The following is a 57,671-nucleotide window of genomic DNA, read 5'->3' on the forward strand; positions in this document are numbered from 1 at the left end:
GGCCGTGGGCGCGGCCGCCGCGGTGCCGGCCTGCGCAGCGCGGCGGGGGCGGTCTGGCCGGGCGCCGCGGCGACGAGCGGCATCAGCAGGGCCGCGGACGCCGTGAGGCGGCGCGAAGCCCGTTGCGGGACAGACGAAGACGCACGAGTGCTCCCTCTCCGGTGGGTCGGTGCCGCCGCCGGGTCGCCCCGGCGGCACCGCCTCGTCGGGCGGTGGTCCGGAACGTATCGGGGCGGGAGCGGCCCCGGGCATCCGTAACGTTACGGAGGGACGCCCCCGGGCCGCCCGCGATAGGGATGGCCGGTACGGCGGGCCCGCGCAGCCGGGCCCGCCTGCCCTGCCGTCCACCCTCCGGGAGCGAACCCACGTGGAACACCGACCCCAGGCCCGTACCCAGGCACCGGCCCGGCCCGGCGCCCTGCCGCCCGCGGGCGGCGGCGCACGTGCCCGCAGGCCCGTCGCCACCGCCGTCCTCGCCTTCCTCGCCGCGCTCGCGGGACTCCTCCTGCCGGCCGCCGCCCCCGCCGCCGCGGCCCCTTCCGCGGCCGCGGCACGGCCGGACTTCCGGCTGCCGTTCCCGTGCGGACAGACCTGGCAGCTCCAGACGTACCGGGGCCATGCGCCCGACGACAAGAAACTCGACATGTACCGGGTCGGCGGCGCCACCCTGGGAGCCACTGTGGTGGCGTCGGCGGCCGGCACGGTCACCGAGTTCTTCGAGCCCGGCGGCCTGGAGATCAACCACGGCGGCGGCTGGTTCACCGTCTACCTGCACATGGACCGCATCGACGTGCGCCTCGGCCAGCGGGTCGCCTCCGGCGCGCCCCTGGGCCGCCTCGGCCTGAAGGGCACGACCGCCGCCCACCTCCACTACGAGCAGTTGTACGACCGCAACGGCGACAACGACGGTGAGACGGACGAGATGGTGCACCCGGTCATCCAGGGCACCGAGTACCGGCTCTCGCCTGACAGCGCCTTCCCCCGCGTCACCAGCACCAACGCCTGCGGAGGCGGCGGGAACCCGGCTCCGGGGAAGTACTGGGTGGACACCTTCGCCGACGCGACGGGCTACGCGTCCGCCGACTGCGTGGGCGACTCCCGCCCCGAGTGCGCCCCGCAGGGCACCCTGCTGAAGGGCACCCACTACGTGCTGTGCAAGAAGTGGGGCGACGAGGTCCGGGTCGGCTCCGACCACAACCACTGGTGGCTGCTGACCGACCTCGACCGGGTCGCCCCGGGCGGCAAGGGCCGGGCGTACGTCTCCGCGTACTACCTCAAGCGGTGGGGCGACGACGAGGCGAAGGACAACGACGGCCGCGACATCCCGCTCTGCTGACGGCCCGCCGGCACGGTTCAGCGCCGGGCGGTCGCGGCGCGCGTGTCCGGCGGGCAGTCCGGGACGGCGGGCCGGTCCTTGGTCCGCACGGCGGCAGCCACGCTTCGCCCCCGCCGGCCGGGAGCCGCACCCGGTACCAGGCCACCGAGCGGGCCCCCGCCTCGTCGGTGATCGACTCCCCCTGCGGGAACCGGCACGACGCGGCCAGCACGTCCCCGTGCCACACGCGGGTCGGCACGACGTTGTCGAGCGTGTACGCCTTCGCCGGGTCGATGGCCAGGCCGAGGCTGCACAGGCGGTCCCGGTCGGTGCGGCCCCGGCAGTGCGCCTCGGCGTTGTACACCCGTACGGAAGCGGGCGCGGCGGACGGCGGGGCGGCCGGGGCGCCGCCGCCACCCCGCTCCGAGGCCCCGTCCTGGCCGTACGCGAGCCAGCCGCCCAGGGCGCCGCACACCGCGAAGGCCCCCGCGCCGCCGCCGCGAGCGCCCGCCGCCGGGAGCGCGCCGCGGGGCGGGGGCGGCGCGCCTCCTCCGCCCGGATGCGGGCCAGCAGCGCGTCGGCCGGGTGCGCCCGGCGCGCTTCGTGCGTCGGGGCGAGGCAGTCGGCGGCCAGCTCCCGCCAGAACGGCGGCACGGCCGGGTCGAGCCGCAGGGCGGCCCGGCCTTCGGCGTACTCCTGCACGGCCGCCGCCCGCGCCGCGGGCGTCGCGCCGGGGAAGGGCGAGGCCCCGCCGGTGAACACCTGGTGCACCAGGATGCCGAAGGCCCACACGTCCGCGGTCGGCCGCACCCGGATGCCGCGTTCGGCGAGCGGCGCCCGCCACCGCTCCGGCGGCAGGCAGTCGGGCGTGCCGACCGGCGCGGTGTAGCCGTGGGTGCCGTCCAGCTCCACCGCGAGGCCGAAGTCGGACAGCCGTGCCGAACCGCCGCGGGTGATGAGGACGTTGCCGGGCTTGAGGTCGCCGTGCACCCAGCCCATGGAGTGCAGCTGGGCGAGCCCCTCGCAGACCTCGGCCAGCAGCCGCGCCGCCTCCTCCTCCGTCCGCTCGTGCGGCAGGACCTCGGCGAGGCTGGCCGCCTCCCGCTCCATGACCAGCACCACGGCGCCGTCGAGCTCGGGGCGTCCGGGGTCGTGGACGACGACGGAGTCCAGCATCCGCACCAGCCTCGGGTGGCGCACCAGCCGCCCCAGCTCGGCCTCGCGGCGCGCGCTGTCCACCAGGTCCCGCGCCTGGCGGGGCGCGAGTCCGGCCGTCGGGAGGAACTTCAGCGCGACCTCGTCCCGCCCGCCGTCCGACGGCTGCTCCGGCCCGCCCCGCGCCACCCCGTCGGGCGCGCGCGGGGCCGTCCTGCCGGGTCGGCCCCGTGCCGCCGTGCCCGGCCCGTCCGTCCGCCGGCCGGCCGCCCCGCCGCCGCCCCGCCGTCCGGCACGTCCGCCGGTGCGCGGCCCCCGGCGGGGTCGACGGCCCGTGCCGCGTACACCGTGCCCCAACCGCCCTGGCCCAGGAGTTCCGTGACCTCCCAGCCGGCCACGCGGTAGCCGCGCGGGACCGCCCCCGCCGGGCCGCCCGGCGTCATCCCGCCACCCCCGGCAGGAGGTGCCCCCGGTGGCGGGCGGGCAGCAGCGGCAGGTGGTCCTCCCGCACCAGGCCGAAGCGCAGCGCCACCCCTGCCACGGCCTCCCGCTTCCCGGTGCGGCGTGCCGCCGCGTCCGGGAGGCGGACCCGCAGCTTCTCCTCGGCGAGGTAGTCCAGGTGGGCGGTGACCGCGCGGGCGGTCAGGCCGCCGTGCACCGGATGGTCCCTGAGCCGCTCCACGATCTGCGGGGTGGTCGGCACGGCGACCGAGGACTCGTCCCGCAGCCGCGGTTCGCACAGGGCGACGAGCACCAGGAAGTAGGCCGCCGTCTCGTCCAGCGAGTACGCGGTGAGCGTCCGCGTGCCCGGGCCGCCGCCCCCCGGGCCGCCCGCGTCGAGGTACACGTGGTCGGGGGCGAACACCTGGAAGGCCACCGCGGGTCCGCGGGCGGGCAGCACCACCCGCGCGAACTCGAACGGGATCGGCGCGCCCACGCGCCGCGGCGGCACCCGCAGGTACTCCCCGGCGCCCTCCGGGTTCTCGACGAGGTAGCCGTGGGTGGTGCTGTGGTTGGTGAGTTGCCAGTGGTCGTCGGTCGCCCGGATCTCCCCGGCGAGCCGCGACACGGCCGGGTCGTCGAACCGCAGGTCCACCCCGTCGCCGTCCCCCGTGCACCCGCCGCGGCCGAACCGGGCCACCTGCCCCGGCCCCAGCCGCAGCGTCACGTTCCCGCCCCCCGCGCCCGGGTGCCCTGCGCCTCCCCCGGACGGTACGTGGATCACCACGCCGCTCATGTGTCCTCCGTCTCTTTCGGGACGCGCGCGGAGGTGGTCAGCCCGGCGCCGCGTCGTACGCCCCCACCTCATATCAGTCCGCGGGGCGCCGTGTGGTTGCAGCAGCCGCACCACCACTCTCCACGGTGGCGGAACCGCCGGCTCCGCCAGGGGACGCGGACGGCTCCGGCGGCCCTGAGGACTCCGGGGACTCGGACTCCGGGGACTCCGGGGACTCCGGGGACTCCGGGGACACGGACGGCGCCGGCGGCGCCGGCGGTTCCGGCGACGCGGTCGCGCCGGTGCCCTGACCGCCCCCGCCCGGCTCGGGGAGGCGGAGCAGCATCCCGGGCCGCAGCCGGTCCGGGTCGTCGCCCAGCACCTCGCGGTTCGCCTCGTACAGGGCTGCCGCGCCGCCCCGCACCCCGAAGCGCCGGGCGACCGAGCTGAGGGTGTCGCCCGGCCGCACGGTGTGGTGGCGGCCCGACAGCCCGTACCTCTCGGAGCACTCGGGCCAGGCCCGCCAGCCCTGCCACCGCAGCACCTCCTGCGCCACCGCGATCTGCTCCTCCCGCGTGGCCAGATGGGCGCGGGGGGCGTGGTCGAGGCCGCCGTACGCCTCCCACGTGGACTGCCGGAACTGGAGGCCGCCGAAGTAGCCGTTGCCGGTGTCGGCGTCCCAGCGGCCGCTGCTCTCGCAGAGGGCGACGCACCCCCAGGGCCAGTCGTCCGGGCAGTCCCGGTGCGTGCCCGTGCCGACCAGGAAGTGGGGGTGGCCGTGGTTCCGCTCGGGCCCGGGCGCCGGCGGCGGGGCGGCCCGCGCCGCGCCGGCCTGCGGCGTGTGGGCTCGCGGTGGTGCGGCGGCGGGGCAGGCCAGCAGCGCGGCGGCGAGCAGCGCGCCCAGCAGCGGCAGCGGCGACGGCACGTGCGGCATCGGCCCACGCTAGGCGCCCGGCCCGGCCCGGCCCGCCAGGCCGGGCGGCGTGCCGCGCCCGCACCCCGCCCGCACCACCCGACCGGTGCAGCCCCATTCGGTTCCCCCGGGCGCGTGACCCCGGCCGCGGCTTGCCCGTTGAACCGGCATGAGGCGTGCCGGGACCGGCCCGGCGCGCCACCGCACGCACCAACGAGTCCGAGGAGCCACCCGTGCCGCGCATGCTCGACGTCAGCGAGGACGTACGCGCCGAGATCGGTGACGAAGAAGCCGACCGGCTGCTCGCCGGCGAGAACGCCCCGGGCAGCTACGACTGCACTTCCTGCCGCACCCCGGGCGACTCCGAGCAGGAACGCACCAGCACCGTGCTGTTCGTCGGCGAGGAGACCGCCGTCCTCGCCTTCGCCCACGCCACCTGCATCCCCTCCCAGGTCGTCCGGGTCTCCGAGGAGCAGCTGCAGGGGGCGGTCCGCTCCATCACCGGCGACGCGCAGCCGCCGGCGCCCGCCGGCGCCCCCGCCCCGGCGCAGTTCCCCGACGGCGCCGAGCAGGCGGTCCTCGGGGTGACCAGCGGCCTGGTGCTCCTCGACGGCGAGCTGCACCCGGCGCTCGTCGTGGAGCCGACCGTGCCGATCGCCCGCCCGGGCTCCGCGGGGACGGGTGACGAGTTCCTGCCGCTCCTGATCGAGCAGGGCTTCGTGCCGGTGTCCGACCTGAACCAGAAGCCGGCCGGGCTCGCCGGCTGGTCGGTGCTGCTGGCCATGGGGCAGCTCCACGCGATCCTCCAGCCCGGCAGCGCCGGGGGGAGCCCGGTCGCGTGGTGGCAGGCGCACCAGCCGCTCCAGGTCACCGAGGGCTGGCGGGCCGCGGCGAACAAGTCGCACACGGTCCTGGTGTTCGCGGCGCCCGTGGGCTCCATCGGCCAGCAGCCGCGTGAGGACCTGCTGCGCGACGCGCTGGAGAAGGCCGCCGCCAACGGACGGCTGGTCGCCGCGGCCATGCCGCTGGCCGGAACCTCCTGATGGACGGGCTGCGCCCCGCCATACGGCCCGCCGTCGCCCCGGCCGGGGCCCCGTACACGGCGTACGGGGCCCCGTCCGGGGCGTACGGATCCGTGTACGGATCCCCCCACGGGTCCCCGTCCGGATCGCCGTACGGATCCCCGTGCGAGCCGCATCCGACGGGGACCGGGGTCGTTGGCACCTACGTGCAGCACTCATACGAGCCGTCCCGCCAGCCGTACCAGCACATTCCGGCCATGCGCCCGGCGGCGCAGCCGGGGTCCGGCGCGCCGAGCGGCTCCCCGGGGTTCTCGGCGACGCCGATCTACGACGCGCTGTACTCCGAGTACCGCCGGTCCTTCCGGGCGCTGCCGGGCGACCGCAGCGACGAGGAGGACCTGCGCTTCCGGGGCTTCGCCTCGCTGGTGCCGCGCCACAGCGGCACCTCGGGGCTCCCCCCGTACGGGCACGGGCATCCCGCCCCGTACGGCGGCTACGCGGCGCTGCCGCCGGCACCGCGCAGAGGGCTGTGACGCGGAAGGGGCCGGGGTGAGGACCTCCTCACCCCGGCCCCTTCCGCATGGGCCGCGGACCCCTACTTCTTCTTGCCGCGCTTCTCGCGGACGCGCACCGAGATGTGGATCGGGGTGCCTTCGAAGCCGAACTCCTCGCGCAGCCGCCGCTCCACGAACCGGCGGTAGCCGTGCTCCAGGAAGCCGGACGAGAACAGCACGAACCGGGGCGGCTTGGTGCCGGCCTGCGTGCCGAACAGGATGCGCGGCTGCTTGCCGCCGCGGATCGGGTGCGGGTGGGCGGAGACCAGCTCGCCGAGGAAGGCGTTCAGGCGCCCGGTCGGGACCCGGGTCTCCCAGCCCGCGAGGGCGGTCTCGATCGCCGGGACGAGCTTGTCCAGGTGGCGGCCGGTGCGGGCGGAGACGTTCACCCGGGGCGCCCAGGCGACCTGCTGCATCTCCGTCTCGATCTCGCGCTCCAGGTAGTAGCGGCGCTCCTCGTCGATGTCGTCCCACTTGTTGTACGCGATGACCAGGGCGCGCCCGGCCTCGACGGCCATGGTGATGATGCGCTGGTCCTGGACGCTGATCGACTCGGACGTGTCGATGAGGACGACGGCGACCTCGGCCTTCTCGACGGCGGCCGCCGTCCGCAGCGAGGCGTAGTAGTCGGCGCCCTCCTGGAGGTGGACGCGCTTGCGGATGCCGGCCGTGTCGACGAACTTCCACGTGGTGCCGCCGAGTTCGATGAGCTCGTCGACGGGGTCGCGGGTGGTGCCGGCGAGCTCGTTGACGACGACGCGCTCCTCGCCGGCGAGCTTGTTCAGCAGCGACGACTTGCCGACGTTGGGCCGGCCGATCAGCGCGATGCGGCGCGGGCCGCCGGGCGCCGAGCCGAAGGTCTGGGCGGGCGCCTCCGGCAGGGCCTTCAGCACCTCGTCGAGCAGGTCGCCGGTACCGCGGCCGTGCAGGGCGGACACGGGGAACGGCTCGCCGAGGCCCAGGGACCACAGCATGGCGGCGTCGGCCTCGCCCGACGGGCCGTCCACCTTGTTGGCCGCGAGGACGACGGGCTTCCCGGCGCGGCGGAGCAGCTTGACGACCGCCTCGTCGGTGTCGGTGGGGCCGACGGTCGCGTCGACGACGAAGACGACCGCGTCGGCGGCCTCGATGGCGTACTCGGCCTGGGCGGCGACGGAGGCGTCGATGCCCAGGACGTCCTGCTCCCAGCCGCCGGTGTCGACGACCTTGAAGCGGCGCCCGGCCCACTCGGCCTCGTACGTGACGCGGTCGCGGGTGACGCCGGGGCGGTCCTCGACGACCGCCTCGCGGCGGCCGATGATGCGGTTCACCAGGGTCGACTTGCCGACGTTCGGGCGGCCGACGACGGCGAGGACGGGGAGCGGGCCGTGGCCGGCCTCCTCGATCGCGCCCTCGACCTCCTCGATGTCGAAGCCCTCTTCGGCGGCGAGCTCCATGAACTCCGTGTACTCGGCGTCGCCAAGTGCCCCGTGGTCGTGCTGGTCGTTCATGAAGTCCGTTCCTCGTGCGTTCGTGGTGGTCGGTGGGCCCCCGTGCGGGCGGGCCCACTACTGTGAGTGTCGCTCAGCGCCCGGTGAGGCGCCTGGCGTTTTCCAGATGGGCGGCGAGCCGCTCCTGGATGCGTACGGTGGCCTCGTCGAGCGCCTTGCGGGTGCGCCGGCCGCTTCCGTCGGCGGCCTGGAAGGCGTCGCCGAAGACGACGTCGACCCGGCCGCGCAGCGGCGGCAGCGCCTTGACCAGCCGTCCCTGCCGTTCGCTGCTCCCCAGGACGGCCACGGGGACGATCGGCGCCCCGGACCGTACGGCGAAGTAGGCGAGGCCCGCGCGGAGCGAGGCGAAGTCGCCCTCTCCCCGGGTGCCCTCGGGGAAGATCCCGAGGGCGCCTCCTGCCGCCAGGACGTCGAGGGCGCCGGTGATCGCGGTGCGGTCGGCCGCGGAGCGGTCCACCTTGATCTGGCCGATGCCCTCCAGGAACCGGCCGAGCGGTCCGACGAACGCCTCCTGCTTGATCAGGAAGTGCACGGGGCGCGGCGCGGTGCCCATCAGCATGGGGCCGTCGAGGTTGTGGGCGTGGTTGACGGCGAAGATGACGGGGCCGGCGGCCGGGACGCGCCAGGCCCCCAGGACGCGCGGCTTCCACAGGCCGTACATCAGGCCGATGCCGATGCGCCGTCCGGTGGCGGCCCCCTTCGCGGACGGCGGGGTCACCGGGCGGCCGTCCGCTTCTCCTCCACGAGGGTGACGACGCACTCGACGACCTGCTGGAGCGTCAGCTCGGTGGTGTCGACCTCGACGGCGTCGCCGGCCTTGGCCAGCGGGGAGGTCTTGCGGGTGGAGTCGGCGGCGTCCCGCTTGATGAGGGCTTCCTTGGTGGCGGAGACGTCGGCGCCCTTCAGCTCACCGGCGCGGCGGGCGGCGCGGGCCTCCGGGGAGGCGGTGAGGAAGATCTTCAGGTCGGCGTCGGGGAGGACGGTCGTGCCGATGTCGCGGCCCTCCACGACGATGCCCTGCGGGGCCGCGGCCGCGATGGAGCGCTGCAGCTCGGTGATCCGGGTGCGGATCTCCGGGACCGCGCTGACCGCGCTGACCTTGGCGGTGACCTCGGGGGTGCGGATCGGGCCTGAGGCGTCCACGCCGTCGACGGTGATGGTCGGGTGGGACGGGTCGGTGCCGGAGACGATGGCGGGCTTCCCCGCGGCGTCGGCGACGGCGGCCGGGTCGGCGGTGTCGATCCCGTTGGTGATCATCCACCAGGTGATCGCGCGGTACTGCGCGCCGGTGTCCAGGTAGCTCAGCCCCAGCTTGGCGGCCACGGCCTTGGAGGTGCTCGACTTGCCCGTGCCGGAGGGGCCATCGATGGCGACGATCACGGATTCCACGGTGTCGGACACCTTCCTGGTGAAGCGGGAGACGGGTCGGCCGGTTGCCGGGCACCCGCCACAAGGTTACCGAGTGCCCGCACCCCCCTTCCGCCACGGGCCGCCGGGCCCGGCCGCCGCCCGGCGGGCGGGCACGGCGGGCGGCGTGTGGCGGGCGGCGCGTGGCGGGCGGGCACGGCGGGCGGCGCGTGGCGGGGCACACCCCGCGGCACCACTCGCCCGCGGCACCCTGGCGGTCCCGGGGCGCACCGGCCGGGGGCGCACCGGCTTGGGGGCGCCGCCTGCGGCCACACCCTCCCGGGCCGCACCGGCCGGGACTGCACCGCTCGGGGCCGCCCGGCCCTGGCCCGTACCGCCTGCGGCCGCCCAGCTCCGGTTCCCGCTGCCCCGCCCGCACCCGGCCTGGGCCCCGCCGCCGGGTGCGCACCGCCGCCCCGCCCTGGAACCGCACCGGCCCGCCCCTGCCGGCGTGCCCGCGTTCCGGCGGGGCCGCGGGCGCGCGGCGGCTCGTACCGGCGGGGCCGCGTCCTACTGGCGCAGGGCCCAGCCCCGCTCCCGCAGGGCCGCGGACAGCGCGGGCGCCGCCGGCGGGGCGACCATGAGCTGCACCACGCCGGCGGGGCCGCGGGCGCGCGGCGGCTCGTACCGGCGGGGCCGCGTCCTACTGGCGCAGGGCCCAGCCCCGCTCCCGCAGGGCCGCGGACAGCGCGGGCGCCGCCGGCGGGGCGACCATGAGCTGCACCACGCCGGCCTGCTGGCCCGTGGCGTGCTCGATGCGCACGTCCTCGATGTTGACGCCCGCCCGGCCCGCGTCCGCGAAGATCCGGGCCAGCTCCCCCGGCTGGTCGCTGATGAGCACCGCGACCGTCTCGTACGCCGCGGGAGCCGTGCCGTGCTTGCCGGGCACGCGCGCCCGGCCGCTGTTGCCCCGGCGCAGGACGTCCTCGACGCCGGTCACGCCCTGGCGGCGCTTGTCCTCGTCGGCCGCCTCCAGGGCGCGCAGCGCCCGTACCGTCTCGTCCAGGTCGGCGGCGAGCGCGGACAGCACGTCCGCGACCGGCCCCGGGTTCGCGGACAGGATGTCGACCCACATCCGCGGGTCGGACGCGGCGATGCGGGTCACGTCGCGGATGCCCTGCCCGCAGAGCCGCACGGCGGTCTCCTCCGCGTCCTCCAGGCGGGCCGCCACCATCGACGACACCAGCTGCGGAGTGTGGGACACGAGCGCCACCGCCCGGTCGTGGGCGTCGGCGTCCATGACGACGGGCACGGCCCGGCACAGGGCGACCAGTTCGAGCGCCAGGTTCAGGACCTCGGTGTCCGTCTCCCGGGTGGGGGTGAGCACCCACGGCCGGCCTTCGAAGAGGTCGCCGCTGCCGGCCATCGGCCCGGACTGCTCCTTGCCCGCCATGGGGTGCGAGCCGATGTACGCGGACAGGTCGAGGCCCATCGCCGCCAGCTCCCGCTGGGGGCCGCCCTTCACGCTGGCCACGTCCAGGTAGCCGCGGGCGGTCCCGGCGCGCATGGCGCCGGCGAGGGCGGACGCCACGTGCGCGGGCGGCACGGCGACCACGGCGAGGTCGACACGGCCGTCCGGCGGGGTGTCGGTGCCGGCGCCGCGCGCCGCCGCGGTCCTGGCCAGCGCCGGGTCGTGGTCGACGAGGTGCACGGCGACGCCGCGCTCGGTGAGGGCGAGCGCGACGGACGTGCCGATCAGTCCGGTTCCGATGACGACGGCGGTTCTCACTGGGCGATGTCCTTGCGCAGGGCGGCCGCGGCACCGAGGTAGACGTGCGCGACCGCGGTCTTGGGCAGATCGGTCTCCACGTGCGCCAGGACCCGTACGACGCGGGGCATGGCGCCGGCGACGTCCAGTTCGGCGGCGCACAGCAGCGGCACGTCCACGAGGCCGAGGCGGCGCGCCGCGACGGCGGGGAAGTCGCTGCGCAGGTCGGGCGTCGCGGTGAACCAGACGCTGATCAGGTCGTCGGCGGTGAGCCCGTTGCGTGCGAGCAGCGCGGTGAGCAGGGCGCCGACCTGCTCGTGCATGTGCTCGGCCTCGTCCCGCTCCAGTTGTACGGCCCCTCGGACCGCTCGTACCGCCACGCCCCGCTCCTTGCCTCCGCCACCCTGGTCCCGTCGCGTTCAGCCTAGTCGGCGACACTGCGGGGATGCTCTTCCACGTCGTCCCCCTGCCGGAGTGGGCCGCGGACCCCGCGGGCCCCTACCGTCCGCCGTCCCTCGCCGCCGAGGGCTTCGTGCACTGCTCGGCCGACGAGGCGGCGGCCCTCGCCGTCGCGGACGCCCGCTACCGGGACGTGCCCGGCCCGCTGCTGGTGCTCTGCGTCGACGAGGCGCGGCTGTCGGCGCCGGTGCGGTGGGCGGGGCCCTACCCGCACGTCCACGGGCCCGTCGAGCGGTCCGCCGTCACCGGGGTGCGCCGGGTGCGCAGGGGCCCGGCCGGGGAGGCCCTGGGCCTCGACCCGTGGGGTTAGGCCCCCCGGCCGGCGGCGGGCAGGCAGGGCGGGAAGACACGGCCGCGCCCCCGGCATGGCTGCTTCCACGCGGCGGCGGTCCCGCACCAGGATGGGGGCATGTGCGCTTCTGCTCCCGTACCCGAATCCGCCGCCCCGCCCGCGCCCCGGCGCCGTACCGTCCTCGTCTGCGCCGTCACGGCCCCCGCCGCCGCTCTGGCGACCGGATGCGGGGGCGGCGACGGCTCCCCGTCCGGCACGGAGCTGGCGGCGACCTCCGACATCCCGGTGGGCGGCGGGAAGATCTTCGCCGAGGAGAAGGTCGTGGTGACCCAGCCGGTGGCGGGCGAGTTCAGGGCGTTCTCCGCGGTCTGCACCCACCAGGGCTGCACGGTCGGCTCGGTGACCAACGGGCTGATCAACTGCCCGTGCCACGCCAGCCGGTTCCGGGTGACCGACGCCTCGGTGGCGTCGGGTCCCGCCCCGCGTCCGCTGCCGCCGCGGGAGATCAGCGTCTCGGACGGCACGATCCGGCTCGCCTGACCGGACGCGCCGGCCACCCGCATAGGCTCGCCCCATGACCTGGGACGAGATCACGCCGGAAGCCCTGGTCCGCGACCACACGGTCTACTCCTGTGTCATGGGGTCGCGGGCCTTCGGGCTGGCCACGGAGGACAGCGACACCGACCGCCGCGGGGTGTTCCTGGCCCCCACGCCGCTGCAGTGGCGGTTCGCCAAGCCGCCCGCGCACGTCGAAGGGCCGGCCGCGGAGCAGTTCAGCTGGGAGCTGGAGCGCTTCTGCGAGCTCGCGCTGCGGGCCAACCCGAACATCCTGGAGGTGCTGCACTCCCCGCTCGTCGAGTACGCCGACGGCACCGGCCGCGAACTGCTCGCCCTGCGCGGCGCCTTCCTGTCCCGGCAGGCCCATGCGACCTTCGCCCGGTACGCGTACGCGCAGCGCCGCAAGCTCGACGCGGCCGTGCGGCAGCACGGCGCCCCGCGCTGGAAGCACGCCATGCACCTGCTGCGGCTCCTGGCGAGCTGCCGTGACCTGCTGCGCACGGGCGAGCTGGTCATCGACGTGGGCGACGACCGGGAGGCGCTGCTCGCGGTGAAGCGGGGCGAGGTCGGCTGGCCCGAGGTGGAGTCCCGGATGGCCCGGCTGGCGGAGGAGGCGGAGGCGGCGCTGCCGGGTTCGCCGCTGCCCGCGGAGCCGGACCGGGCCCGGGTGGAGGACTTCCTGTTCCGTACGCGGCTGCGGTCAGCCCTGGAGGCCGGACAGCCGGGCCCGTACGACGAGGTCGTGGAGGGCGTCGTGGGCCCCCGCCGGGGTGTCGGGTAGCGCGGAGGCGTCCTGCGCCGCGTCGAGCACGGCGTGCAGGGCCGCCACGTCTGCGGCGGCCCGCTCGGGGGTCATGCCGGTGAGCGGTCCGTGCTCGGCGTCCGCCTTGGCGGCGATGAGTCCGGGCAGGTGGCCGGGTGCCTCGTCGACCGAGTCGAGGAGGCTCGGCAGGTGGGCGAGGACCTCCCCCGTGCGCATCAGGTGGATGCCGGTGAGCAGCACCCGGAACGTGTAGAGCAGCGGCTTCAGCTCGCCGTTCGCCTCGAACAGCCGCCACTGGGTGCGGGCGAAGCCTCGGTAGTGGTGGGCGTGGTGGCGGGTGAGCACCCGCGGGGCGAGGGCGGCGAGTTCGGCGTGCAGGTCCGTCGTGCGGGCCACCAGCGGCGACAGCAGCTGCTCCAGCACGTAGCCGTTGCGGCGCAGCATCAGCCGGACGAACTTCCGCAGGTCGTGGGTGACGAGGTCCATCTCGACGCCGTCCCGCGTCCACATGCGGCTGCGTGTCTCCTCGGGCTCCCGCAGTCCGACCAGGGCCTCCACGGGCAGCAGGTGGACGCCGCGCAGGTCCACGTCCGAGTCGCGGGACGGGAAGCCGTACAGGTGGGCGCCGGAGACGGTGGCGAACACCACGGGATCGGGCTGCTCGGCGACGACGGAGGTCAGGTCGAGGGTCCCTATGGTTGCGGTCACGGGATCAAGCATCCCAGAGCGCGCCCAGGGCGAGCAGGTCGCCGTGGTACTCGACGCGGTCGGCCCACTCCCGGGGCCAGGCGTCCGCGCCCAGGTGGGCGCCCGCGAACGCGCCCGCGAGGCAGGCGATCGAGTCGGAGTCGCCGCTGCTGCAGGCGGCCCGGCGCAGCGCGGTGACCGGTTCCTCGGGGAAGAGCAGGAAGCACAGCAGGCCCGCGGCGAGGGCCTCCTCGGCGATCCAGCCCTCGCCGGCGAGCAGGCAGGGGTCGGTCTCCGGGTCGGCGGTGCGCAGGGCGGACTCCAGGCGCTCCAGCATGGCGAGGCACTCGTCCCAGCCGCGCCGGGCGAAGTGCAGCGGCGACGGGTCGTGGGACCGGGTCCACAGGTCGCCGAGCCACGTCTCGTGGTAGCGGGAGCGGTTCTCGTACGCGTAGGACCGGAGCTGCCCGACGAGGCCGAGCGGTTCGGTGCCCTGCGCCAGCAGGTGCACGGCGCGGGCCGTCAGGTCGGAGGCGGCGAGGGCGGTGGGGTGCCCGTGGGTGAGGGCGGCCTGCAGTTGGGCGGCGCCCGCCCGCTGCTCCTCGGTCAGCCCGGGGACGAGCCCGACGGGCGCGACGCGCATGTTGGCCCCGCAGCCCTTGGAGCCGGCCTGGGAGGCGTCCTGCCAGGTGCGGCCGTCGTCCGCCAGCAGCGCGCAGGCGGCGAGGCAGGTGCGGCCGGGGGCGCGGTTGTTCTCGGGCGACCGGGCCCAGCGCACGAACTCCTCGCGCGCGGGGCCGGCCAGCCGCTGCGGGGTGAGGGGGCCGCCGCCCAGGGCGGTGCGGAGGGCGCGGCCGAGGGCGAGGGTCATCTGGGTGTCGTCGGTGACGATCGCGGGCCGGGGCAGCTCCATGCCGCGCCAGGGACCGCACTTGGCGAGGATGGACGGCACGTCGTTGAACTCGGTCGGGAAGCCCAGCGCGTCGCCGAGCGCGAGCCCGACGAGGGAGCCGGTGGCGGCCTGCTTGGTGGCGGTCCTGGCGGTGGTCATACGTCCCGTCCTTCCGGTCGGAGGAGTGGCGGGTGGAGGGCGGTCGCGCCCCCCGCCCGGTAGAGGGCGGCCGGTTTGCCCCGGCCGCCGGTGAGGCGCGGCGGCCCCTCCACGGGCCGGACGAAGCCGGGGGTGGCGAGGACCTTGCGCCGGAAGTTGGGGCGGTCGAGCTCCACGCCCCAGACCGTCTCGTACACGCGGCGCAGCTCGCCGAGGGTGAACTCGGGCGGGCAGAAGGCGGTGGCGAGGCAGGTGTACTCGAGTCTGGCGCCGACGCGGTCGCGGGCGTCGGCGAGGATCACGTCGTGGTCGAACGCCAGCGGCCCGTGGGTGCCGTAGGGCAGCCAGGCGGCGTCGGCGGCGTCACCGCCGCCGCGCGGCTCGGGCAGGTCGGGGCCGAGCGCGGTGTACGCGACGGAGACGACGCGCATCCGCGGGTCGCGGTCGGGGTCGCTGTAGGTGCGCAGCTGCTCCAGGTGGAGGTGGGCCGCGGTGGCCTCGGAGAGGCCGGTCTCCTCGGCCAGTTCGCGGCGGGCCGCCCGGTCGGCGGACTCGCGGGGCAGCACGAAGCCGCCGGGCAGTGCCCAGCGGTCCTTGTACGGCTCCTCGCCGCGCCGCACGAGCAGCACCTGCAACCGGTCGGCGCGCAGGGTGAACACGGCGAGGTCGACAGTGACCGCGAACGGCGCGAAGGCGCGCGGGTCGTATCCGTCGGGGGCCTGGGCGTTCATCCGGCTGCTCCGTGGGTGCGGGTGGCGGGCGGGGCGGGGGCGCGGGCCCCGCGGGCCTGGTCCACCCCCGTCGGTCCAGGCCCGCGGGATCCGCGACCCCCGCGACTCTTTAAGAGTCACCTTGACTATAAAGAGGGTCGGTCGTGTCCCGCAAGGGGTCGGTCGTGTCCCGCAAGGGTGGTCCGGGAACGCGGGAAGCCCGCAGCCGGGAGGGGCTGCGGGCTTCCCGCGTGTGCTGCTGTGCCGCCGCCGGGACCGCCGGCGACCGGCCGGGCCTACAGGTCGACTTCCTTCATCAGCATGCCGACCTCGGTGTTCGTCAGGCGTCGCAGCCAGCCCGACTTCTGGTCGCCGAGGGCGATCGGGCCGAACGCGGTCCGCACGAGCTTGTCGACGGGGAACCCGGACTCGGCGAGCATCCGGCGCACGATGTGCTTGCGGCCCTCGTGCAGGGAGATCTCGACGAGGTAGTTCTTGCCGGTCTGCTCGACGACCCGGAAGCTGTCCGCCCGGGCGTAGCCGTCCTCCAGCTGGACGCCTTCCTTCAGCCGCTTGCCGAGGTCCCGCGGGATCGGGCCCTGGATGGCGGCCAGGTAGGTCTTGCGCACGCCGTACCGGGGGTGCGTGAGGCGGTGGGACAGCTCCCCGTGGTTGGTGAGCAGGATGATGCCCTCGGTCTCGGTGTCCAGCCGGCCCACGTGGAACAGGCGGGTCTCCCGGTTGGTGACGTAGTCGCCGAGGCACTGGCGGCCGTCGGGGTCCTCCATCGTGGAGACGACGCCGGCCGGCTTGTTGAGGGCGAAGAACTGGTGGGACTGCGTCGCGACGGTCAGCCCGTCGACCTTGATCTCGTCCTTGTCCGGGTCGACCCGCAGGCCCTGCTCGACCACGATCGAGCCGTTGACCTCGACGCGGGCCTCCTCGATGAGCTCCTCGCAGGCACGCCGGGAGCCGTAGCCCGCGCGGGCCAGCACCTTCTGCAGGCGCTCGCCGTCCTGCTCCTGGGCCGGCTTCTGCGGCCGGTTCGCGTACCGCTCGCGGTTGCGCTCCTCCACCCGGGCGTCGTACTCGCGGGGACGCGCCGGGGCGGTGCGCCCGCCGCGGCCCCGCTGCGGCTCCTGGGGCTTCTTCGGGCCGCCCTTGGCGCCGCCGCGGGCCTCCGCGCCGCGCCCCTTGCGGGCGCCGCCCTGGCCCTCGCCGGAACCGCCCACGTCGTAGCGGCGCTCCTCCGGGCGGGGGCGGCCCGCGCGCTGCTGCTTCTCGTCGCGCTTCTGCCCGGCCTTCGGCCGGGAGGTGCCCCCGCCGGCGCTCCGGTTGCCGCGCCCGCTGCTGTTCCTGCCGCTGCTTCGCATCAAAGTTCCGTCTTGTCGTCTACGTCTGCGTCCTCGGAGTCCGGCTCAGGTGCGTCCGGATCGAACGACGGAACGGCTTCCAGGCTCTCGGCTTCCACCGCGTCCGCCTCCGGGAGGAAGGGCGCGAGCTCGGGGAGCTCGTCCAGGCCGCGCAGGCCCATCCGCTCCAGGAAGTAGTTCGTCGTCCTGTACAGGATCGCACCTGTCCCGGGTTCCGCGCCCGCCTCCTCCACCAGACCGCGCTGGAGGAGGGTCCGCATGACGCCGTCGCAGTTCACTCCGCGTACGGCGGAGACGCGGGAGCGGCTGACCGGCTGGCGGTACGCGACCACGGCGAGGGTCTCCAGGGCGGCCTGGGTGAGCCGGGCCTGCTGCCCGTCGAGGACGAAGCTCTCGACCGCGGAGGCGTAGGCGGGCCGCGTGTAGTAGCGCCAGCCTCCCGCGACGGCCCGCAGTTCGAAGCCGCGCCCTTCCCTGTCGTACTCGCCGGCCAGCTCGCGCAGGGCGTCGGCGACCTCGCGGGGGGTGCGCTGGAGCACTCTGGCGAGGTGCTGCTCGGTCGCGGGCTCGTCGACCACCATGAGCACGGCCTCCAGGGCCGGCTTCAGCTCGGTCACTGCTCCTCCTCCGCGGTGCGGTCGAACTCGTCGGTGACGGTCGGGTCGGCGTCCCCGCCGGTCCAGCGCACGGTGAGCTCACCGAGCGGGTCGGCCTGCTCCAGGGCCACGGTCCTGTCCCGGTACAGCTCCAGCAGGGCGAGGAAGCGCGCGACGACGGTGAGGGTGTCGCCGGCGCCTTCGGCGAGCTCCCGGAAGGTGGCCTCGCCGCGCTCGCGCAGCAGCGCCACCACGATCCCGGCCTGCTCGCGGACGCTGACGAGCGGGGCGTGGATGTGTTCGACGTGGACCTGCGGCGGGGGCTTGGGCTGCATCGCCTTGACGGCGAGGCGGGCGAAGCCCTCGGGGCCGATGCTGATGACGACGTCCGGCAGCAGCTCGGCGTGGTGCGGCTCCAGACCGACGGTCCGCGGGTGGCGCCTGCCCTCGCTGTCGAGCCGCTCGCCGAACAGCCCGGCGATCCGCTTGTACGCCCGGTACTGGAGGAGCCGGGCGAACAGCAGGTCCCGGGCCTCCAGCAGGGCGAGGTCGCCCTCGTCCTCCACCTCGGCGGCGGGCAGCAGCCGGGCCGCCTTGAGGTCGAGGAGCGTGGCGGCGACCACCAGGAACTCGGTGGTCTGGTCGAGGTCCCCGTCGGGCCCCAGCGCCCGCATGTGCGCCATGAAGTCGTCGGTCACCCGGGAGAGGGCGACCTCGGTGACGTCCATCTTGTGCTTGGCGATCAGCTGGAGCAGCAGGTCGAAGGGCCCTTCGAAGTTCCGCAGCCGCACGGTGAAGCGCGTGTCCCCGGCGTCCTTGGCGGGCTCCTCGCGGCCGACGGGCCCCACCGGGCCCGACACGGCGGCGGAGAGCGCGTCCGGCTCCCGGCAGGCGACCGCGCCCCCCGCCCCCTCCGGAGGCCCCTCCAGGCCCGCAACCGGGCCGGGAACGGCCGCGGGCGCCTCGGCACGCCCCTGGAGCCCCGCAGGGGCGGGCACCGGCACGGGAACCCCGGAGACGGCCGGGACGGCCCCGCATCACGGTCGGCGGCCCGGGCGTCTCCCGCATCAGCTGCGGCGGCCGGGGCGGCCGCAGGCGGAGGGGCGGGCTCGGCGGGGCCCGGGACGCCCTCCGATCCCGGGAGCTGCGGCCCGGCAGGCGCCACCGGGGCGCCGGGCGCGGCGGGGCGCTCGGCGGGGGCGGTGGGGCGGCGGCACCCGGGCCGGGGCCCAGGGTGCGGCGGCGGGGACGGGCGGGGTGGTTCGGGGGCATCGTGCGGCGTCCTGTGCGGGGGCGGGCCGGGCCCGTCAGGCTATCGGGCCCGCGCGCGTCAGCGGCCGCGCAGGCGCCGCACCAGGATGCTCGCGTCGCCGCGGGACTCCAGGTCCGCCAGGACCACGGCGACCGCCTCGCGGACGATGCGCCCGCGGTCCACGGCCAGGCCGTGCTCGCCGCGCAGCACCAGCCGCGCGTGCTCCAGGTCCATCAGCTCCTCGGCGGAGACGTAGACCGTGATCTTCTCGTCGTGCCGTTCGCGCCCGCTGGGGCGGCGGCTCGCGGCGCGGCGTCCCCGGCGCGCCGCCGCGGACTGGGCGGGCGGTCCGGGTGCCGCGGACTTGGCCGCCTTGGCGGCCGCCCGTGCCACCGGCCCCCTGTCCCGTGCGGCCTCGCCCTCCGCCGTGCGGCTGCGCGACGGCGCGGCTGCGGCGTCGTCGCCGTCGGCCGGGCCGTGCTCCTCCCCGGCGTCGGCGGGCGCGGAGCCCGCGGCGGGGCGGCCCGCCGGGTCGCTCTCGCCCGCCTGGGCGGGCACCCGCCCCTCCCCGGAGTCGTGCCGCCCCCTGTGCCGGGCCGGTGCCGGAACCGGCCGCCTGGCCGCCCGGGCCGCTGCCCTGGCGGCGGGGCGAGGACGCCTGCAGCGCCATCCCCCCGGTCGTACGGAAAAGCTCGTCGGCACCGGGCAGACTCACTCGGCGTGACACCGGGCGAGCACCTCCCTGGCGAGCTGGCGGTAGGCGGCCGCGCCGACCGAGTTCGAGGCGTACGTGGTGATGGGCTCGCCCGCCACGGTGGTCTCCGGGAAGCGCACGGTCCGGCCGATCACCGTGTGGTAGACGTGGTCGTCGAATGCCTCGACGACCCGGGCCAGCACCTCGCGGCTGTGCACCGTGCGGGAGTCGTACATCGTGGCGAGGATGCCGTCGAGCTCCAGCTCCGGGTTCAGCCGCTCCTGGACCTTCTCGATCGTCTCGGTCAGCAGCGCCACCCCGCGCAGGGCGAAGAACTCGCACTCCAGCGGCACTATCACCTTGTGGGCGGCCGTCAGCGCGTTGACGGTGAGCAGGCCCAGCGACGGCTGGCAGTCGATCACGATGTAGTCGTAGTCCGGCAGCAGCGGCTTCAGGGCCCGCTGCAGCGTCGACTCGCGCGCGACCTCGCTCACCAGCTGGACCTCGGCGGCCGACAGGTCGATGTTGCTCGGCAGCAGGTCCATGTTGGGCACCGCGGTCTTGAGCAGGACCTCGTCCGCCGACATGCCCCGCTCCATGAGCAGGTTGTAGACGGTGAGGTCCAGTTCCATCGGGTTGACGCCCAGACCGACCGACAGGGCGCCCTGCGGGTCGAAGTCGACGAGCAGCACCCGTCGTCCGTACTCCGCGAGCGCGGCGCCCAGGTTGATGGTCGACGTGGTCTTGCCCACGCCGCCCTTCTGGTTGCACATCGCGATGATCTTCGCGGGGCCGTGCTCGGTGAGGGGCCCCGGGATCGGGAAGTACGGCAGGGGCCGTCCGGTGGGGCCGATCCGCTCGCGGCGCTGCCGGGCAGCGTCGGGTGCGAGGGTGGCCGCGTACTCCGGATCGGGCTCGTACTCGGCGTCGGGGTCGTAGAAGTGACCCTCGGGCAGCTCGTCGTAGGCGGCGAAGTGCGTGGACCCGTGGCCACTTTCGTCGCCGGCCATGGCGTTCACGTGTTGGCCGTCCATCGTCTTCATCGTGTGGGCTGTCGTCATGTGCTGGTGGGTCGCGAAGGTGCGGACAGCGACGGAGCCGACGGCACCGATCCCGGCCGGCGGACCGGCGTGGCCCGCCCCCGGCGCTCCCGGATACGCATCCCCCGGAGTAAATGTCGACTCATTCACAAGTCGTCTTACCTCCTTGGATGTGACCAGGAAACTTGTCGATAGGTCAGCGTGGCACCATGCCGACGGTTGGCGACTCTATGGCGTGTCACCGCTCCGCAGCAACACAATCGGCCGGACGCGGCGTGATGTGTCGGCAACCGAACGCCTTCCTGTCAAGGGTGCATGGCCGTCGATCCTTGTATTTCGCGGGTGCGCGAATCGGTTAAAGGGTTACGTTCACGGCGACTTGCCGGTAGCTCCGGTGGTTTCCGGACGCACGTCCGGCCGGACCTTGTTCGACAAGGTCCGGCCGGATGCGTGACGTTGACGACGTCCGTTGACCTCCGCGCCGCGGTGAGCGGACGGTGAGCGGAGGCTGACGGACCGTCGAACGGCGGGGATACGGGAAGGCGTCAGCCGAGGAGCGAGCCGAGCTCGGCGTGGTCGAGGCCGTGGGCCTCGGCGACCTCCTTGTAGACCACCTTGCCGTCGTGGGTGTTGAGGCCCTTGGCCAGCGCGGGGTCGCGGCGCAGCGCCTCCACCCAGCCGTTGTTGGCCAGCGACACGATGTACGGCAGCGTGGCGTTGGTGAGCGCGTAGGTGGAGGTGTTCGGGACCGCGCCGGGCATGTTCGCCACGCAGTAGAAGACGGAGTCGTGGACCCGGAAGGTCGGCTCCGCGTGGGTGGTCGGACGGGAGTCCTCGAAGCAGCCGCCCTGGTCGATCGCGATGTCGACAAGGACACTTCCGGGCTTCATCTTGGCGACGAGCTCGTTGGTGACCAGCTTCGGGGCCTTGGCGCCCGGGATCAGGACGGCGCCGATGACGAGGTCGGCCTCGACGACGGCCTTCTCCAGCTCGAAGGAGTTGGACACGACGGTCTGGACCTTGGTGCCGAAGACCTTGTCCGCCTCGCGCAGCTTGTTGATGTCGCGGTCGAGCAGCGTCACGTGAAAGCCCATGCCGACGGCGATCTGCGTGGCGTTCCAGCCGGAGACGCCGCCGCCGATGACCACGGCCTTGCCGGCGTGGGTGCCGGGCACGCCGCCGGGCAGCACGCCGCGGCCGCCGGCCGAGCGCATCAGGTGGTAGGCGCCGACCTGCGGGGCCAGCCGCCCGCGACCTCGGACATCGGGGCGAGCAGCGGCAGCGCGCGGTTCGGCAGCTCGACCGTCTCGTACGCGATGGCGGTGGTGCCGGACTCCAGGAGGGCGTCGGTGCACTCGCGGGAGGCGGCCAGGTGCAGGTAGGTGAAGAGGGTCTGGTCCTTGCGGAGGCGGTGGTACTCCTCCGCGATGGGCTCCTTGACCTTCAGCAGCAGGTCGGCGGTCGCCCACACCTCGTCGGCGGTGGGGAGGATGCGCGCACCTGCGGCGACGTACTCGCCGTCCGTGATCGAGGAGCCCGCGCCGGCGTTCTGCTCGATGACGACCTCGTGGCCGTTGCGGACGAGCTCGTGCACACCGGCGGGCGTGATGGCCACGCGGAACTCGTTGTTCTTGACCTCGCGGGGGATGCCGACCTTCACGTCGATCACGGTCCTTGAATCAGGGGGTGGAGAAGGGCAAACCGCTCTACAGCGGTAGATACCCGGATGCAGTATGGCGCACCGGGGCACACCGCGATTAACTGCGGCTCAGCCAGTCTAATGAAGGACTTCCCCGTGTCTAGCCTTGCAAAGCACTAATTTTTCTGAGAACCACTACGGATTTCGTAGGTGGACCTGGGGGTGTCGGCAGGGGTGCCGTGACCTGCGGCGCCGTCCTGGCCGACAGCCGCGGGCGCACCGGGGCGCGGGGCCAGCAGGCGGTCGGCGGCGACGCGGTGCAGCCGGGCCGCGACCGGGTCGCCCAGCCGCTCCAGGGTGTCCGCGAGCCGCAGCCGCAGCGCCGCGTGCAGCCGTACGTCCCCGGCGCGCCGCGCGCCCTCCGCGGCCTCCTCGCAGGTGCGCGCCGAGTCCTCGGGGCGGCCCGCGTACTCCTGGACCCGGGCGGCCTCGCTGAGCGCCCGGGCGTGGCCCGCCGCGTCACCCAGCCGACGGTGACCGGCCGCCGCGGCACGCCAGTTGCGCAGTGCCTCGCCGTAGCGCCCGGCGTAGGTGTGGACGGTGCCGAGCCTGCCGTAGAGCCTCGCCTGGTCGGCCCGCTCGTCGCGCGCCAGCCGCTGCGCCAGGGCCCGCCCGTACCAGTCGGCGGCGCGCTGCCAGTCGCCCAGTTCCTGGTACGCGCCGCCCACGGATTCCATGGCGCGGCCGGTGGCGTACGGGTCCTTCGCCAGGCGCCCGGCGTCCAGCGCGGCCCGGTAGCGGGCCAGCGCGTCCCTGGTGCGGCCGGTGCGGGCGTCCAGGTCGGCGAGGTTCAGCAGCGCGGCGGCGCGCTCGCGGTGCAGGCCGCGCCGCTCGGCCACGTCCAGGACCAGCCGGTGCAGCCCGTACAGCTCGGGTGCGGCGGACTCGGCGCCCCGGTGCGCAGTGAGGGCCCGGACGAGTGCGGCGACCAACCGGCGGGCCAGGGTGTCGAGCTCCCCGTCGGCGACGGCCAGGCGGGCGGCCGCGAGCAGCGCGGGCTGCCGGGTCCGCAGCCACTCGGCGGCCGCGGCGCGGTGCGGGAAGCGCAGGTTGCGGGGCAGCCCGGCGAGGCGGCGGCGGGCGGGGACCCGTCGGGCTCGGCGACCGCCCGGCAGGACTGCAGGAGCCGCACGGTGCGCTCCAGCATGCGGGCCCGTGCGAGCTGCACCTCGGAGTCGCGGTCCTCGGCGGCCAGCCGCTGCGCCGTCAGCGGCATCAGGCAGCCCGGCACCTCGTACTGGCCGTGGTCCGCCTCCCGGGCGAAGCCGAGGGCGACGAGCCCGTCCAGCAGCGAGCCCGCGGTGGACACGGAGCACCCGGCGAGGGCGGAGAGGACCTGGGCGTCGGCGAGCCCCAGCGGGGCGAGCGACAGCAGGCGCAGGGCACGGGCCTGGGCCGCGGGCAGCGCCTCGTAGGCCAGGCGGAAGGTGCGGGCGAGCGGCCGCGTCGAGGCGGGCTCGCCGGGCAGCGCGCGCAGGCGCTTGACCAGGTCGGCCACCGACGCGGTGGGCCGGGCGGCGAGCCAGCCGCCGGCGAGCAGCAGGGCGGCGGGCTGCCCCGCGCACAGCTCGACGAGCGCCTCGGCGGCCTGCGGGTCGACGGTGATGCGCACGGAGCCGGCGTACCGCTCCAGCAGCTCGACGGCGCTCCTGACGTCGAGCCCGCCCACCGTGCAGGGCCGCACGTCGGGAATGCCGGTGAGCGGCCCCCGGGCGACTGCCACGACCAGGCAGCGGGGGTTGTCGGGCAGCAGGGCGTCGACCTGCTCGGCGTCGGCGGCGTCGTCGAGGAGCAGCAGCGTGCGCCGCTCCTTGAGGGCGTCCCGCAGCAGGCCGCTCAGCTCGTCGCCGTCCGCGCCGGGCGGCGCGGCCACTCCGAGGCAGTCCAGCAGGTGCCGGGCCGCCCGCTCGACGGGCACGGGGTCGCCCCCGGCTCGGCGAGCCGTGCCCGCAGCACACCGTCGCGGTACCCGCGTCCGAGGTCCCGCACCAGCGCCTCGGCCAGCGCGGTGCGCCCGGACCCGGGCCTCCCGGCGATGAGCAGCACCCGGGCGCGCGGCGCCTTGCGTCCGGCGATCGTGTCGAGTCCGGCGCGGGAGATGTCGGCCCGCAGTGTCCTGAGCTCGCGCTCCCGCCCGAGAAGCAGCCGACCGAGCACGGCGCCCGCGGGGGCCGTGGACGGCGGTGTCCGCTCGGCGCGCTCCCGCCCCGGCGCCTCGGAGCCGACCCCCGGCCCGGCGACCGCGAACGGTCGCAGGCGCCCAGCCCCGGCCGCTCCGGACCAACCCGGCGGTCCGGCACCCCCGGGCCTTGCGTATGCGCCGGGCCCGACGCGACCGACCCGTCGCGGTGGCCGCGCACCGGCGCTTCCGAGTCCTTCGCGCGGCCGACCGCCTCCGGGCCTTGCGCAGGGGCCGGGTCCGGCTCGGCCCGTCCGTCCCGGCCGCACCGCGCCGGCGCCTCCGGGCCCTCCGGGCGGCCCGGCGCCGCGCTGTCCGCGGGGCCGTGCTGCGGGGCGTCGACCCCGCGACGCGCTCGCGTCGCGTCCTCTCCGAGGCCGCGACGCGGCGCCTCGGGCCCAGGGTCATCCACGGGGTCCCGGTCCGACGATCCTGATCCGTCCCGCGCGCCCCGCCCGGGCGTTCCCGAGCCGGGCCCCTCCCCGCGGTGCCCCGCGCCTGCGCGGCCTCCGGCGCGTCGGGCGTGTCCGTGCCGCCGGGCGAGGCCGCCCGGGTCCGGGCGGCTTCCTGCGCGGCGCCCGGGTCTGCGGCGCCCTGCTCCCCGTCGCGGGCCTGTCCGGCGTCGACCGCGCCGTCAGCACCGCTCGGTGCCGCGGCGGCCCCCGCGCGGCTCCGGCCCGATACGGTTCCGCGGCGTCCGGCCGGCCGGCGGTTGCCGCGCGGTCGGGGAGGGAGGTCGGGGCGGGGACGGCCCGGCGGTCCTCGGGGCGGCCGTGGCTCGGGGCTGCGGCGTCGTCCGGCTCTCCGCCGCGGCGGTCCGGGGTGGCGGCCGGGGCGGGGACCGCCCCACGTCCACGCGTGCGCCCCTCCGGGGCGGCCGCAGCGGGCGCCGGGGAGCCCGCCGCGTGCCGGGCGCGGGGCTCGCCGTCCGCCGGAGCCGTACCGGCACCGCCCCCGGTCGGCGTCTGCGGCCGGTCGGGGAGGGCGGGCTCCGCGTGCCCGGTCCGGGCGGTGCCGGACGAGGCGGGGCCGGCCGTCCGGGGCCGCTCGGTGTCGCCGATGTTCACCGCCTGATCCGTCACGGGCCACGCTCCCGTCCGTCTGCGCACAAGCCGATCCCGCCGGGTCTCCGCACGGGTGGTCCGAGCGTAGTTGAGCCGCCGGGGGTTCCGTGCGGAGCAGCGCCCGCACATCGCCCGATCGGATCAGCCGATCGTCACACCGGGAGGCCGGGGCGGTGGCTCGACGGTGGCGGCGCGGCGGGGAGCCCGCGCCGGCACGGCGGGCGCGGAGCCGGGCCGTCCGTCACGGCGGGTGTCCGGCTCCGGCCCCTCATGCCTCGAACAGGCTCCGGCCCCTCACGCCTCGAACGGGCGGGCCGGCCAGGGTGCGTCGGCAGGGCGGAGCGCTTCGACGCCGTCCCCCGTACGGGCGGCCAGCAGGGAGAGGACACCCACCACCAGGCAGGTGTTGTGCAGGTCCCCCGCGAGGACGCCGCGGGCCAGGTCGGCCAGCGGGACGCGGGCCAGCTCCATGTCGGCCTCCTCCTCGGAGACCTCGAAGCGGTCGCCGTCCGCCGCGGACAGCCCCCGCGCCAGGAAGATCCGTACGGCCTCGTCGCAGCCGCCCGGCGTGGTGTAGAGGTCCGTGAGGACGTTCCACTCCTCCGCCTTCACGTGCGCTTCCTCGTACAGCTCGCGCTGGGCCGCCCGCAGCGGGTTCTCGCCGGGCACGTCCAGCAGTCCGGCCGGGATCTCCCACAGCTTCTGCCGCACGGGGTGGCGGTACTGGCGCAGCACGACGACCCGGTCCTGCTCGTCCAGGGCGAGGACGGCCACCGAGCCGGGGTGGACCTGGTAGTCGCGGCTCGCGACGGAGCCGTCCGGCATGACCACGTCGTCGGTGCGGACACTCGTCTTGTTGCCCCGGAACGGCGTGGCGGTCGCGGTGACCTGCCACTCCTCCGGCGTGTCCTTGATGGCCATGCGCCTTCCCTCTTCCTCGTCCCTCGTCGTCCCGCGTACGGAAAAACCGGGGCGCGGGCGGCGGGCCCGCACCCCGGTCAACCGTATACGCAGCGACTACTCGGCTGCCCCGGCCGCCTGCCGGCGCTCGACGGCGGCCTTGACCAGGCCCGCGAAGAGGGGGTGCGGGCGGGTCGGGCGGGACTTCAGCTCCGGGTGGGCCTGGGTCGCGACGAGGTAGGGGTGGACGTCGCGCGGGTACTCGACGTACTCCACGAGCTTGTTGTCCGGGGACGTGCCGGAGAAGAGGATGCCGGCCTTCTTCTCCAGCTCGGCGCGGTAGGCGTTGTTCACCTCGTAGCGGTGGCGGTGGCGCTCCTCGACGTACGGCTGGTCGCCGTACGCCTCGCGGACGACGGAGCCCTCGGCGAGCTTCGCCGGGTAGAGGCCGAGCCGCATGGTGCCGCCCAGGTCGCCGGCGCCCTCGACGTAGGCGAGCTGCTCCTCCATCGTGGAGATGACGGGGTGCGCCGTCGCGGGGTCGAACTCGGTGGAGTTGGCGTCCTCGATGCCGGCGAGGTTCCGCGCGGCCTCGATGACGATGCACTGGAGGCCGAGGCACAGGCCGAGCAGCGGGATCCTGTTCTCTCGCGCGTACTGGATCGCGCCGACCTTGCCGTTGACGCCGCGCTCGCCGAAGCCGCCGGGGATGACGATCGCGTCGACGTCGCCGAGCTGCTGGGCGGCGCCCGCGGGGGTCTTGCAGTCGTCGGAGGTGACCCACTTGACCTTGACGCGGGCCTTGTTCGCGAAGCCGCCGGCGCGCATGGCCTCGGTGACCGACAGGTAGGCGTCGGGCAGGTCGATGTACTTGCCGACGAGGGCGACGGTGACCTCGTGCGCCGGGTTGTGGACGCGGTCCAGCAGGTCGTCCCAGGTGGTCCAGTCGACGTCGCGGAAGGGCAGGTCGAGCTTGCGCACGACGTACGCGTCGAGGCCCTCGGTGTGCAGCACCTTCGGGATGTCGTAGATCGACTTGGCGTCGATGGCGGCGACGACGGCCGCCTCGTCGACGTCGCACATCAGGGAGATCTTGCGCTTGATGGCGGTGGGCACGTCGCGGTCGGCGCGCAGCACGATCGCGTCCGGCTGGATGCCGATGTTGCGCAGGGCGGCGACGGAGTGCTGGGTCGGCTTGGTCTTCAGCTCGCCGGAGGGGCCGATGTACGGCAGCAGCGAGATGTGCACGACGAAGACGTTGTCGCGGCCGACCTCGTGGCGGACCTGGCGGACGGTCTCCAGGAACGGCAGCGACTCGATGTCGCCGACGGTGCCGCCGACCTCGGTGATGACGACGTCGACGTCGTCGGTCGCCATGCGGCGGATGCGGTGCTTGATCTCGTTGGTGATGTGCGGGATGACCTGGACCGTGTCGCCGAGGTACTCGCCGCGCCGCTCCTTGGCGATGACCGTGGAGTAGACCTGGCCGGTGGTGACGTTGGCGGAGCCGTCGAGGTCGACGTCGAGGAACCGCTCGTAGTGGCCGATGTCCAGGTCGGTCTCGGCGCCGTCGTCGGTGACGAACACCTCACCGTGCTGGAACGGGTTCATGGTGCCGGGGTCGACGTTCAGGTACGGGTCGAGCTTCTGCATGGTGACCCGCAGGCCCCGCGCCTTGAGGAGCGCACCCAGGCTGGAGGCCGTGAGGCCCTTGCCGAGGGAACTGGCGACACCCCCGGTGACGAAGATGTGCTTGGTCGTCGTGGCTGTGCTGCGAGAAGCAGCGGGCGGCATGGCCAAGAGGGGGCTCCCGTGGTCGCAATCTGGAGGTGCGTACCGGCGTCCGATCCGGAAACCTGGAGGGTGAGTCCGAGGGCTTCCGGGGGTGCCGTCGCTGCGGTATCGGGGGCCGCCGATCGGTTCTGCGGCGCCCACCGGTCCACGGGCTACCAGGGTATCAGCGACCACGGGTGACCGCGTTCCGGCCACGCTGACCACATAATCCAGCCAATGTTTGGACACGTTCGGAACAGTTCGGGCTTGTGCGGAACAGGTGAGCGTGACGTGCCGCGCATACATTCGCACAGCGGGGTACCGGCTCACCCGTTCGGCGCATCCCGACTACCAGGAAGATCACACAGACGCCCCGGGGAGGTCGTATTCTGCTCGGACACCCGTTGCCGAGTCAGGCCCGCGCACGGCACCACCCCGCCCGTCACCCGGGACCCCCTCGCGTCAACGATCCTTGACCCTGACCCCACCAGCTAAGCGCCCCGCGGGGCGAACGTGGCCGTTCGACTGGAGATTGCACGTGGCCGGGCGCATCGAGGACTACGCACTCATCGGAGACATGCAGACCGCCGCCCTGGTCTGCCGCGACGGCACGGCGGACTGGCTGTGCCTGCCCCGCTTCGATTCGCACGCCGTCTTCGCAGGAATCCTCGGGACCGAGGAGCACGGTTTCTGGCGGATCGGACCGCAGCACCCGGAGGGCACCGAGCCCCCGGCTGCCGACCGGCGCCGCTACCGGGGCGACTCCCTCATCCTCGAATCGGAGTGGGACACCGACCGCGGCACCGTCCGCATCACCGACTTCATGCCGCCCCGCGACGGCGCACCCCAGCTGGTGCGCATCGTCGAGGGCGTCAGCGGACGGGTGAAGATGCGGTCGGCGCTCCGGATGCGCTTCTCGTACGGCCGGATCGTGCCGTGGGTGCACAAGGTCGACAACCGCACGGTGGCCGTCGCGGGCCCCGACTCGGTGTGGCTGGACACGGCCTGCGAGACGTACGGCGAGGACCTCACCACGTACGCGGACTTCACCGTCTCCCCCGGCGAGCGGATCGCGTTCACCATCAGCTGGCAGCCCTCCCACCACCCGCAGCCGCCGCTGCCCGACCCCGAGGCCGCGCTGGAGGCCACCGCGGCGTTCTGGAGCGAGTGGGTCGACCACTGCACCTACCGCGGCCCCTACCGCGAGTCCGTGGTCCGCTCGCTGATCACCCTCAAGGCGCTCACGTACGCCCCGACCGGCGGCATCGTCGCCGCGCCGACGACCTCCCTCCCGGAGGACATCGGCGGCGTGCGGAACTGGGACTACCGCTACACCTGGCTGCGGGACGCGGCGATCACCCTCTCCTCGCTGCTGCGCACCGGCTACCGCGAGGAGGCCCGCGCCTGGCGCGAGTGGCTGCTGCGGGCGGTCGCGGGCGACCCCGAGAACCTGCAGATCATGTACGGCATCGCCGGTGAGCGGGAGCTCGGCGAGGCGGAGCTCGACTGGCTGCCCGGCTACGAGAACTCGGCCCCGGTCCGGGTCGGCAACGGCGCCGCCGCGCAGCTCCAGCTCGACGTGTACGGCGAGGTCACCGAGGCCCTGCACCTGGCCCACATGACCGGCCTGGCCCGCAACGACTACGCCTCCCTCCTCCAGCTGAAGCTGATCCACTACCTGGAGAAGCACTGGATGGAGCCCGACGAGGGCATCTGGGAGGTGCGCGGGCCGCGCCGCCACTTCGTGCACTCCAAGGTGATGGCGTGGGTCGCCGTCGACCGCACCATCAAGCTCGTCGAGTCCGGCGACGCCGACGGCCCGCTGGAACGCTGGCGGGAGCTGCGCGACGAGATCCACCGCGACGTGTGCGAGAAGGGCTACGACCCGGAGCGCAACACCTTCACGCAGTCGTACGGCTCCCAGGAGCTCGACGCGGCGCTGCTGCTCATCCCGCAGATGGGGTTCCTGCCGCCGGACGACAAGCGGGTCATCGGCACCATCGAGGCCATCCAGCGGGAGCTGTCGACCTCGGACGGCTTCATCCTGCGCTACCCGACCCAGGGCACCGACGAGGGCGTGGACGGCCTGCCCGGCGACGAGGGGGCGTTCCTCGCCTGCTCGTTCTGGATGGCCGACGACCTGGCGATGATCGGCCGCGTCGACGAGGCCCGGCAGCTCTTCGAGAAGCTGCTGGCCCTGCGCAACGACCTCGGGCTGCTCGCCGAGGAGTGGGACCCCCGGCTGCAGCGCCAGGTCGGCAACTTCCCGCAGGCCTTCAGCCACGTGCCGCTGATCGACACGGCCCTGCGGCTGACGGCGTCCGGCGCGTACGGCGGCTAGCCGCGCCGCCGCGGCCGCAAGTCGGCCCGCGGCGGCGCGGCACCGGCCGGCCGCCGGCCCCGGCCCCGTACTTGCCGGGGCCGCGCCGCGGAGGGGGCGGCCCCGGCGTGCCGCACCTCCGCCCGGCCCGCCGCCGCACGCCGCCGGGTGACGTACGCCACACGCCGCGACCGGCGGCCAACAGGCCTGCGCACAGCGCGAGTTGCCGCGGTGGAGGGGCACCGTCACCTCCGGGTGGTGCCGCGGCGCGGCGGGCGCGGGGTAGCGTCCGCGTCCATGGAGGAACAGGGCGGTATCACCGTACGGCGGGCGCTGGAGCTCCCCGCGCTGCGCGGCGGGCTGCCGGAGGTCGTCACGGGCGCGGATCGGCTGCACAGAACGGTCCGCTGGGTGCACGCGGGCGAGGCGCCGAACATCGCGTCGCTGCTGAAGGGCGGCGAACTGCTGCTGACCACGGGCCTGGCGATCGGCGCGCGCCCCGCCGAGCAGCGGACGTTCGTGCGGCGGCTGGCGGAGCGCGGCATCGCCGCGCTGGTGGTGGAGCTCGGCCCGCGCTTCTCCCAGCTCCCCGTGCCGCTGGTGGAGGCGGCCCGCGCGGCGGGTCTTCCGCTGGTGCAGCTGCACCGCGAGGTGCCGTTCGTCGCGGTCACGGAGGAGGTCCACACCGAGATCGTCAACGGGCACTACGCGCTGCTGCGGCAGGCCGAGGAGGTGCACCGGCAGTGCACGGAGGCCCTGCTGTCGGGCGGCGGCATACCGCGGGTGCTGCGGATCCTGAGCGGCTTCGCGGCGAACCCGGTGTTCCTGGAGACGGCGGACGGGCAGCTGCTGTACGCGGCCGACGGCGGTTCCGGCCCGGCGCGCCCGGACCCGCTGCAGGTGTGGGAGGGCCTGCGCGGCCAGCGCGGGCCCGGGGACCGGCTGCCGGCCGGATCCCTGGTCGTGGACGTCCCGGGCGGAGCCGCCGAGGGCGGTACGGGCCCGGTGCGGGCCCGGCTGGTGCTGACGGCGGTGTCCGGCGAGCTGCTGCCGGTGCACCGGATGGCGGCCGAGCGGGCTGCGGGCGTCCTGGCGGTCGTCCTCATGCAGGCCCGGCAGGAGGAGGAACTGGCGGCGCGGGGCCGCGGCGACTTCCTGACGGACCTCGCGGAAGGCCGGGTCGCCGAAGAGGACGCGCAGGCCCAGGCCCGGGTGCTCGGCTTCCGCCCCGGTGACGGGCCGCTGCTGCCCGCCGTGATGCGGGTGACGGCCGCCGAGCACTCCCCGCGGGGAGCTGGGCCCTGCTGGCCCGGGCGGTCGTGGAGGAGCTGGCCGCGGTGGGCGTCCCGGCGCTGGTGGGCGTGCGCCCCGTGGAGGGCAGGGTGCCGCTGCTGCTGGGGCTGCGCGCCGAGAGCGAGCGCACGGCGGTGGCGGACCGCGTGGCGGCGGCGCTGCGGGCGGGGGCAGAGCGGGCCGGTCTGGCCAAGGCGGGCGGTCAGGCGCCCATCGTGGTGGTGGGTGTCGCGGGCGGCTGGGCGTCGGCGTCCGCGGGCCTGCGGCACGCGGCCGAGACGGCGGCTGCGGCGCAGGGCCTGCCGCCGTGCGCCTGGCACGACGCGCGGCGGCTGGACATCGACCTGCTGCTGTGGCGGCTGCACCGGCACGACGAGGCGGGCCTCGCCGCGTTCGTCGACCGGGCGATCGGGCCCGTGCGGGCGCACGACGCGACGTCCCGGCCGCCGCTGCTGCCCACCTTGGAGGCGTACCTGGCGCATGCGGGGCGCAAGGCGGAGACGGCACGCGAACTGCACCTGAACCGCCAGACCCTGTACAACCGGCTGGCCCGCATCACCGAGCTGCTGGGCACCGACCTCGACGACCCGCAGACGGTGCTGGCCCTCTCCCTGGCGCTGCGCGCCCGCCGCCCACCCCCTGACACCGCAGCGGACACCCGCGGTCCGGCCCCTGGGCACCCCCGCCGCAACGGCCGCGCAGCGGCCCCTGTGCCCGGCCGCGGTCCCCCGCCGCACAGTCACGCAGCAGCCCCCGCGCCCGACCCCGGTCCCCCGCAGCACAGTCACGCAGCGGCCCCAGTGCCCGGCCGCGGTCCCCCAGCAGCACCGCCCGGCCGCCACAGGCCCCGCCCCGCCGCGCGTCCCGGTGCCTGCCGGTCCCGGACGGCTGCCCCGCCCGGTGCCGCGGCGCGGTACGCCCTCCGTCCGAGCGCCGTACCGCGTACCCGCAGCCGGGCGGTCCCCTGCCGGAAGCCCCGTCAGAACCCGCGGGGGCACAGTTCGTCGTACACGCTCAGCACCTGCGCGATCGTGTCGTCCTCCGTCGGCCAGGTCCGTGCCTGCCGCCGCCCGGCCTCCGCGAGCTCCGTCCGCCGCGCCGGGTCCCCGAGCAGCCCGGACACCGCCTCCGCGAGCGCCACCGCGTCGCCGTACGGCACGAGTTCCGCCGCGTCGCCCACGAGTTCCGGCACCCCGCCGACCGCGGTGGCCACCAGCGGCACGCCCTGCCGCAGGGCCTCCTGGGCGAGCGGTGACCGCGCCTCCCAGCGGCTCGGCAGCACCGCGAGGTCCGCGGCCGCCAGCAGGACCCCGGCGTCGTCCCGGTCGCCGAGGAGCCGCACCGGCAGCTCCTCCCGGTCGATCCGCTGCTGCAGCGCCGCACGCCGCTGCCCCTCACCGACGACGGCGACCAGCGGTACGGGGTCGTGGCCGAGCCACCGGCGGGAGGCGTCCAGCAGCGTGCCGTAGCCGCGGTGCGGCTCCAGGGCACCGACCGAGACGACCAGCGGACGGTCCACCGCGCCCAGTTCGGCGCGCGCCTTCTCCTCCTCGGCGTCGCCGGGGCGGCGTCGCCGGCGGCGCCCCGGCCGCCGGGCAGCCCCGGCACCGAGACCGGCCCGAGCCGCGCGTCCCGGGCGCCCCGCCTGCGCGCCCGGTCGACCAGCTCCGACGATGTGCCGAGCACGACGGCCGCCGCGCGCACGGCCTTGCGCTCCATGAACCGCAGCCACTGGGCCCGGGCCGCCCCTTGGGCGTACGCCCGGGTGTGCCAGGTGACGACGAGCGGCACGCGCTGCGTCGGCAGTGCCAGCGAGGCCCGCACCGCCGCGTTGAGTCCGTGGGCGTGCACGAGGTCCGCGTCCGCGCAGGCACCCCGCAGGGCGCCGACCGCCAGGGGATCGCTGCGTCGCGGCACGGGCACGAAGTCGGCGCCGGCGCCGTGGAAGTCGTACTCCTGGCCGAGTTCGGCGGGGGCGCACACGGTCACCCGTACGCCCCTCGCCACCAGCCCGGCGGCCAGTGACCTCACATGAGCGCTGCTGCCCGCGCTGCCGCCGCCCAGGACTTGGACCGTACGCAGCTGTGTCACGCGCCCAAGGATGCCAGCCCGTACGCACGTTCCGGCACCGCCGAAGCGGTCGGTACGGTTACGTTACCGCCACATCCCGCTACTTTCCGCTGTCCCGAGGCGTCCACCCGCCACCCGGGTTCACCCACACGGGTGATCCTGCGAGGCGGCTGACGGCGTCGCCTCCGGCAGCGGCGGCGACCAGCGCGGCGGCGGACACGACGAGGCCGCGCCGCCCCTGGCGGGCGGCGACGGCGGCCCCGAGCGCCGCGCCCAGCGCGTGCGCCCCCATGTCGCCGAGCATCGCGCGCTCCGCCACGTCGTCGGCGAGCACGGCGGCCGCGGCCCCCATGGGCGCCGCGGCGAGCGGGGCGCCCCGCAGCACACCCGGAGCCCCGGCCGCCAGCACGGCGAACACGGCCCGCCCCGGCCGGACGTCCAGCAGGTTGACGAGATGGGCGGTGCCCGCGACCACCACCCCGGCGAGCAGCGCGTCCGACGGCCGCCGCTTCAGCAGGGCGCCCGCCGCCAGCCCGGCGGCGCCCACCCCGAGCAGTTTCACGACGCCGCTGGTGACCTCCCCGTCGCGCAGGGCGGACAAGTGGGCGCGGAAACCGCGCCGGTGGTCGCCGTTGACATCGTCGTAGCGCCCGCACACCGCTCCTGCGGCCGCCGCGAGCGCCGCCGCCGCGCCGGCCCGGCCGGACACGGCGGCGGCACCCAGGACCGTGCCCGCCGCCGCTGCCGCGCCGCCTCCAACCGCACCGTGCGGCCCGCGTGGTTGACGCGCCGCCACCCCTCGGGGGCGCCGCGGCGGCCCCACAGCCCGTACACCGCGCGGGCGGCGCCGGCGGCGGCGCAGAACGCGACGGCTGACCTCGTGTGACCACTCTTCACGGGGCAAGCCTACGAAGCCTGCGGGGCGGGCCTGCGCTCAGACTTCCGCGCGTGCGGTGGCCAGCAGTTCCTCCGCGTGGGCCCGCGCCGTCTCGGAGTCCTCCTGGCCGGCCAGCATCCGCGACAGCTCGCGCACCCGGTCCTCGCCCTCCAGCACGGTCACACCGGACCGGGTGACGGACCCGTCGTTCGTCTTCTCGACGAGAAGCTGCCGGTCCGCGAAGGCCGCGACCTGCGGCAGGTGGGTGACGACCACGACCTGCGCCGTCCTGGCGAGCTTGGCGAGCCGCCGCCCGATCTCCACCGCCGCCTTGCCGCCGACACCCGCGTCGACCTCGTCGAACAGGTACGTCGGCACCGGGTCCGTACCGGCGAAGACCACTTCCACGGCGAGCATGACGCGCGACAGCTCACCGCCCGACGCGCCCTTGGCGATGGGCCGCGGCGGGGCGCCCGGGTGCGGGGCGAGCAGCAGCTCCACCTCGTCGGCCCCGGCCGGCCCGTACGCGACGGTCCTGCCGCCCACCTCGATGCCGTCCGGGTCCTCGGTCTGCCGCACGGCGAAGGAGACCCGGGCGTGGGGCATGGCGAGCGAGGCGAGCTCCGCGGTGACGGCGTCCGCGAACCGCGCCGCCGCTTCCGTACGGGCGTCCGTCAGGCGCTGCGCCAGCTCGGAGAGCTCCGCGCGCAGCGCGTCCCGCTCGTCGGTCAGCCCGCCGATCCGGTCGTCGTCGCCCTCCAGCTCGGTGAGGCGCGCGGCGCTCTCCTCCGCCCACTTGAGGACGGCGCCGACGTCCTCCCCGTACTTGCGGGTGAGCCCGTTCAGCGCGGACCTGCGCTCCTCCACGGCCGCCAGGCGGCGCGGGTCGGCGTCCAGGTCGCCGGCGTACCCGGCGAGGTCCCCCGCCACGTCGGCCAGCAGGATCGACACCTCGCCGAGGCGGTCGGCAAGGGACGCCAGCGCCGGATCGTGGGACCGTACGGCCTCCAGGGCGCGGCCGGCGCCGGCCACGAGGGTCGTCGCGTCGACGCTCTCGGGGTCCTCCGGGTCGCCGGCGAGCGCCCGGTGCGCGAGCGCCGCCGCGGAGGCCAGCGCCTCGGCGTGGCCCAGCCGCTCGGCCTCCGCGGCCAGCTCGGCGTCCTCGCCGGCCCGCGGTGCGACGGCCTCGATCTCCGCGAGTCCGAAGCGCAGCAGGTCGGCCTCCTGCGCCCGCTCGCGGGCCCGGGTGGTGAGCTCCTCCAGCTGCGCGGAGACGGCCCGCAGCCGCCGGTAGGCGTCGGTGTACGCGGCGAGGGGCGCGGAGACCGCCTCGCCCGCGTACCGGTCGAGCGCGCCGCGCTGCCGGGCGGGCTTCAGCAGCCCCTGCTGGTCGGTCTGGCCGTGGACGGCGACGAGCTCGTCCGACAGCTCGCCGAGCAGCCCCACCGGCACGGAGCGCCCGCCGAGGTGGGCCCGCGAGCGGCCTTCCGCGGACACGGTGCGGCTGATGAGCAGGGCGCCGTCGTCCAGCTCGGCCCCCGCCTCCTGGGCCCGCAGGGCGACGGGCGACCCGGGCCGCACGGTGACGCGCCCCTCGACGACCGCCGACGGGGCCCCGATCCGCACCAGGGCGGGGTCGGCGCGCCCGCCGAGCAGCAGCCCGAGGCTGGTCACGACCATGGTCTTGCCCGCGCCCGTCTCACCGGTCACGGCGGTGAAGCCGGGCGACAGCTCGACCACCGCGTCCTCGATGACTCCGAGCGACCGTATCCGCATCTCCTCCAACACGACCCCGACCATACGAGGTTTTGCGGGTCCGATGCGACGCCGCCCCGGCCCGGACCGCGAACGCCAGCCGTTCGGGACGGCGGCGGGCGCGGCGGCGTCACCTCGCGGCCGCCTGCTCGTTGACCCGCGTGGCGCTCCCCGGCGGCCCGGGTCCCGGCGGTCCGGCCGGGCGGGGTCAGTGCGGTGCGCCGCGCCAACCCGACACGGGCAGCGCGAACTTCGCGACCAGCCGGTCCGAGAACGACGCGTGGTGCAGCCGCGCCAGCCGCACCGGCACCGAGCCGCGCCGCACCTCCACCCGGGCGCCCGCGGGCAGGGTGACGGTGCGCCGCCCGTCGCACCACAGCACCCCGTCGGGCGTGTGCGGCTCCACCTCCACCGTCAGCACCGAGTCGGGTGTGGTCACCAGCGGCTTGGCGAACAGCGCGTGCGCGCCGATCGGCACCATCAGCAGCGCCTCGACCTCGGGCCAGATCACCGGTCCTCCGGCCGAGAACGCGTACGCGGTGGAGCCCGTCGGGGTGGCGCAGATGACGCCGTCGCAGCCGAACCCGGTCACGGGCCGCCCGTCGATCGCCAGGACGACCTCCAGCATCCGCTCCGGGGCGACCTTCTGCACCGCGGCCTCGTTCAGCGCCCAGTTCGTGTGGAGCACGTCGCCGTTGTCGTACACGGCGACGTCCAGTGTCATCCGCTCCTCGACCTCGTACGCCCGGGTCACGACCCGGTCCACGACCTTGTCGAGGTCGTCGCGCTCCGCCTCGGCGAGGAAGCCGACCCGCCCCAGGTTGACGCCCAGCATCGGCACGCCGGAGGCGCGCGCGAACTCGGCGCCGCGCAGCAGCGTCCCGTCGCCGCCCAGCACGATCAGCAGCTCGCACCCGTCGAGCACCCCGGGGGTGGCCTCCGGCACGGTCTCCACGGCGGGCGGCAGCGGCAGGTCCGCGGCCTCCGCGGCCAGGACCCGTACGCCGATGCCGCTGCGCAGCAGGCCGAGGACGACGAGTTCGGCGCTGCGGACGGCGGCGGGCCGCCCCGTGTGCGCGAGCAGGAAGACGGTACGCGCCGGGGCGCCCGCCCCGGCCTCCGCCGCGGTCCCGGCCGCCACGGCCCCGGCTGACTTCGGTGTCGTGCTCAACGAGGTCCCTCCGCCACCGCCCGGTCGACGTCCGCCGGGTCCAGTGCGGGCGCGCCCGCCCGCAGCCACAGAAAGTACTCGACGTTCCCGGAGGGCCCGGGCAGCGGGCTCGCGGTCACGCCCAGCACGCCGAGTCCCCGTTCCGCCGCCTGCCGCGCCACGTTGCGCACCGCCTCCGCGCGCAGTTCGGGGCTCCGCACCACGCCGCCGCTGCCGAGGCGCTCCTTGCCCACTTCGAACTGCGGCTTCACCATGAGCACGAGGTCGGCGCCGGGGCCGGTCACGCCCGCGAGCGCGGGCAGGACGAGGCCGAGCGGGATGAAGGACAGGTCGCCCACCACGAGGTCCACCGGTTCCCCCCCGATCACGTCGAGCGTCAGTTCCCGCACGTTCGTACGGTCCTTGACGGTGACGCGTTCATCGCTCTGGAGGGACCAGGCGAGCTGGCCGTAGCCGACGTCGACGGCGACGACGTGCGCGGCGCCGGCCCGCAGCAGCACGTCGGTGAACCCGCCCGTGGAGGCCCCGGCGTCGAGCGCCCGGCGCCCCTCGACCTCCAGTCCGCGCGGGACGAACGCGGCGAGGGCGCCGGCGAGTTTGTGGCCGCCGCGCGAGACGTAGTCGGGGTCCGCGTCGTCCTGGGCGACCACGATGGCGGCGGCGGTCTCGACCTGGGTGGCGGGCTTGGTCGCGGTGGTGCCGCCGACCGTCACCCTGCCCGCCGCGATGAGCTGGCTCGCGTGTTCGCGTGAGCGGGCCAGCTTGCGGCGTACCAGCTCGGCGTCCAGACGGCGGCGTGCGGCTCCTGCCACGTTCGGTTCAGCTCCTGAGGTCGTTCGGCGGTCCCGGGTGGGGGTGCGGCGCGTCCAGTGCGGTCAGCGTGTCGCGCAGTCCCCGGTGCACATCCTCGTACACCTCCAGGTGTCCCTCCGCCGGGAGGTGGTCGACACTGCCGAGCCGCTCCAGCGCGGCGTCGACCTGCGGGTGACCCGTCGGTGCCCTGTCGACTCCCGGCGGCACGGGCGCGTCGGCGGCCTCCGCACGCGCGGGCCCGACCTGCCCGGTGGCCACCGCCTGCGGGAGCCCGTCGGCCTCGGCCGGCTGCCGCGCGGCCGTGCCGGGGGTGGTGGTGTCGTCCATGCCCCGACGCTACCGCGAACCCCGGGCCCGCGGCCGGTCGCCCCGGCGGCGCCGGAGGGGTGTGCCGGTCGCCGCCGGGGGCGCCGCGAGGGGTGTGCCGGTCGCCGCCGGGGGCGGGGCCCCGGTGCGGCGCCGGGGCGCCTCAGGCGCCGGCTGCGGCGGCCGCCACCGCGCGGGCCCGCCGCGCCGCGGGCACCACCAGGGGCGTGCCGGTCTCGGGGTCGTCAATGACCTGGCAGCGGAGCCCGAAGACCCGCTGCACCAGCTCGGCCGTGACGATCTCGGCCGGCGGGCCCTGTGCGACGACCTCACCGCCCCGTACGGCGATCAGATGGGTGGCGTACCGCGCCGCGTGGTTGAGGTCGTGCAGGACGGCGACGAGTGTGCGGCCCTGCTGCTCGTTGAGGTCGGCGCACAGGTCGAGCACGTCGATCTGGTGCTGGATGTCGAGGTACGTCGTCGGCTCGTCGAGCAGCAGCAGCGGTGTCTGCTGGGCGAGCGCCATGGCGATCCACACGCGCTGCCGCTGACCGCCGGACAGCTCGTCGACGTACCGGTCGCCGAGGTCGCCGATCCCGGTGGCGTCCATCGACTCCTGGACGATCCGCTCGTCGTCCGGTGACCACTGGCGCAGCAGCCCCTGGTGCGGGTAGCGGCCGCGGGCGACGAGGTCGGCGACGGTGATGCCGTCGGGCGCGATCGACGACTGCGGCAGCAGGCCGAGGGTGCGGGCGACCTTCCGGGCGGGCAGCGAGTGGATGGACTGCCCGTCCAGCAGGATCCGGCCCTTCGCGGGCTTCAGCATCCGCGCCAGGGCGCGCAGCAGCGTGGACTTGCCGCAGCCGTTGGGTCCGACGATCACCGTGAAGGAGTGGTCGGGTATCTCCACGGACAGGTCGGCGGCGATGGTCCGCTGCTCGTAGGCGAGGGTGACGGACTGCGCGCTCAGCCGCTGGCCGCCCTGGGGCTGTGTCTGCATGGCGGGGCTCCTGGTGCTCCTGGCGTTCGGTACGTACGGGTCCGGCGGCGGTGTCATATCCGCCCGGCCCTGCGCTCGGCGACCAGGAGCCACAGCAGGTAGCCGCCCCCGACGATGCCGGTGACGACGCCCACGGGCAGCCGGCGCTCGCCGAACGCGTGGGTGGCGACGAGGTCCGCGATGAGCAGCAGCGCGGAGCCCGTGAGGGCGGACACGCCGAGGTTCGGTCCGGGCGAGCGGGTCAGCCGCCGGGCGAGCTGCGGGGCGCTGAGGGCGACGAAGGCGATGGGGCCGGCCGCGGAGGTCGCGGCGGCGACCAGCAGCACGGCGGCGACCAGCAGCACCACCCGTACGCGCTGCACCGGCACGCCGAGCGCGAAGGCCGCGTCGTCGCCCATCTCCAGCATGCGCAGCGGCCTGCCGTAGGCGAGGACCAGCGGGAGCAGCACGGCGCCGGCGGCGAGCAGCGGCCAGAACTCCTTCCAGTCGCGGCCTTCCAGGGATCCGGTCATCCACGCGATGGCGCGGGTGGCCTCGACGAGGTTCGCCTTGGTGATCAGGTAGTGGATGACGGCCGTGAGCACGGCCGTGAGCCCGATGCCGATCAGGACGATGCGGAAGCCGTGCACGCCCCGCTGCCACGCGAAGAGGTACATGGCGGCACCGGTCGCGAGGCCGCCGGCGAGCCCGCCCGCCGCGACCGCGCCGGAGTCGCCGCCGAGGACGACGATCACCAGGAGGGCACCGACGATGGAGCCGTGGCTGATGCCCAGCATGTCGGGGCTGCCGAGCGGGTTGCGGGTGATGGTCTGGAAGACCGCGCCGCCGACCGCGAGCCCGGCCCCGACGAGGATCGCCACGAGGGCCCTCGGCAGCCGCATGTCCATGACGACGAGTTCCTGGACCGCCGTGCCGTCGCCGAGCAGGGTGGCGACGACCTCGCCCGGCGTGAGGGGGAAGTCGCCGCTGCCGATGAGGACGACGGCCGCCGCCAGGGTCAGCGCGGCGAGCGCGAGCCCGACGGCGAGCACGCGCGGCTCGACGCGGACGGACAGCCCGCCGCGCGTGCGGACCGCCCGGACGGTCCGCGTGCGGGCGGGGGCCGTCGGGGTGCCGGGGGACGGGGAGCGGGGCGGAGAGGTGACGGTCACAGCTTGGCCATCCTCTTGCGGCGTACGAGGTGGATGAAGACGGGTCCGCCGATGACCGCGGTGACGATGCCGACCTGGAGTTCGGACGGGCGGACGACGACCCGCCCGACGACGTCGGCGCCCAGCAGCAGCACCGGCGCGAGCACCGCGGCGTACGCGAGGATCCACCGCACGTCGGGGCCGGTGAGCGCGCGCACGAGGTACGGCACCATCAGGCCGACGAAGACGATCGGCCCGCACGCGGCGGTGGCGGCGCCGCACAGCAGGGTGACGGTGAGCATGGCGAGCACCCGGGTGCGGGTGAGGTCGGCGCCCAGGGAGCGGGCGGTGTCGTCGCCCATCTCCATCGCGTTCAGCGGCCGGGCGATGAGCGCCGCGAGCAGCGCGCCGACTCCGATGAACGGCGCGACCGAGGCCACGAGCTCCATGCCGGCCCCGGAGAGCGCGCCCACGGTCCAGAAGCGCAGCCGGTCGAGCGCGGCGGAGTCCAGCAGCTGCACGGCGTTGACGTAGCCGTACAGCGCGGCGGTCGTCGCGGTTCCCGCGAGGGCGAGCCGCACCGGTGTGGCGCTGCGCCCGCCGCCGAGCACGTACACGAGGACGGACACCGCGGCCGCCCCGGCGAACGCGAACCAGACGAAGCCCATGAAGGACGTCGCCCCGAGGAAGCCGGTCGCGGTCACGACGGCGGCCGCCGCGCCGGCGTTCACCCCCATGAGGCCGGGTTCGGCGAGCGGGTTGCGGGTGAGGGCCTGCATGACCGCGCCGGACACGCCCAGGGCGAGCCCGGCGAGCAGGCCCATGAGGGTGCGCGGCAGCCGGACGTCGGCGATGAGGACGTCGTTGCCGGTGCCGGAGTTGTGGAACACGCCGTGCCAGACGTCCGCCAGGGGCAGCGGTTTGGCGCCCACCGCGATGCTCGCGGCGCAGACCAGCAGCAGGACTCCGAGGGACAGCAGCAGCCCGGCGACCCGCAGGGCGGTGCGCCTGCGGTTCCGCACGGCGGCCTGCGGGACCGCGCTCGCTTCGGGAGGACTCTCGACCAACACCCGGTTAGGTTAGCCTACCCTCCGTCAAATGATCGGGGGGCGTCGGCTGAGCGGCGGGCCGCCCCTGGGCCGCCCACCCCGGCCGCCGAGCCCGCCAGGCCCGCCAGGCACCACGAACCGGCCCCGAGACAGCCGGGCGGCCCGCTCCTGGCCACCCCCGCAGCCAAGGCGCGCCCCGGCCGCCCACTGCACAGCGCCACCACGCCAACCGGCCTGCCCGGCCCGCCAGGCACCGCGGACCGGCCCCGAGGCAGCCCCGGGCACCGGCCACCCGCCGTCACTCCGTGCGCCAACCCCGCTCGGCCCGGCCGCCCGGCACCCGGTGACGACCGCGCCCGGCCCCGCCACCGTCCGCCGGGGTACGGCCCGCGGGGCCAGGGACTCCGCCGGGTACGCGGCGGCGACGCACTACCAGCCCGCCCGGGCCAGCGCCTTGTCCGCGGACAGGCCGCACGCCTCCGCGCCCGCCCGGGTCCAGGCCGCCGCGCACAGGGCCCGCAGCCCGTCCAGCGGTGCGCCGTCCCCTTCCAGCACCAGGGCGTCCCCGCCCCCGGACACCGACGCCGACCAGCCGCCGCACGTGAAGCCCGGCCCCTCGGCAGCCACCTCGGGCTGCCCGGTCAGCAGGCCCCGCAGGTCCGCGTCCACGTAGGTCGGCCGGTGCTCCGGCACCGCCGCCAGCAGCGCCGCCGGATCGGTCACGCCGGTGAGCACCAGCAGGGAGTCGACCCCGCCGTTGAAGGCGCCCTCGATGTCGGTGTCCAGCCGGTCCCCCACCACCAGCGGCCGCTGCGCTCCGGTCCGCAGCACCGTCTCCCGGTGCATCGGCGGCAGCGGCTTCCCGGCGACGCTCGGCTGGGCGGCGCCCCCCGTCGCGATCCGGACGACCTCCACGGCCGCCCCGTTCCCGGGTCCGATGCCTCGCGCCCCCGGAATCGTCAGGTCCGTGTTGGACGCGAACCACGGCACCCCGCGCGCCACCGCGTACGCCGCCTCCGCGAACCGCCCCCACGGCAGGTCGGGGCCGCCGTACCCCTGCACCACGGCCGCCGGGTCGTCGTCCGCGGACTCCACGGGCACCAGCCCCCGCTCGCGCAGCGCGACCCGCAGGCCCTCCCCGCCGACGACCAGCACCCGCGACCCCGGCGGCACCTGCTCCGCGATCAGGCGGGCCACCGCCTGCGCGGAGGTGACCACGTCCCCGGCGGAGGCCGGGACCCCCAGCTCCGTCAGGTGCGCGGCGACCGCCTCGGGGGTGCGCAGCGCGTTGTTGGTGACGTACGCGAGGTGCATCCCCCCGGCCCGCGCCGCCTCCAGCGCCTCCACCGCGTACGGCACGGCCTCAGGCCCGGAGTAGACCACCCCGTCCAGGTCCAGCAGCGCCGTGTCGTACGCCTCACTGAGCACCCGCGTGCTCGCATCCGGCCGGCTCCGCCACTGCCCCATCACCCTGCACTCCTCGCGTCGCGCCGTCTTTTTGCCCAGACGATTCCTTCACCCGATCATCGCTCATCCCTTCGGGCACCTACGATGCAAGGATGATGACGAGAGGTCCTGCGGCCCATGGCGGTCTGCGCCTGAAACCCTTCCATGGACTGCGGTACGTCCCCGAACAGGTCGGCAGTCTCGCCGCGGTGACCTCACCGCCGTACGACGTGGTGGTACGGCCCGACGGGCTGCACCACCTGGAGTCGTCGGACCCGCACAACATCGTCCGCCTCATCCTGCCGCAGGCCCCCACCGCGGAGGCGCGATCCCGCCGCGCGGCCGACACGCTCGCCGACTGGCTGGCGTCGGGCGTCCTCGCCCCGGACGAGGAACAGGCCCTCTACGTGTACGAGCAGCGCAGGGGCGAGCTGCTGCAGCGCGGGGTGATCGGCGCCCTGGAGCTGTCCGTACCCGCCGAGGGCGTGGTGCTGCCGCACGAGGACGTGATGCCGGAGGTCGTGGAGGAGCGGGCCGCCCTCATGCGGACCCTCGGAGCCCACCTGGAGCCGCTGCTGCTCACCTACCGCGGGGACGGCGGAGCCACCGGGGCGTCGGCCGTCATCGAGCGGACGATCAAGGGCGCCCCGCTGCTGGCCACGACCACCGAGGACGGGTTCAGCCACCGCCTGTGGGCGGTGACGGACCCCGGCGAGCTGGCGGCCGCCACCGACGACCTGAGCCGCCACCAGGCGCTGATAGCCGACGGGCACCACCGCTGGGCGACGTACCTGCGCCTTCGGGAGGAGCAGTCGGGACCCGGCCCCTGGAACTACGGCCTCGTCCTCCTCATCGACACGGCGGAGTACCCGCTCCAGGTCCGCGCCATCCACCGCCTCCTGTACGGCCTGCCGGTGGCCGACGCCGCGGCGGCCCTCGACGGGGCGTTCCGGGTGCGGAGGTTGGAAGGCGCCTCGCTCACGTCGGCCCTGGAGGTGCTGGCCGACGCCGCGGGGGGCGGCGGGAACGCCTTCGTCCTCGCCGGCGACGGGGGTTTCCACCTCGTCGACCGCCCCGACCCGGAGCTGCTCGCCCGCACGGTCCCGGCGGGGCGCCCGGAGCCCTGGCGCACGCTGGACGCCACCGTCCTGCACGCCACGATGCTCGACCACCTGTGGCACGTCCCCGACTCGCCCGAGCACATCGCGTACATCCACGACGCGGAGGCGGCCGTGGAGCAGGCGGAGCGCCGGGGCGGTACGGCCGTCCTGATGCACCCAGTGCGGGAGGAGGTCGTACGGGACCTGGCGCGCCGGGGCGTGACCATGCCCCGCAAGTCGACGTCGTTCGGCCCGAAGCCCGCGACCGGTCTGGTGCTGCGCAGCCTCACCCTGGACTGAACGCCGAAAGGGCGGCACCCCCGGGGTGGGGGTGCCGCCCTTCCTTGCGTCGCGGCGCACTCAGCCGGCGTCCGGCTCAGCGGATGTCCCGCTCAGCGGCCTTCGCCGTCGGCGCGGTCCTCGGGGCGGGCGTCCTCAGCGGCCGCGTCGCCGCTGTCCTGGTCGCCGCCGTCAACGAGCGCGTCGTTTCCGGCGCTCTCGTCGGCCCCGTCGGCCCCGTCGGCCCCGTCGGCCCCGTCGGCCCCGTCGGCCCCGTCGGCCCCGTCGGCCTCGTCGGCCTCGTCGTTCTCATCCACCTCGTCGACCTGATCGAACGCGTCGACCTCGTCGAGCTCGGCGGTCTCGTCGAACGCGTCCGTGAACTCGATGCCGTCGAGCTCGGCCAGCCGGTCCGACGCGTCGGTCGACCCGTCCTTGTCCGACTCCAGGGCCTTGGCGAACCACTCGCGGGCCTCGTCCTCCCGGCCGGCCGCCAGGAGCGCGTCCGCGTAGGCGTACCGCAGCCGCGCGGTCCACGGCTGGACGGAGTGGGAGGCGAGCTCCGGCGACTGGAGGGTCACGATCGCGGCGTCCAGCTGGCCCATGTCCCGCCGGGCTCCGGCGGCCACGAGCCGCATCTCGACCTGACCGGCCCTGTCCAGCTTGTGGACCTCCGGCGCGCCTGCCATGTCCAGCGCCTTCTCGGGGCGTCCGAGCCCGCGCTCGCAGTCCGCCATGACGGGCCACAGCTCGACGCCACCGGTCATCCGCCGTGCCGCCCGGAACTCGGCGAGCGCCTCCGCGTACTTCTGCGTGGCGTACGCCGCGAAGCCGGCGGCCTCCCGTACGGCGGCCACACGCGAGGCCAGCCGCAGCGCGACCCGCGAGTAGCCGTAGGCGCCCTCCGGGTCCTCGTCGATGAGCCGGGCGACCATCACCAGGTTCTTGGCGACATCCTCTGCGAGGGTCTTCGGCAGGCTCATCAGCTCCTGCCGCACGTCCTTGTCGATCTCGTCGCCGGTGACGTCCTCGGGGATGGGCAGCCGCTTGACGGGCTCACGGTCGTGCGTGCGCTCCCCCTCCGCACGCCGGAAGCCACCGCGGTCGCGGTCGCCCCGCTCGCCCCGGCCGCCGCGGAAGCCGCCGCGGTCCCGGTCGCCGCGGAAACCGCCCCGCTCGTCGTCCCGACGGGGCCCGCGCGGCCGGTCGTCACGCCCACGGAAGCCCCCGCCACGGCGGTCGTCCCTCCGGTCGTCACGACGGTCGTCCCGCCCGCGGAACCCACCGCGGTCGTCGCGCCGGTCGTCACGCCCACGGAACCCACCACGATCGTCGCGCCGGTCGTCACGGCGGTCGTCGCGGCGCGGTGCACGGTCGTCGCGGCGGTCGTCACGGCGGTCGTCGCGACGCGGTGCACGGTCGTCGCGGGGAAGGTGCCGCCCTGGTCGCGCCGATCGTCCCGTCCGCGGTACCCGCCGCGGTCGTCGCGCCGGTCGTCACGGCGGTCGTCACGGCGGTCGTCACGCCCGCGGAAGCCGCCGCGCTCATCACGACGGTCGTCGCGCCCACGGAACCCACCACGATCGTCACGCCGGTCGTCACGCCGGTCGTCGCGCCCACGGAACCCACCGCGGTCGTCCCGCCGGTCGTCGCGGCGCGGTGCACGGTCGTCGCGGGGGAAGGTGCCGCCCTGGTCGCGCCGGTCGTCCCGTCCGCGGTACCCGCCGCGCTCAGCACGACGGTCGTCGCGCCCACGGAACCCACCACGATCGTCACGGCGGTCGTCGCGGCGCGGTGCACGGTCGTCACGCCGGTCGTCGCGAGACCACGTCGGCCGGTCGCCGGCACCCCGGAAACCGCCGCGGTCCCGGTCACGGGAGTCACGGTCGCGGACGTTCCTGTCCCGGTCGCGGTCGTCGGTCCGGCGGAACCCCGGACGGTCGTCACGGCGCTCGTCCCGACGGTCGTCACGGCGGTCATCGCCGCGGAAGCCGCCGCCTCGGCGGTCGTCGTCACGGCGGAAGCCGCCACCCTGGTAACCGCCACGGTCACGGTCGCGGACGTCGCGGTCACGGTCGTCCCGCCGGAAGGGCGGCCTTTCACCGCGCCGGTCATCACGGCGGTCGTCGCGCCGGTCGTCACGGCGGAAGCTGCCGCCTCGGCGGTCGTCGTCGCGGCGGAAGCCGCCCCGCTCGCGGTCACGGTCGCCGCGGTAGCCGCCCCGATCGCCTCCGTCCCTACGACGCGGCTCACGCTCCGGACGGTCGTCGGAGGAGTTGGTGGACATCGGTGTGGCTCCTGTCTGCGGGGTACCGCATGTCATTCTCGCGCAGTCGACGTGCCACCGCGCTTCGAGCAAAGACAACAACAAAAAAGGACCCTTGGTCCCAGCATGCACGCTGGGACCAAGGGTCCATGAAAGATTGTTCGGCGGCGTCCTACTCTCCCACAGGGTCCCCCCTGCAGTACCATCGGCGCTGAAAGGCTTAGCTTCCGGGTTCGGAATGTAACCGGGCGTTTCCCTAACGCTATGACCACCGAAACCCTAAAGGCCATCCCGCGGAGCGGGTGCTGGCAAGGGCAGCGAACAAGCACACTATTCACTTGAACAATGGTGATGTGGTGTGCCGGTGCGACTGTTCGCAACCCGGGAACCACACAGTGGACGCGAGCAACTGAGGACAAGCCCTCGGCCTATTAGTACCGGTCAACTCCACACCTCACGGTGCTTCCATATCCGGCCTATCAACCCAGTCGTCTACTGGGAGCCTTACCCCATCAAGTGGGTGGGAATACTCATCTCGAAGCAGGCTTCCCGCTTAGATGCTTTCAGCGGTTATCCCTCCCGAACGTAGCCAACCAGCCATGCCCTTGGCAGAACAACTGGCACACCAGAGGTTCGTCCGTCCCGGTCCTCTCGTACTAGGGACAGCCCTTCTCAATATTCCTACGCGCACAGCGGATAGGGACCGAACTGTCTCACGACGTTCTAAACCCAGCTCGCGTACCGCTTTAATGGGCGAACAGCCCAACCCTTGGGACCGACTCCAGCCCCAGGATGCGACGAGCCGACATCGAGGTGCCAAACCATCCCGTCGATATGGACTCTTGGGGAAGATCAGCCTGTTATCCCCGGGGTACCTTTTATCCGTTGAGCGACGGCGCTTCCACAAGCCACCGCCGGATCACTAGTCCCGACTTTCGTCCCTGCTCGACCCGTCGGTCTCACAGTCAAGCTCCCTTGTGCACTTACACTCAACACCTGATTGCCAACCAGGCTGAGGGAACCTTTGGGCGCCTCCGTTACCCTTTAGGAGGCAACCGCCCCAGTTAAACTACCCATCAGACACTGTCCCTGATCCGGATCACGGACCCAGGTTAGACATCCAGCACGACCAGAGTGGTATTTCAAGGACGACTCCACCTGAACTGGCGTCCAAGCTTCACAGTCTCCCACCTATCCTACACAAGCCGAACCGAACACCAATATCAAACTGTAGTAAAGGTCCCGGGGTCTTTCCGTCCTGCTGCGCGAAACGAGCATCTTTACTCGTAGTGCAATTTCACCGGGCCTATGGTTGAGACAGTCGAGAAGTCGTTACGCCATTCGTGCAGGTCGGAACTTACCCGACAAGGAATTTCGCTACCTTAGGATGGTTATAGTTACCACCGCCGTTTACTGGCGCTTAAGTTCTCAGCTTCGCCCCACCGAAATGGAGCTAACCGGTCCCCTTAACGTTCCAGCACCGGGCAGGCGTCAGTCCGTATACATCGCCTTACGGCTTCGCACGGACCTGTGTTTTTAGTAAACAGTCGCTTCTCGCTGGTCTCTGCGGCCACACCCAGCTCCGGCAGCACGTGCCATCACCAGACATGGCCCCCCTTCTCCCGAAGTTACGGGGGCATTTTGCCGAGTTCCTTAACCATAGTTCACCCGAACGCCTCGGTATTCTCTACCTGACCACCTGAGTCGGTTTAGGGTACGGGCCGCCATGAAACTCGCTAGAGGCTTTTCTCGACAGCATAGGATCATCCACTTCGCCACAATCGGCTCGGCATCAGGTCTCACCCTTACATGAGGGACGGATTTACCTACCCCTCGGGCTACACCCTTACCCCGGGACAACCACCGCCCGGGCTGGACTACCTTCCTGCGTCACCCCATCACTCACCTACTACCAGTCCGGTTCACCGGCTCCACCACTCCGACCTCGTCCGAAGACTCAGCCGGCGGCTTCACGGGCTTAGCATCGCTGGATTCAGCGTTGGCGCTTCAAAGCGGGTACCGGAATATCAACCGGTTGTCCATCGACTACGCCTGTCGGCCTCGCCTTAGGTCCCGACTTACCCTGGGCAGATCAGCTTGACCCAGGAACCCTTAGTCAATCGGCGCACACGTTTCCCACGTGTGTATCGCTACTCATGCCTGCATTCTCACTCGTGAACCGTCCACAACTACCTTCCGGTGCTGCTTCACCCGGCACACGACGCTCCCCTACCCATCACAGCGGGCGTTGGCCCTCATGCTGCAATGACACGACTTCGGCGGTACGCTTGAGCCCCGCTACATTGTCGGCGCGGAATCACTTGACCAGTGAGCTATTACGCACTCTTTCAAGGGTGGCTGCTTCTAAGCCAACCTCCTGGTTGTCTCTGCGACTCCACATCCTTTCCCACTTAGCGTACGCTTAGGGGCCTTAGTCGATGCTCTGGGCTGTTTCCCTCTCGACCATGGAGCTTATCCCCCACAGTCTCACTGCCGCGCTCTCACTTACCGGCATTCGGAGTTTGGCTAAGGTCAGTAACCCGGTAGGGCCCATCGCCTATCCAGTGCTCTACCTCCGGCAAGAAACACACGACGCTGCACCTAAATGCATTTCGGGGAGAACCAGCTATCACGGAGTTTGATTGGCCTTTCACCCCTAACCACAGGTCATCCCCCAGGTTTTCAACCCTGGTGGGTTCGGTCCTCCACGAAGTCTTACCTCCGCTTCAACCTGCCCATGGCTAGATCACTCCGCTTCGGGTCTTGAGCGTGCTACTCAACCGCCCTATTCGGACTCGCTTTCGCTACGGCTACCCCACACGGGTTAACCTCGCAACACACCGCAAACTCGCAGGCTCATTCTTCAAAAGGCACGCAGTCACGACGCAAGGACAAGTCCCTGCGCGACGCTCCCACGGCTTGTAGGCACACGGTTTCAGGTACTATTTCACTCCGCTCCCGCGGTACTTTTCACCATTCCCTCACGGTACTATCCGCTATCGGTCACCAGGGAATATTTAGGCTTAGCGGGTGGTCCCGCCAGATTCACACGGGATTTCTCGGGCCCCGTGCTACTTGGGTGTCTCTCAAGCAAGCCGCTGATGTTTCAGCTACGGGGGTCTTACCCTCTACGCCGGACCTTTCGCATGTCCTTCGCCTACATCAACGGTTTCTGACTCGCCCTGTTGCCGGCAGACAACAGAAGAGAGATCCCACAACCCCGCATGCGCAACCCCTGCCGGGTATCACACACATACGGTTTGGCCTCATCCAGTTTCGCTCGCCACTACTCCCGGAATCACGGTTGTTTTCTCTTCCTGCGGGTACTGAGATGTTTCACTTCCCCGCGTTCCCTCCACACTGCCTATGTGTTCAGCAGCGGGTGACAGCCCATGACGACTGCCGGGTTTCCCCATTCGGACACCCCCGGATCACAGCTCGGTTGACAGCTCCCCGGGGCCTATCGCGGCCTCCCACGTCCTTCATCGGTTCCTGGTGCCAAGGCATCCACCGTGCGCCCTTAAAAACTTGGCCACAGATGCTCGCGTCCACTGTGCAGTTCTCAAGCAACGACCAGCCACCCATCACCCCGCCACAAAGCAGCGAGTTCACTGGGGCCGGCGCATGAAGGGCAAGCAACGCTCGCACCCTCAGACACCCAACAGCGCGCCCGACCCGGCCACGTCCGAAGATCACACGTTCCACGCCCCTGACGAGGCAGTACTAGCGGTCTTCGACCCATGCACCAGGCCGAATAGTCAACGTTCCACCCATGAGCAACCAGCATCAGACACTCGCTGATGTACTGGCCCCTGACCGGGCAATGCCCGGTGAGAAGTGCTCCTTAGAAAGGAGGTGATCCAGCCGCACCTTCCGGTACGGCTACCTTGTTACGACTTCGTCCCAATCGCCAGTCCCACCTTCGACAGCTCCCTCCCACAAGGGGTTGGGCCACCGGCTTCGGGTGTTACCGACTTTCGTGACGTGACGGGCGGTGTGTACAAGGCCCGGGAACGTATTCACCGCAGCAATGCTGATCTGCGATTACTAGCGACTCCGACTTCATGGGGTCGAGTTGCAGACCCCAATCCGAACTGAGACCGGCTTTTTGAGATTCGCTCCACCTCACGGTATCGCAGCTCTTTGTACCGGCCATTGTAGCACGTGTGCAGCCCAAGACATAAGGGGCATGATGACTTGACGTCGTCCCCACCTTCCTCCGAGTTGACCCCGGCGGTCTCCCGTGAGTCCCCAGCACCACAAGGGCCTGCTGGCAACACGGGACAAGGGTTGCGCTCGTTGCGGGACTTAACCCAACATCTCACGACACGAGCTGACGACAGCCATGCACCACCTGTACACCGACCACAAGGGGGCACCTATCTCTAGATGTTTCCGGTGTATGTCAAGCCTTGGTAAGGTTCTTCGCGTTGCGTCGAATTAAGCCACATGCTCCGCCGCTTGTGCGGGCCCCCGTCAATTCCTTTGAGTTTTAGCCTTGCGGCCGTACTCCCCAGGCGGGGAACTTAATGCGTTAGCTGCGGCACGGACGACGTGGAATGTCGCCCACACCTAGTTCCCAACGTTTACGGCGTGGACTACCAGGGTATCTAATCCTGTTCGCTCCCCACGCTTTCGCTCCTCAGCGTCAGTATCGGCCCAGAGATCCGCCTTCGCCACCGGTGTTCCTCCTGATATCTGCGCATTTCACCGCTACACCAGGAATTCCGATCTCCCCTACCGAACTCTAGCCTGCCCGTATCGACTGCAGACCCGGGGTTAAGCCCCGGGCTTTCACAACCGACGTGACAGGCCGCCTACGAGCTCTTTACGCCCAATAATTCCGGACAACGCTTGCGCCCTACGTATTACCGCGGCTGCTGGCACGTAGTTAGCCGGCGCTTCTTCTGCAGGTACCGTCACTTTCGCTTCTTCCCTGCTGAAAGAGGTTTACAACCCGAAGGCCGTCATCCCTCACGCGGCGTCGCTGCATCAGGCTTTCGCCCATTGTGCAATATTCCCCACTGCTGCCTCCCGTAGGAGTCTGGGCCGTGTCTCAGTCCCAGTGTGGCCGGTCGCCCTCTCAGGCCGGCTACCCGTCGTCGCCTTGGTGAGCCGTTACCTCACCAACAAGCTGATAGGCCGCGGGCTCATCCTGCACCGCCGGAGCTTTCCACCACCATCAGATGCCTGAAGTGGTCGTATCCGGTATTAGACCCCGTTTCCAGGGCTTGTCCCAGAGTGCAGGGCAGATTGCCCACGTGTTACTCACCCGTTCGCCACTAATCCCCACCGAAGTGGTTCATCGTTCGACTTGCATGTGTTAAGCACGCCGCCAGCGTTCGTCCTGAGCCAGGATCAAACTCTCCGTGAATGCTTCCCGGTGATCCGGGTCAACACTCGCGTTGAGCGGAACCGGGAGAGGAATAGTCTCCCGGTTCACAGCGTCCTCGCTGTGTTTTTCAAAGGAACCTCGTCTCCAAGAGACGGGGTTATCAACATATCTGGCGTTGACTTTTGGCACGCTGTTGAGTTCTCAAGGAACGGACGCTTCCTTCGTACTCACCCTCTCGGGCTTTCCTCCGGGCGCTTCCCTTCGGTGTTTCCAACCTTACCAGATCCTTTTCCCGTTCCGTTTCCGGTTCGGATTTCGTTTCCGGTGGCCGTTGGAGGGCCTTTGCCTTTCGGCGCCCCGCCACTTTAGCGGATTTCCCTTGGGGCTCCTAATCGAGGCCCGGTCCACGCCCGGCGTACGTTTCCGGCGCACCGGAAACGACCCCGTTCGAGGGGGAGATTGCTTGATGGTGGGGTTGGCCGCTCCGGGGTGCTGATACAGCGTCCCCCGGCTCTTGCGGCTCGGTCGAGCTTAGGCGGTCCGCCGTCCGGCGTCAAGCCTTCCTCTTGCGGGGCGTGTGGGCCCGGTACGGGCTGACCGTCGGGTCGCCGTCGATCCAGAAGCGCCAGGGGTGCACGGCGCCCGCACCTCCCACCCCGGTGCGGGGTCCGCTGCGCACGGAGGCGGGCGCGGCGGGGGTGCCGGCCAGGACGGACAGGGGGGAGGCGGGGCCCGCGCAGGCGTCCGCGCCGTCCAGGCTGCGGTCGACGTCCAGGGCGGTGGCGAGACGCGCGGGGCCCTTGGCCAGCTCGCGGTCGTACTTCGCCGAGGTGCGGCGGTGCCGGGCCAGGTCGTGGCCGACCCGGATCTCCCCCGCGCGCAGCAGGACGCCGGCGGCGGTGCCCTCGGCGCCGCAGACCAGGTTCAGGCAGTGCCACATCCCGTACGTGAAGTACACGTACACGTGTCCCGGCGGGCCGAACATCACGGCGTTGCGTGCGGTACGGCCCCGGTAGGCGTGGGAGCCGGGGTCGGCTTCGCCGGCGTATGCCTCCACTTCCGTGAGGCGGAGCTCGATGGGGCCGTCGTCCGTCATCCGTACCAGGGTCCGGCCCAGCAGATCGGGGGCGACGTCCAGCACGGGGCGGTCGAAGAAGTCCCGGGGCAGCGGCGTACGGTCGGGGCTCTCGATCATGTTGGACGAGCGTACTGGCGCCGGGCGCGGAAACGGCTACGGTCTGCGGAACCGGCTACGGTCTACCCTCCCCGCGTGCGTACCCGCACGCGGGGAAGAGCCGACACGTACTACTAGGAGTGGACATGGGCTTCAAGAAGCTGCTCGCGAGCCTGGGAGCGGGCGGTGGGAACGTCGAGACGGTCCTGACCGAGCCGAACGTGGTGCCCGGCGGCGTCGTTCAGGGCGAGGTGCGGATCGAGGGCGGTTCCGTCGACCAGGAGATCCAGCACCTGTCCATGGGGCTCCAGGCCCGCGTCGAGGTCGAGGGCGGGGACCAGGAGGTGAAGCGGGACATCGAGTTCACCAAGGTGCAGCTCGGCGGCGCCTTCACGCTGCGGGCCGAGGCGGTGCACGTGCTGCCGTTCAGCCTGGAGATCCCGTGGGAGACGCCGGTGACGAGCATCGCCGGGCAGCAGCTGCGCGGGATGGAGATCGGGGTGACGACGGAGCTGGCCATCGCGCGCGCCGTGGACTCCACCGACCTGGACCCGGTCCACGTGCACCCCCTGCCGGCGCAGCAGGCCATCCTCGACGCGTTCATCCAGCTGGGCTTCCGCTTCAAGAACGCCGACATGGAGCAGGGGCACATCCGGGGGACGCGGCAGAAGCTCCCCTTCTACCAGGAGATCGAGTTCCTGGCGCCGGCGCAGTACCGCGGGCTGAACGAGGTCGAGGTGTCGTTCGTCGCCGACGAGCGGGAGATGGACGTCGTGCTGGAGATGGACAAGAAGGGCGGGATGTTCACCGAGGGCAGCGACTCGTTCCGGGCGTTCGTGGTGCAGCACGCGGGCTTCCAGAACACGGACTGGCCGGCGTACCTGCACCAGTGGCTCGCCGACGTCGGCGGCAAGCGCAACTGGTTCTAGGCTCGGGGGCGTCGGGCTTCACAGCGAATCGGAGGTTGTTACGTGGCCGAGGCGAAGAGGGCTCCGCTCCCTCATGACTTCCACCCGCCCGTGCCGTCGTTCACCGTGGTGAGCGACGATGTCGCGCCGGGTGCGACGCTGGCGGACGCGCAGGTGTACGCAGAGGGGAACACCTCGCCGCACCTGCGGTGGGAGGGGTTCCCGGCGGAGACGAAGAGTTTCGCCGTGACCTGCTTCGATCCGGACGCGCCGACCGGCAGCGGGTTCTGGCACTGGGTGCTGTTCGACATCCCGGCGTCGGTGACGGAGCTGCCCGCGGGCGCCGGCGGCGGGAAGTTCGAGGGGCTGCCCGAGGGCGCGGTGCACGTCCGCAACGACTACGGGTCGAAGGACTTCGGTGGTGCGGCGCCGCCGCCGGGGGACGGACCGCACCGGTACGTGTTCACGGTGTACGCCGTGGACCAGGAGAAGCTGGGGCCGGACGACGACGCGTCGCCGGCCGTGGTCGGCTTCAACCTGCGGTTCCACACGCTGGCGCGTGCGCAGCTGGTCGGTGAGTACGAGAACCCCGCGGCAAGCTGAGAGTTCGCCTGCTGTTCGCCCGCCCCTGGTCTGGCAGAGAGCGGGGGCGGGCACCTTTTTATTGCGTTGTCCTGCCCCATGCGCAAGGCCAGAGTTGAGCCAGAGCCCGCCAGGGGGTGGGCGGCACTCTGGAGGTGGGCACCCATGCGGGACACGCTGGTACTGAACGCGAGCTTCGAGCCGTTGTCGACGGTGTCGCTGAGCCGTGCGGTGGTGCTCGTCCTCCAGGACAAGGCCGTCGTGGAGCAGGCGCACCCGGAGCTGCGGGTGCGTGCCGCGGCGGTGGAGCTTCCGGTGCCCCGGGTGATCAGGTTGTGCCGGTACGTGCGGGTGCCGTTCCGAAGACAGGCCCCGTGGTCGCGGAGGGGTGTGCTGGTGCGGGACCAGCACCGGTGCGCGTACTGCGGTGGGCGGGCGACGACGGTGGACCACGTGGTGCCCCGGTCGCAGGGCGGTGCGGACAGTTGGCTGAACACGGTGGCGTCGTGCGCGCAGGACAACCACCGCAAGGCGGACCGTACTCCTGAGGAGGCGGGAATGCCGTTGCTGCGGCAGCCGTTCGTGCCCACGCCGGCGGACGCGATGCTGCTGGCGCTGCGGGCCGCCGACCGGGACGGGCTGCCGGAGTGGCTCGGCCGGGTGCAGGCGGCCTGAGAGTGCCCTGGCCCGCCCCGACGCGGTGTCGGGGCGGGTGCGCTGTCAGCGGGTGGTCAGTTGGACGATGGCGGCGCTGCCGACGGCGACGATGACCACGCGCAGGACGGTCGGGGGCAGGCGGCGGCCGATGCGGGCGCCGAGCTGGCCGCCGATGGTGGAGCCGGCGGCGATGAGGGCGACGGCCGTCCAGTCGAACTCGGCGGCGAAGACGAAGAACAGGGCGGCGACGCTGTTGACGACGGCGGCCAGGACGTTCTTGACGGCGTTGAGGCGCTGGAGGCTGTCGTCGAGCAGGATGCCCATGAGGGAGAGGTAGACGATCCCCTGGGCCGCGGTGAAGTAGCCGCCGTAGACGCTGGCGAGGAGCAGGCCGGCGAAGAGCATCGGGCCGCCGTGGGCGGGCAGTTCGGTCCTGCCCGTGCGGTCGCGGCGGGCCTGTACGGCCCGGGTGATGCGCGGTTGGAGGACGACGAGGACGAGGGCGAGCGTGACCAGGACGGGCACGATCGTCTCGAAGGCGGTGGCCGGCAGCTGGGTGAGCAGGAAGGCTCCGGCGAGCCCGCCGATGGCCGCGGCGATGCTGAGGCGCAGGATGCGGCTGCGCTGGCCGGTGAGTTCGGCGCGGTAGCCGATGGCGCCGCTGATGGAGCCGGGGATCAGGCCGAGGGCGTTGGACACGGTGGCGGTGACCGGGGGGACGCCGGTGGCGAGCAGGACGGGGAAGGTGATGAGGGTGCCTGATCCGACGATGGTGTTGATGGTGCCGGCGCCGATGCCCGCGGCGAAGACGGCGAGCATCTCCCAGGTGGTCATGTGTACGCCCCCGTGCGTGGTCGGTGGTGGGTGCACCGATCATGCACGAGGGCGGGGCGGCCGGTCGACGGGGGGCCGGGGGTGGGACGCGGGCCGGTCAGTCGACGCTGGGTTCCTCGCGGCGCTGCTCCTTGATGTGGAAGCCGGAGGTGCCGTTGCCCATGTTGCCGAAGGCGCCGGAGAGGCCCTTGAGGGCGTCGCCGATCTCGCTGGGCACGATCCAGAGCTTGTTGGCGTCGCCTTCGGCGATCTTCGGAAGCATCTGGAGGTACTGGTAGGACAGCAGCTTCTGGTCGGGGTCGCCCGCGTGGATGGCTTCGAAGACGGTGCGCACGGCCTGGGCCTCGCCCTCGGCGCGGAGAGCGGCGGCGCGGGCCTCGCCCTCGGCGCGGAGGATGGCGGACTGCTTCTCGCCCTCCGCGGTGAGGATGGCGGACTGCCGGATGCCCTCGGCGGTGAGGATGGCCGCGCGCTTGTCGCGGTCGGCGCGCATCTGCTTCTCCATCGAGTCCTGGATGGAGGTGGGCGGTTCGATGGCCTTGAGTTCGACGCGGTTGACGCGGATGCCCCACTTGCCGGTGGCCTCGTCGAGGACGCCGCGGAGGGCGGCGTTGATCTCCTCGCGGGAGGTCAGGGTGCGCTCCAGGTCCATGCCGCCGATGATGTTGCGGAGTGTGGTGACGGTGAGCTGCTCGATCGCCTGGATGTAGCTGGCGACCTCGTAGGTGGCGGCGCGGGCGTCGGTGACCTGGTAGTAGATGACGGTGTCGATGTTGACGACCAGGTTGTCCTGGGTGATCACCGGCTGGGGCGGGAAGGGGACGACCTGTTCCCGCAGGTCGATCCGGTTGCGGATCGTGTCGATGAACGGGACGACGATGTTGAGGCCCGCGTTGAGCGTGCGGGTGTAGCGGCCGAACCGCTCGACGATGGCGGCGCTGGCCTGTGGGATGACCTGGATCGTCTTGATCAGGGCGATGAAGACAAGCACCACCAGGATGACCAGGACGATGATGACGGATGGCATCGTGTTCCCCGTGCCCTTCGCTGCCGGTTGGTTTCGATGATCGATTTTTCCAGACGGCGGGCCGCCGTGCGCGGTGGTTCGGTCGTTTGACCGCTGTGCGTCACATGACGACGGCCGTGGCCCCGTCGATCTCGACCACGTCGACCTGTTCGCCGGGTTCGAAGACCTGGTCGGCGGCGAAGGAGCGGGCGGACCAGACCTCGCCGGCCAGTTTGATGCGCCCGCCGTCGCCGTGGACCCTTTCCAGCACGGTGGCCTGACGGCCCTTCAGGGCGTCGACGCCGCTGGCGTGCTCCGGTCGGCCCGCGCGGTGCCGTGCGGCGATGGGCCGTACGACGGCGAGCAGGGCGACGGAGACGACGACGAAGACGATGATCTGGGCCGGTACGCCGAAGCCGAGTCCTGCGGT

Annotated in this window: 40 protein-coding genes, 3 rRNA genes and 8 pseudogenes (1 of these 51 only partly in view); 12 read left to right on the forward strand and 39 right to left on the reverse strand. The window is 73.5% G+C overall.

Annotation, left to right across the window (positions count from 1 at the left end; translation table 11 throughout):
* Window positions 1-505: 505 nt before the first annotated feature.
* A complete protein-coding gene (locus L6E17_RS03550) occupies window positions 506-1,336 on the forward strand; it encodes a M23 family metallopeptidase (RefSeq protein WP_236239639.1) in 831 nt (276 codons plus the stop codon).
* Between the two features lie 633 nt (window positions 1,337-1,969).
* On the opposite strand, the pseudogene L6E17_RS03555 reads toward L6E17_RS03550, so the two are convergent.
* From L6E17_RS03555 to L6E17_RS30855, 3 genes and pseudogenes are all read right to left on the reverse strand, one after another.
* Window positions 1,970-2,659 (reverse strand): annotated as a pseudogene (locus L6E17_RS03555) (protein kinase); the annotation flags it as partial.
* A 250-nt stretch (window positions 2,660-2,909) separates the two neighbouring features.
* On the reverse strand, window positions 2,910-3,707 hold the full coding sequence (locus tag L6E17_RS03560) for a serine/threonine protein kinase (RefSeq protein WP_236239280.1): 798 nt from the start codon (window positions 3,705-3,707) through the stop codon (window positions 2,910-2,912).
* 277 nt (window positions 3,708-3,984) lie between these two features.
* Window positions 3,985-4,620 (reverse strand): annotated as a pseudogene (locus L6E17_RS30855) (transglycosylase family protein); the annotation flags it as partial.
* A 212-nt stretch (window positions 4,621-4,832) separates the two neighbouring features.
* Here L6E17_RS30855 and L6E17_RS03570 point away from each other — a divergent pair.
* The gene (locus tag L6E17_RS03570; protein WP_236239281.1) at window positions 4,833-5,642 is read left to right on the forward strand and encodes a hypothetical protein; all 810 of its coding nucleotides are present in this window, start codon (window positions 4,833-4,835) and stop codon (window positions 5,640-5,642) included.
* Between the two features lie 236 nt (window positions 5,643-5,878).
* On the forward strand, window positions 5,879-6,154 hold the full coding sequence (locus L6E17_RS30860) for a hypothetical protein (protein ID WP_308315817.1): 276 nt from the start codon (window positions 5,879-5,881) through the stop codon (window positions 6,152-6,154).
* A 62-nt stretch (window positions 6,155-6,216) separates the two neighbouring features.
* Here L6E17_RS30860 and der read toward each other — a convergent pair whose 3' ends face one another.
* The 5 genes from der to aroH all read right to left on the reverse strand — a co-directional run bounded on the left by der (window position 6,217) and on the right by aroH (window position 11,160).
* The gene (gene der, locus L6E17_RS03580) at window positions 6,217-7,665 is read right to left on the reverse strand and encodes a ribosome biogenesis GTPase Der (RefSeq protein WP_236239282.1); all 1,449 of its coding nucleotides are present in this window, start codon (window positions 7,663-7,665) and stop codon (window positions 6,217-6,219) included.
* Between the two features lie 73 nt (window positions 7,666-7,738).
* Window positions 7,739-8,326, reverse strand: coding sequence for a 1-acyl-sn-glycerol-3-phosphate acyltransferase (locus tag L6E17_RS03585; protein WP_236239640.1), 588 nt, complete (start codon window positions 8,324-8,326; stop codon window positions 7,739-7,741).
* Window positions 8,327-8,379: 53 nt separating this feature from the next.
* A complete protein-coding gene (gene cmk / locus L6E17_RS03590; RefSeq protein ID WP_236239283.1) occupies window positions 8,380-9,066 on the reverse strand; it encodes a (d)CMP kinase in 687 nt (228 codons plus the stop codon).
* Window positions 9,067-9,715: 649 nt separating this feature from the next.
* Window positions 9,716-10,801 carry a prephenate dehydrogenase gene (locus L6E17_RS03595; protein ID WP_236239284.1) on the reverse strand — a complete coding sequence of 362 codons (1,086 nt, stop codon included), beginning with the start codon at window positions 10,799-10,801 and terminating at the stop codon, window positions 9,716-9,718.
* A complete protein-coding gene (gene aroH, locus L6E17_RS03600; RefSeq protein ID WP_236239285.1) occupies window positions 10,798-11,160 on the reverse strand; it encodes a chorismate mutase in 363 nt (120 codons plus the stop codon). The genes L6E17_RS03595 and aroH overlap by 4 nt, the downstream gene beginning before the upstream one ends.
* A gap of 65 nt (window positions 11,161-11,225) precedes the next feature.
* Between aroH and L6E17_RS03605 the strand changes: the two genes are divergently transcribed.
* The 3 genes from L6E17_RS03605 (at window position 11,226) to L6E17_RS03615 (ending at window position 12,870) form a co-directional block, all read left to right on the forward strand.
* Window positions 11,226-11,549, forward strand: a complete 324-nt coding sequence (locus L6E17_RS03605; RefSeq protein WP_236239286.1) for a DUF952 domain-containing protein — start codon at window positions 11,226-11,228, stop codon at window positions 11,547-11,549.
* Window positions 11,550-11,648: 99 nt separating this feature from the next.
* Complete coding sequence (locus tag L6E17_RS03610) at window positions 11,649-12,071, forward strand: Rieske (2Fe-2S) protein (RefSeq protein ID WP_236239287.1); 423 nt, start codon at window positions 11,649-11,651, stop codon at window positions 12,069-12,071.
* 34 nt (window positions 12,072-12,105) lie between these two features.
* Complete coding sequence (locus L6E17_RS03615) at window positions 12,106-12,870, forward strand: DNA polymerase beta superfamily protein (RefSeq protein WP_236239288.1); 765 nt, start codon at window positions 12,106-12,108, stop codon at window positions 12,868-12,870.
* Here the strand turns inward: L6E17_RS03615 and L6E17_RS03620 are convergent.
* The 12 genes and pseudogenes from L6E17_RS03620 to L6E17_RS03675 all read right to left on the reverse strand — a co-directional run bounded on the left by L6E17_RS03620 (window position 12,790) and on the right by L6E17_RS03675 (window position 27,891).
* Window positions 12,790-13,572, reverse strand: coding sequence for a DNA polymerase beta superfamily protein (locus L6E17_RS03620; RefSeq protein WP_374108980.1), 783 nt, complete (start codon window positions 13,570-13,572; stop codon window positions 12,790-12,792). The genes L6E17_RS03615 and L6E17_RS03620 overlap by 81 nt on opposite strands.
* Window positions 13,565-14,590 (reverse strand): ADP-ribosylglycohydrolase family protein, encoded by a 1,026-nt coding sequence (locus tag L6E17_RS03625; protein ID WP_236239290.1) that lies wholly within the window; start codon window positions 14,588-14,590, stop codon window positions 13,565-13,567. Before L6E17_RS03625 ends, L6E17_RS03620 begins: the two co-directional genes overlap by 8 nt.
* On the reverse strand, window positions 14,587-15,321 hold the full coding sequence (locus L6E17_RS03630; protein ID WP_236239291.1) for an NUDIX domain-containing protein: 735 nt from the start codon (window positions 15,319-15,321) through the stop codon (window positions 14,587-14,589). The genes L6E17_RS03625 and L6E17_RS03630 overlap by 4 nt, the downstream gene beginning before the upstream one ends.
* Window positions 15,322-15,596: 275 nt before the next feature.
* On the reverse strand, window positions 15,597-16,673 hold the full coding sequence (locus L6E17_RS03635; RefSeq protein ID WP_236239292.1) for a pseudouridine synthase: 1,077 nt from the start codon (window positions 16,671-16,673) through the stop codon (window positions 15,597-15,599).
* A complete protein-coding gene (gene scpB, locus L6E17_RS03640) occupies window positions 16,673-17,290 on the reverse strand; it encodes an SMC-Scp complex subunit ScpB (RefSeq protein WP_308315818.1) in 618 nt (205 codons plus the stop codon). Before scpB ends, L6E17_RS03635 begins: the two co-directional genes overlap by 1 nt.
* Window positions 17,287-18,129, reverse strand: coding sequence for a ScpA family protein (locus L6E17_RS03645; RefSeq protein WP_374108981.1), 843 nt, complete (start codon window positions 18,127-18,129; stop codon window positions 17,287-17,289). Before L6E17_RS03645 ends, scpB begins: the two co-directional genes overlap by 4 nt.
* Before the next feature lie 470 nt (window positions 18,130-18,599).
* A pseudogene (locus tag L6E17_RS03650) lies at window positions 18,600-19,236 on the reverse strand (hypothetical protein).
* Window positions 19,233-20,327 (reverse strand): ParA family protein, encoded by a 1,095-nt coding sequence (locus L6E17_RS03655; RefSeq protein ID WP_236239642.1) that lies wholly within the window; start codon window positions 20,325-20,327, stop codon window positions 19,233-19,235. Before L6E17_RS03655 ends, L6E17_RS03650 begins: the two are co-directional and overlap by 4 nt.
* Before the next feature lie 473 nt (window positions 20,328-20,800).
* Window positions 20,801-21,915 (reverse strand): annotated as a pseudogene (ald, locus tag L6E17_RS03660) (alanine dehydrogenase).
* Between the two features lie 155 nt (window positions 21,916-22,070).
* Window positions 22,071-24,111: pseudogene (locus L6E17_RS03665) on the reverse strand (tetratricopeptide repeat protein).
* 1,380 nt (window positions 24,112-25,491) lie between these two features.
* Window positions 25,492-26,118 (reverse strand): NUDIX hydrolase, encoded by a 627-nt coding sequence (locus L6E17_RS03670; RefSeq protein WP_236239294.1) that lies wholly within the window; start codon window positions 26,116-26,118, stop codon window positions 25,492-25,494.
* 96 nt (window positions 26,119-26,214) lie between these two features.
* Complete coding sequence (locus L6E17_RS03675) at window positions 26,215-27,891, reverse strand: CTP synthase (protein WP_236239643.1); 1,677 nt, start codon at window positions 27,889-27,891, stop codon at window positions 26,215-26,217.
* Between the two features lie 517 nt (window positions 27,892-28,408).
* Between L6E17_RS03675 and L6E17_RS03680 the strand changes: the two genes are divergently transcribed.
* Together L6E17_RS03680 and L6E17_RS03685 are read left to right on the forward strand one after the other, a co-directional pair.
* Window positions 28,409-30,211: a glycoside hydrolase family 15 protein gene (locus L6E17_RS03680; protein WP_236239295.1), complete on the forward strand. Its 1,803-nt coding sequence runs from the start codon at window positions 28,409-28,411 to the stop codon at window positions 30,209-30,211.
* 276 nt (window positions 30,212-30,487) lie between these two features.
* A pseudogene (locus L6E17_RS03685) lies at window positions 30,488-32,115 on the forward strand (PucR family transcriptional regulator); the annotation flags it as partial.
* 347 nt (window positions 32,116-32,462) lie between these two features.
* Here L6E17_RS03685 and L6E17_RS03690 read toward each other — a convergent pair.
* The 10 genes and pseudogenes from L6E17_RS03690 to L6E17_RS03735 form a co-directional block, all read right to left on the reverse strand.
* Window positions 32,463-33,574 (reverse strand): annotated as a pseudogene (locus L6E17_RS03690) (glycosyltransferase family 4 protein).
* 79 nt (window positions 33,575-33,653) lie between these two features.
* Window positions 33,654-34,450 (reverse strand): annotated as a pseudogene (locus L6E17_RS03695) (hypothetical protein).
* A 37-nt stretch (window positions 34,451-34,487) separates the two neighbouring features.
* Window positions 34,488-36,230 (reverse strand): DNA repair protein RecN, encoded by a 1,743-nt coding sequence (recN, locus tag L6E17_RS03700; RefSeq protein WP_236239296.1) that lies wholly within the window; start codon window positions 36,228-36,230, stop codon window positions 34,488-34,490.
* A 163-nt stretch (window positions 36,231-36,393) separates the two neighbouring features.
* A complete protein-coding gene (locus L6E17_RS03705) occupies window positions 36,394-37,326 on the reverse strand; it encodes an NAD kinase (RefSeq protein ID WP_236239644.1) in 933 nt (310 codons plus the stop codon).
* Window positions 37,327-37,352: 26 nt separating this feature from the next.
* On the reverse strand, window positions 37,353-38,168 hold the full coding sequence (locus tag L6E17_RS03710) for a TlyA family RNA methyltransferase (RefSeq protein WP_071264188.1): 816 nt from the start codon (window positions 38,166-38,168) through the stop codon (window positions 37,353-37,355).
* A gap of 7 nt (window positions 38,169-38,175) precedes the next feature.
* The gene (locus L6E17_RS03715; RefSeq protein WP_236239297.1) at window positions 38,176-38,496 is read right to left on the reverse strand and encodes a hypothetical protein; all 321 of its coding nucleotides are present in this window, start codon (window positions 38,494-38,496) and stop codon (window positions 38,176-38,178) included.
* 142 nt (window positions 38,497-38,638) lie between these two features.
* Window positions 38,639-39,475 (reverse strand): ABC transporter ATP-binding protein, encoded by an 837-nt coding sequence (locus L6E17_RS03720; RefSeq protein WP_236239298.1) that lies wholly within the window; start codon window positions 39,473-39,475, stop codon window positions 38,639-38,641.
* A gap of 53 nt (window positions 39,476-39,528) precedes the next feature.
* Complete coding sequence (locus L6E17_RS03725; RefSeq protein ID WP_236239645.1) at window positions 39,529-40,530, reverse strand: iron chelate uptake ABC transporter family permease subunit; 1,002 nt, start codon at window positions 40,528-40,530, stop codon at window positions 39,529-39,531.
* A gap of 92 nt (window positions 40,531-40,622) precedes the next feature.
* A complete protein-coding gene (locus tag L6E17_RS03730) occupies window positions 40,623-41,627 on the reverse strand; it encodes a FecCD family ABC transporter permease (protein ID WP_374109001.1) in 1,005 nt (334 codons plus the stop codon).
* A gap of 456 nt (window positions 41,628-42,083) precedes the next feature.
* A complete protein-coding gene (locus tag L6E17_RS03735; RefSeq protein ID WP_236239299.1) occupies window positions 42,084-43,121 on the reverse strand; it encodes an HAD hydrolase-like protein in 1,038 nt (345 codons plus the stop codon).
* A 92-nt stretch (window positions 43,122-43,213) separates the two neighbouring features.
* Between L6E17_RS03735 and L6E17_RS03740 the strand changes: the two genes are divergently transcribed.
* Complete coding sequence (locus tag L6E17_RS03740) at window positions 43,214-44,500, forward strand: DUF1015 family protein (RefSeq protein WP_236239300.1); 1,287 nt, start codon at window positions 43,214-43,216, stop codon at window positions 44,498-44,500.
* A 92-nt stretch (window positions 44,501-44,592) separates the two neighbouring features.
* Here L6E17_RS03740 and L6E17_RS03745 read toward each other — a convergent pair whose 3' ends face one another.
* The 6 genes from L6E17_RS03745 to L6E17_RS03770 all read right to left on the reverse strand — a co-directional run bounded on the left by L6E17_RS03745 (window position 44,593) and on the right by L6E17_RS03770 (window position 53,275).
* Window positions 44,593-45,477 carry a tetratricopeptide repeat protein gene (locus L6E17_RS03745; RefSeq protein WP_236239301.1) on the reverse strand — a complete coding sequence of 295 codons (885 nt, stop codon included), beginning with the start codon at window positions 45,475-45,477 and terminating at the stop codon, window positions 44,593-44,595.
* Window positions 45,462-46,766 (reverse strand): hypothetical protein, encoded by a 1,305-nt coding sequence (locus L6E17_RS03750; RefSeq protein WP_236239302.1) that lies wholly within the window; start codon window positions 46,764-46,766, stop codon window positions 45,462-45,464. The genes L6E17_RS03745 and L6E17_RS03750 overlap by 16 nt, the downstream gene beginning before the upstream one ends.
* A gap of 138 nt (window positions 46,767-46,904) precedes the next feature.
* Window positions 46,905-47,021, reverse strand: a 5S ribosomal RNA gene (gene rrf, locus L6E17_RS03755).
* Window positions 47,022-47,156: 135 nt separating this feature from the next.
* A 23S ribosomal RNA gene (locus tag L6E17_RS03760) occupies window positions 47,157-50,279 on the reverse strand.
* 314 nt (window positions 50,280-50,593) lie between these two features.
* A 16S ribosomal RNA gene (locus L6E17_RS03765) occupies window positions 50,594-52,119 on the reverse strand.
* Together the 16S, 23S and 5S rRNA genes form the textbook arrangement of a ribosomal RNA operon.
* A 514-nt stretch (window positions 52,120-52,633) precedes the next feature.
* Window positions 52,634-53,275: a DNA-3-methyladenine glycosylase gene (locus L6E17_RS03770; RefSeq protein ID WP_236239303.1), complete on the reverse strand. Its 642-nt coding sequence runs from the start codon at window positions 53,273-53,275 to the stop codon at window positions 52,634-52,636.
* Window positions 53,276-53,400: 125 nt separating this feature from the next.
* Here L6E17_RS03770 and L6E17_RS03775 point away from each other — a divergent pair, with 125 nt between their 5' ends.
* The 3 genes from L6E17_RS03775 (at window position 53,401) to L6E17_RS03785 (ending at window position 55,419) form a co-directional block, all read left to right on the forward strand.
* The gene (locus L6E17_RS03775) at window positions 53,401-54,183 is read left to right on the forward strand and encodes a sporulation protein (protein WP_236239304.1); all 783 of its coding nucleotides are present in this window, start codon (window positions 53,401-53,403) and stop codon (window positions 54,181-54,183) included.
* Window positions 54,184-54,225: 42 nt separating this feature from the next.
* Window positions 54,226-54,765 (forward strand): YbhB/YbcL family Raf kinase inhibitor-like protein, encoded by a 540-nt coding sequence (locus L6E17_RS03780; protein ID WP_236239305.1) that lies wholly within the window; start codon window positions 54,226-54,228, stop codon window positions 54,763-54,765.
* Between the two features lie 144 nt (window positions 54,766-54,909).
* Complete coding sequence (locus tag L6E17_RS03785; RefSeq protein ID WP_236239306.1) at window positions 54,910-55,419, forward strand: HNH endonuclease; 510 nt, start codon at window positions 54,910-54,912, stop codon at window positions 55,417-55,419.
* 45 nt (window positions 55,420-55,464) lie between these two features.
* Here L6E17_RS03785 and L6E17_RS03790 read toward each other — a convergent pair whose 3' ends face one another.
* The 3 genes from L6E17_RS03790 to L6E17_RS03800 form a co-directional block, all read right to left on the reverse strand.
* Window positions 55,465-56,235: a sulfite exporter TauE/SafE family protein gene (locus L6E17_RS03790; RefSeq protein WP_236239307.1), complete on the reverse strand. Its 771-nt coding sequence runs from the start codon at window positions 56,233-56,235 to the stop codon at window positions 55,465-55,467.
* Between the two features lie 97 nt (window positions 56,236-56,332).
* The gene (locus tag L6E17_RS03795; protein ID WP_236239308.1) at window positions 56,333-57,262 is read right to left on the reverse strand and encodes an SPFH domain-containing protein; all 930 of its coding nucleotides are present in this window, start codon (window positions 57,260-57,262) and stop codon (window positions 56,333-56,335) included.
* 100 nt (window positions 57,263-57,362) lie between these two features.
* On the reverse strand, window positions 57,363-57,671 hold the 3' portion of the coding sequence (locus L6E17_RS03800; RefSeq protein ID WP_236239309.1) for an NfeD family protein. It continues 120 nt past the right edge of the window; 309 of the gene's 429 nt are visible here — the last part of the coding sequence; its start codon lies beyond the right edge, outside the window; it ends in the stop codon at window positions 57,363-57,365.

It is taken from the genome of Streptomyces sp. CC228A, from assembly GCF_021390935.1.
GTDB lineage: Bacteria > Actinomycetota > Actinomycetes > Streptomycetales > Streptomycetaceae > Streptomyces.

Bases quoted from the DNA above. Each gene is read 5' to 3' on its own strand.
- L6E17_RS03585 (WP_236239640.1), bottom strand. From the start codon at position 8,326: ATGTACGGCCTGTGGAAGCCGCGCGTCCTGGGGGCCTGGCGCGTCCCG.
- L6E17_RS03670 (WP_236239294.1), bottom strand. From the start codon at position 26,118: ATGGCCATCAAGGACACGCCGGAGGAGTGGCAGGTCACCGCGACCGCC.
- L6E17_RS03560 (WP_236239280.1), bottom strand. From the start codon at position 3,707: ATGAGCGGCGTGGTGATCCACGTACCGTCCGGGGGAGGCGCAGGGCAC.
- L6E17_RS03605 (WP_236239286.1), top strand. From the start codon at position 11,226: ATGCTCTTCCACGTCGTCCCCCTGCCGGAGTGGGCCGCGGACCCCGCG.
- L6E17_RS03735 (WP_236239299.1), bottom strand. From the start codon at position 43,121: ATGGGGCAGTGGCGGAGCCGGCCGGATGCGAGCACGCGGGTGCTCAGT.
- L6E17_RS03790 (WP_236239307.1), bottom strand. From the start codon at position 56,235: ATGACCACCTGGGAGATGCTCGCCGTCTTCGCCGCGGGCATCGGCGCC.
- der (WP_236239282.1), bottom strand. From the start codon at position 7,665: ATGAACGACCAGCACGACCACGGGGCACTTGGCGACGCCGAGTACACG.
- L6E17_RS03675 (WP_236239643.1), bottom strand. From the start codon at position 27,891: ATGCCGCCCGCTGCTTCTCGCAGCACAGCCACGACGACCAAGCACATC.
- L6E17_RS03620 (WP_374108980.1), bottom strand. From the start codon at position 13,572: ATGCTTGATCCCGTGACCGCAACCATAGGGACCCTCGACCTGACCTCC.
- L6E17_RS03785 (WP_236239306.1), top strand. From the start codon at position 54,910: ATGCGGGACACGCTGGTACTGAACGCGAGCTTCGAGCCGTTGTCGACG.
- L6E17_RS03610 (WP_236239287.1), top strand. From the start codon at position 11,649: ATGTGCGCTTCTGCTCCCGTACCCGAATCCGCCGCCCCGCCCGCGCCC.
- L6E17_RS03715 (WP_236239297.1), bottom strand. From the start codon at position 38,496: ATGGACGACACCACCACCCCCGGCACGGCCGCGCGGCAGCCGGCCGAG.
- L6E17_RS03750 (WP_236239302.1), bottom strand. From the start codon at position 46,766: ATGTCCACCAACTCCTCCGACGACCGTCCGGAGCGTGAGCCGCGTCGT.
- L6E17_RS03625 (WP_236239290.1), bottom strand. From the start codon at position 14,590: ATGACCACCGCCAGGACCGCCACCAAGCAGGCCGCCACCGGCTCCCTC.
- L6E17_RS03770 (WP_236239303.1), bottom strand. From the start codon at position 53,275: ATGATCGAGAGCCCCGACCGTACGCCGCTGCCCCGGGACTTCTTCGAC.
- L6E17_RS03720 (WP_236239298.1), bottom strand. From the start codon at position 39,475: ATGCAGACACAGCCCCAGGGCGGCCAGCGGCTGAGCGCGCAGTCCGTC.
- L6E17_RS03775 (WP_236239304.1), top strand. From the start codon at position 53,401: ATGGGCTTCAAGAAGCTGCTCGCGAGCCTGGGAGCGGGCGGTGGGAAC.
- L6E17_RS30860 (WP_308315817.1), top strand. From the start codon at position 5,879: ATGCGCCCGGCGGCGCAGCCGGGGTCCGGCGCGCCGAGCGGCTCCCCG.
- L6E17_RS03630 (WP_236239291.1), bottom strand. From the start codon at position 15,321: ATGAACGCCCAGGCCCCCGACGGATACGACCCGCGCGCCTTCGCGCCG.
- L6E17_RS03795 (WP_236239308.1), bottom strand. From the start codon at position 57,262: ATGCCATCCGTCATCATCGTCCTGGTCATCCTGGTGGTGCTTGTCTTC.
- L6E17_RS03615 (WP_236239288.1), top strand. From the start codon at position 12,106: ATGACCTGGGACGAGATCACGCCGGAAGCCCTGGTCCGCGACCACACG.
- L6E17_RS03740 (WP_236239300.1), top strand. From the start codon at position 43,214: ATGATGACGAGAGGTCCTGCGGCCCATGGCGGTCTGCGCCTGAAACCC.
- recN (WP_236239296.1), bottom strand. From the start codon at position 36,230: ATGGTCGGGGTCGTGTTGGAGGAGATGCGGATACGGTCGCTCGGAGTC.
- L6E17_RS03635 (WP_236239292.1), bottom strand. From the start codon at position 16,673: ATGCGAAGCAGCGGCAGGAACAGCAGCGGGCGCGGCAACCGGAGCGCC.